A 56,079-nucleotide genomic window follows, 5' to 3' on the forward strand; every position below is an offset into this window, starting at 1 on the left:
AGCCTTCACAGGCAATGAGATCGAATGGCTTAAAAACGCATTTAGCTAATAGCAACATCAAGAATTTAAAGGGAAATCGTGCTCGAAAGAATTAAAGTTTGCTTCACTGAAAGCATTCAAACGCAAATTGCAGCGGCAGAAGCCCTCCCGGATGCTATCTCCCGAGCCGCTATGACCCTTGTGCAGTCACTGCTCAATGGCAACAAAATTCTCTGTTGTGGTAACGGATCATCCGCCGCCAACGCACAGCATTTTGCTGCCTGTATGATCAATCGTTTCGAAACCGAGCGCCCTGGTTTACCCGCGATTGCACTTAATGCAGATAATGTGGTCTTAACGGCGATCGCAAACGATCGCTTACACGATGAGATTTACGCCAAGCAGGTGCGCGCGCTGGGTCATGCCGGAGATGTGTTACTGGCAATTTCAACGCGTGGCAACAGCCGCGACATCGTGAAAGCGGTAGAAGCTGCCGTGACGCGTGATATGACCATTGTGGCGTTAACCGGCTACGACGGTGGTGAACTGGCCGGTTTACTCGGTCAGCAGGATGTGGAAATTCGCATCCCTTCCCACCGCAGCGCGCGCATTCAGGAAATGCACATGCTGACGGTGAATTGCTTATGCGATCTGATTGATAACACGCTTTTCCCACACCAGGACGATTAAGGAGTACATATGAAGGCATTCTCGCCCGTCGCAGTCCTTATTTCCGCGCTGCTGCTTCAGGGATGCGTCGCCGCTGCCGTGGTTGGCGGCGCAGCGGTAGGCACGAAAGCGGCAACCGACCCGCGTACTGTGGGAACACAGGTTGACGATGGCACGCTGGAGCTACGCGTAAACACCGCGTTGTCGAAAGACGAACAAATTAAGAAAGAAGCGCGCATCAACGTGACGGCATACCAGGGCAAAGTGTTGCTGGTCGGTCAGGCGCCGAATACCGGGCTGGCGGCTCAGGCCAAGCAAATCGCTATGGGCGTAGAGGGCACCACCGAAGTCTTCAACGAAATTCGTCAGGGTGCGCCAATTAGCCTGGGCACTGCGTCAACGGATACCTGGATCACAACGAAAGTACGCTCCCAGTTGCTGACGACCGATCAGGTGAAATCATCAAACGTGAAGGTCACGACGGAAAACGGTGAAGTGTTCCTGATGGGCGTGGTGACAGACCGTGAAGGCAAAGCCGCCGCGGATATCGCCAGCCGCGTTAGCGGAGTGAAACGCGTCACAACGGCGTTTACCTATATTCAGTAACCGCTCAGGCCTGCGTCAACCGTAGGCCTGATAAGCGTAGCGCCATCAGGCACCGTGTAGCGTAATTGCCGGATAGCGGCGTAAACGCCTTATCCGGCCTACACTGCTCGCCGCGCGATGTCGCGCAACTCTCCTGACTTCAAAATGGTGACGGGTTCCCGCTCCGGTGATAACGCTTCCGTCAGCATTGCCTGCGCCACATCGCGCGCCTTGATCGACTTCCAGTTCCCAGGCAGGAAACCAAACAGCGGGGCCAGCAGCGACTCGTTGAGGCGTTTTTTATGGCGTTCCCCCACCAGCATGGATGGCCGGGCAATGGTCAGTCGTGGCCACTGCTGCGCAATCAGCGCATCTTCCATCTCACCTTTGACGCGGTTATAGAAAAAGGGTGAATGCGCATTGGCGCCCATCGCGCTCACCACCAGCATATGCTTCGCCCCCAGTCGCAAACCGGTAAGCGCCGTATCGACCACCAGCGTGTAATCCGACTGAATGAACGCCTCTTTTGAGCCCGCCTCACGCATCGTCGACCCCAGACAACAGAACACGATATCAATCGGCGTCGTGACCTGCGCAAGCGCGTCGCTCAGCTGCGGATCGTGCGGATTAAAGACTTCGGGAAATCCTTCAAGCGGGCGGCGCGTAGGGGCGGCAATCGAGTAGATATGCGGTTCCTGAAGCAGAAGATGCAGTAAGTGACCACCAACTAACCCGGTCGCGCCGGTTATCAATACCTGACTCATTCATATCCCCTTTACGGATTTTTCACCCTTGTAATCTCGTCGTCCTGCCCCAGACTGTATAGTTCGCAGGATTTTTTCTGAAGCCAAAACCATGGAGGAATCATGAGCAAGAGAATAGCCGTCTTGATCACCGACGAGTTTGAAGATTCAGAGTTTACCTCTCCCGCCGATGCGTTTCGCAAAGCGGGCCATCAGGTTATCACCATTGAGAAGCAGGCCGGTAACACCGTGACGGGTAAACGTGGCGAAGCGAAAGTGAAGATTGACGCCGCCATTGACCAGGTTAGCCCTGCGGAGTTTGATGCTCTGCTGCTGCCAGGCGGCCACTCGCCAGACTACCTGCGCGGCGACGATCGTTTTGTCACCTTCACCCGCGATTTTGTTAACGCCGGTAAACCGGTTTTCGCCATCTGCCACGGGCCGCAACTGTTGATCAGCGCTGATGTGGTGCGCGGGCGCAAACTCACCGCTGTGAAACCTATTGTAGTGGATGTGAAAAATGCCGGGGCGGATTTTTACGACCAGGAAGTGGTGGTCGATAATGACCAACTGGTAACCAGCCGGACGCCAGATGATTTACCGGCATTTAACCGGGAAGCGTTACGCCTGCTGGGCGCCTGATTCCCGTAGCCAATGCAGTTTTTTACCGAAGCCCAGCGTGTTGTCAGTAAACTTGAGTTCATCAAGGCGAATTTCCCACACGGGTGCTGACAACATTCTGGCGACCGGGAAGCGGCGGTTATACAACGCGCGCTTCTCGTCGCTCTCTTCACCTTCCAGCAGCCGAATCTCGCCCTTGAACTGCACGCCGCGAATCAGCGCCACCGTTTTCGGCTGGCCGTTAACCGTTCCGGCAACGGGCGCGCGCGTACCGGTCATCTGGCCGTGGCGGGTGGTGGTATCGCTGAGAAGATAAAACGCGACACGGTCGGCGTCATACACGAAGAATGCATTCGCACACCAGAGTTCGCCTTCACTCGCCACACACCAGCTTACAACGTGTTGTTTTGTCAGCCAGCGGCTAATGGCAGCAAGCGTTTCCATCTTTTCTCTCCGTTATGCTAAGGTGCGTTCACGTTACTATACAGGTTTCAACTCGTGCCCTGGTTTCTTTATCTGGTCCGCTCGGCGGATAACAAACTCTATACCGGGATCACCACCGACGTAGCGCGTCGCTTTCAGCAGCATCAAAGCGGAAAAGGCGCAAAAGCGCTACGCGGCAAGGGTGAACTGACGCTGGCATTTTCTGGCGAGGTTGGTGAGCACTCACTGGCTTTGCGGCTGGAATATCGCATTAAACAGCTAACGAAGCGCCAGAAAGAGCGCCTCGTTGCTGGAGAAGAGTCGTTTGAAGCCCTGCTAAGCGGCCTTAAAAACGATTAAAGTGATCGGAATACTCGACCAGGCCGTGCACGCCGTTCAGCGCATCATCCGCCAGACGATGAACCATAAACGCGTCTTCCGTGCCCGGCCAGCGGCAGCGTAAGTCGTACTGTGCGGCGCGTTCGAAGCCAAAACGGCTGTACAACGCGGGCTCGCCCAGCGTGACGACCGCGGCATAACCGAACTCGTTCAGAGAATCGAGGCCTTCATAGACCATCTGGCGCGCCAGCCCTTGCCCGCGATAGCTTTCATCTACCGCCAACGGCGCCAGCCCGACCCACTGCAGTTCTTCACCTTCGACGCTTACCGGGCTGAATGCCACGTAACCCACCACGTGACCTTCGTCATCCGTCGCCACAAGTCCGAGGGTAATCAAGCCGTCTTCGCGCAGCTCGCGCACAAGATCGGCTTCCCCGTCGCCGTTGAAGGTACGACGCAGCAGGGAGTCAATCCCCGGTGCATCAATCCCAATTTCCACTCGAATCAGCATGGCTCACCTACCGATGTGTGTTTAGAGTCTGATGGCGTTTTCAGCCCGGCTTCCACGAAGTCCGCCAGCTGCATCAGCATGACACGAAGCGCTTTTGGCATCTGTTCAAGCTCAATGGCATCCATCAGGTTTTTAACGTACAAACCCAGCTCCGTATCGCCTTCAATGACCAGTCGACGCTGGAAGAAGAGCGTGTCAGGATCTTGTTTACGCGCGGCGATCATCAGCAAATCGCTGGCGTCCGCGCTAAAGCTCACATCTGGCTGCGCCGACTCGCTCACAATCAGGCGATCGTTCTCGACGGAGGTAAACCATTGCAGGCCAATATCACGCACCTCAATGCTTAACCAGCGACCTTCGAGAAACTCAAGCTCACCATCGGCCAGCGCCTGGCGGAATTGCCAACTGAGCATCTGCTGCAACACCTGACGTTTAAGGGCGAACGGCGTGAATTTCACCGGCACGCTCATCAGCGTTGGGGCAACATGAACCAGACGTGAACGCAGTTTATCCAACACAAGCTTTACTCCCTGAATGCAATAATCCTGTTATTTTGCCATATCAGATAAACGACATAGCGGCGTAAATCAACAATTATGTGGTAAAGACTAACCATTATTGGTGCCATCAATACGCTTTTGTCTGCCTCAAATCAAAAATAATCGCCGCCAGGTTAACTAAAATCCCACCTCGTTAACATTATCGCTATCTGCAGGAAGAATTATGGAGCTGCTCTGCCCTGCCGGAAATCTCCCGGCGCTTAAGGCGGCCATCGAGAACGGTGCCGATGCTGTCTATATCGGGCTGAAAGATGACACCAACGCCCGCCATTTTGCCGGTCTGAATTTTACCGAGAAAAAACTGCAGGAAGCCGTCAGCTTTGTGCACCAGCATAAGCGTAAGCTGCATATCGCCATCAATACCTTCGCGCACCCGGACGGTTACGTTCGCTGGCAACGCGCGGTAGACATGGCCGCACAGCTTGGCGCAGATGCGCTGATCCTCGCGGACATCGCTATGCTGGAGTACGCGGCAGAACGTTACCCGCATATTGAGCGCCACGTCTCCGTTCAGGCTTCCGCCACTAATGAAGAAGCAATTCGCTTCTATCACCGCAATTTCGATGTCGCTCGCGTGGTGCTGCCGCGCGTGCTTTCCATCCACCAGGTGAAACAGTTGGCGCGCGTCACCCCCGTTCCGCTGGAAGTGTTCGCGTTCGGTAGCCTGTGCATTATGGCGGAAGGCCGTTGCTATCTGTCGTCCTACCTGACCGGTGAATCACCGAATACCGTCGGCGCGTGTTCTCCGGCGCGCTATGTACGCTGGCAGCAAACGCCACAGGGGCTGGAATCGCGCCTCAATGAAGTATTGATTGACCGCTACCAGGACGGCGAGAACGCCGGGTATCCGACGCTGTGTAAAGGGCGTTATCTGGTAGACGGCGAGCGCTATCACGCGCTGGAAGAACCGACCAGTCTGAATACGCTGGAACTGCTGCCGGAACTGCTGGCCGCCAATATTGCCTCGGTGAAAATCGAAGGTCGCCAGCGTAGCCCGGCCTATGTCAGCCAGGTAGCAAAAGTATGGCGTCAGGCCATCGATCGCTGCATCGCGGACCCGCAAAACTTTGTGCCACAGGCGGCATGGATGGACACCCTCGGCTCAATGTCCGAAGGCACACAAACCACGCTTGGCGCGTACCACCGCAAATGGCAGTAGGAAAGACCATGAAATATTCATTAGGGCCGGTGCTGTACTACTGGCCAAAAGAGACGCTGGAAGATTTCTACCAGCAGGCGGCCACCAGCAGCGCTGATATTATTTATCTGGGCGAAGCGGTATGCAGCAAGCGCCGCGCCACCAAAGTGGGCGACTGGCTGGATATGGCGAAATCGCTGGCGGGCAGCGGCAAGCAAATTGTGCTGTCAACGCTGGCGCTGGTGCAGGCATCTTCTGAACTGGGCGAGCTGAAGCGCTACGTTGAGAACGGCGACTTCCTGCTGGAAGCGAGCGACCTCGGCGTGGTGAATATGTGCGCCGACCGCAAATTGCCGTTTGTCGCCGGACATGCGCTGAACTGCTATAACGCGGTAACGCTTCGTCTGCTGGCGAAACAGGGCATGATGCGCTGGTGTATGCCGGTCGAGTTGTCTCGCGACTGGCTGGCGAATCTGCTGACGCAGTGTGAAGAGCTGGGCATCCGCAATCAGTTTGAAGTGGAAGTTCTGAGCTACGGTCATCTGCCGCTGGCCTACTCCGCCCGCTGCTTTACCGCGCGTTCAGAAGATAAGCCGAAAGATGAGTGCGAAACCTGCTGCATCAAATACCCGAACGGGCGCAGCGTGCTGTCGCAGGAAAACCAGCAGGTCTTCGTGCTGAACGGTATTCAGACCATGAGCGGCTATGTCTATAACCTCGGCAATGAGCTGGCGTCAATGCAGGGTCTGGTGGATATCGTGCGTCTGTCGCCGCTGGGCACCGAGACGTTCGACATGCTGGATGCCTTCCGCGCCAACGAAAATGGCCAGGCGCCGCTGAACCTTACCGCCAACAGCGACTGTAACGGTTACTGGAAACGTCTGGCGGGTCTGGAACTACAGGCCTGATAAAAAAGCTCACTTTGTTAACAACAGTCATCACTTTTTAATGCAGTATTAAAGATGCAGCTTTTCTGGCCGACAGCGCGCTGTGCTGCCAGGCTGGAACAAGACCTTCAATCTGATGATGACGCTGTAACAAAGTGAGCCTTTATGACTGACAAACCTGTTTCTTTCTCGGTGCTCGATCTGGCCCCGATCCCGCAAGGGTTGCAGGCCAAAGATGCCTTCGCCCGTTCTCTCGATCTCGCAAAGCTTGCCGAAAAGCGTGGCTATCATCGCTACTGGTTAGCGGAGCACCACAACATGACCGGCATCGCCAGCGCGGCAACGTCAGTGCTGATTGGCTATCTGGCAGCGAATACCACCACCCTGCATCTCGGTTCCGGCGGCGTGATGCTGCCGAACCACTCCCCGCTGGTCATTGCCGAGCAGTTCGGCACGCTCAATACGTTGTACCCCGGTCGTATTGATTTAGGGCTGGGCCGCGCACCTGGCAGCGACCAGCGCACCATGATGGCGCTACGTCGTCACATGAGCGGCGATGTGGATAATTTCCCACGCGATGTAGCGGAGCTGGTTGACTGGTTTGACGCCCGCGATCCCAATCCGCACGTGCGCCCGGTTCCCGGCTACGGCGAGAAAATCCCGGTTTGGCTGCTGGGGTCGAGCCTCTACAGCGCGCAGCTTGCCGCACAGCTTGGCCTGCCGTTTGCGTTTGCCTCGCACTTCGCGCCGGATATGCTGTTCCAGGCGCTGCACCTTTACCGCACCAACTTCACACCTTCCGCGCGGCTGGAAAAACCTTACGCGATGGTGTGCATCAATATCATCGCCGCCGACAGCAATCGCGATGCGGAATTCCTGTTCACCTCCATGCAGCAGGCGTTTGTGAAACTGCGCCGTGGCGAAACCGGGCAGCTACCGCAGCCGATTCAAAACATGGATCAGTTCTGGTCGCCGTCCGAGCAGTATGGCGTACAACAAGCGCTGAGTATGTCGCTGGTGGGTGATAAGGCGAAAGTGCGTCACGGGCTGGCGTCGATTCTGCGTGAAACCGACGCGGATGAGATTATGGTTAACGGGCAGATTTTTGATAGCGAAGCGCGTCTGCATTCGTTCGGGCTGGCGATGGATGTGAAGGAAGAGTTGTTGGGGTAAGTATGGTTCGTGTGCCCGGTGGCGCTGCGCTTACCGGGCACACATGATCCAGCTCGCGAGCGCAACGCCATCAGGTATTGTTCAGCTGATTTTATAGCGCTGGTTTTCAACAACAACGGTGGGAAGTCGACGGTTTTTTTCAAAGTAATCATAGCCGGGCTTCAACATACGCCAGAAATTATAGTCCGGCCATGCTCTTGCCCTTCGCATGTTTTCATCGCTCATTGCGAACGGGAAGATATGCACCGACACGCGCTTTTGCCCGCTATTCAATGCCTGTGCAACCAGTTGATAAATCTCTTCAATGCCGTCGTCGGTCATAGCATAACAGCCTGCTGAGACGCAGTTCCCGTGAACCATAATAAAATCACCGGTATAGCCATTAGCCCGATCGTATGCATTCGGGTAACCAATATTAAACGCAAGATGGTAGCGGCTGTTTGGGTTAAGTAAGCCTTTATTGGTGGCATAAAAACCTTCCGGGCTTTTACCATCTCCCTGCTTGTGTTTTGGCCCCAGCCCCCCCGACCAGGCACATATAGTCCAGGTTTTGTAGAGTTCGTAAGGCTTATTGTTGGTACTCGACCACAGTTCCAGCTTATCTTCCGCTTTCAGAATGCGAATAAAGAGCTGGTCGCCGGGGTGAATCACTTTTGGCGGGGGCAAGACAGGGCGTTCGACCGGTATGAAAACATGTTCATCACGCGGAGTGGGCCAGAAAAAGTGGACACCCAGCGCGATGACCGCTGCGAATAAAAATAGAGAGAACAATCCATTACGAGACATTTTCACGCGTCCTGCGTTGGGTGACGGCGGCCATTATAAAATGGCTCCCGCCGTCTGTCGCGTTGGCTTGGTGATTACTGATAAACCGGCAACAACTTAAAGCTCGACAGAATATGCACCAGCGCGTTGCCGATACCGAAGACCAGAATCAGCGCAATCATCGGCTTGCCGCCCCAGACGCGGAATTTCGGGCTGCCGAAGCGTTTGCGCGATGCGCGGGCCAACAGTGCGGGTACAATCGCGGCCCAGATGGTTGCCGCCAGCCCGGCATAGCCAATAGCATGCAGGAAGCCGTTCGGCCACAGTACGCCGCCAACAATCGGCGGTGCGAAGGTCAGCAGTGCCGTTTTAAAACGACCCATCGCGCTATCGTCAAAGCCAAACAAATCGGCCAGGTAATCGAACAGGCCCAGCGTCACGCCCAGGAATGAACTCGCTACCGCGAAGTTAGAAAACACCACCAGCAGCAGGTCCAGGCTACGGCTGTTCAGCACGCCGCTCAGCGCCTGTACCAGCACATCAATGTTCCCGCCTTTCTCGGCGATGCCGATAAATTCCGGACGCGGAATGTTGCCCATCGTTCCCAGCAACCAGATAGCATACAGACCCAGCGCCAGTAGCGTGCCGTAAACCAGGCATTTCACAATGGTCTGCGGATCTTTGCCGTAATACTTCATCAGGCTCGGCACGTTACCGTGATAGCCAAACGAGGCCAGGCAGAACGGCAGCGTCATCAGCAGATACGGGGTGTAAGACGCATTACTTTCTGCGACGTTAAACAGCGTCGCAGGTTCAACATGCCCCAGCAGACTGCCGAACGTCAGGAAGAAAGTGATCACTTTCGCGCCCAGTACGATAGCCGTCATGCGGCTAACCGCTTTGGTACTCATCCAGACGATAAAGGCCACCAGCAGAGCGAAGGTAAAACCGCCCACGCGTGCCGGCACGTTCAGCGACATCTCTGCAAACGTGTGATGCAGAATCGACCCGCTCGCGGAGATATACGCGTAGGTCAGAATATAGAGTACAAAGGCAATCGAGATGCCGTTGACGATATTCCAGCCTTTGCCAAGGAGATCTTTGGTCAGCGTGTCGAAGCTCGCGCCGATGCGGTAGTTGAGGTTCGCTTCGAGGATCATCAGCCCGGAATGCAGCATGCAGAACCAGGTGAAAAGCAGCGCCGCCAGCGACCAGAAGAACCAGCTACCGGCCATCACCACCGGCAGCGAGAACATGCCCGCGCCAATAATGGTCCCGCCGATGATCACCACGCCGCCAAAGAGTGACGGTCGTGAAGCTGTAGTGGTAAGTGTCGCCATTTGCCGATATCTCCAGTGAATCGTTCTTTGCTATACGTTAGCATGGCGCTAATGTACCAGTACACGAGTACAAAAGGAATAAAAAAAGCCCCGATTTCGCAACCGGGGCTGTATATTTTACTTTACGCTAACAAGCGGTGATTTCTTACGCATCGCCACCGAAACGGCGACGGCTGGAAGAGTCATCACGACGCGGAGCGGCAGCATCATCACGACGCGGCGCACGGCCACCGTCACGACGTTCGCCGCTGAAACGACGACCATCACCACGGCCACCTTCACGACGCTCACCACCGAAACCACGGCCTTCACGACGTTCGCCGCCAAAGCCACGACCTTCACCACGACCGCCTTCACGACGCTCGCCGCCGAAACCACGACCACCGCTACGCTCAGGACGCGGTTGCGCGTCGCCCAGCAGCTGCATGTTCATCGGTTTGTTCAGGATGCGGGTGCGAGTAAAGTGCTGCAGTACTTCGCCCGGCATACCTTTCGGCAGTTCGATAGTGGAGTGCGTACCGAACAGTTTGATGTTACCGATGTAACGGCTGCTGATATCGCCTTCGTTGGCAATCGCGCCAACGATGTGACGAACTTCAACGCCATCATCACGGCCCACTTCAATGCGATACAGTTCCATATCACCGGCTTCACGACGTTCGCGACGCGGACGATCTTCACGGTCGCCACGCGGAGCACGATCGTTACGATCGTTGCGATCGCGCGGACCACGGTCATCACGGTCACGGAATTCGCGTTTCGGACGCATCGGCGCATCTGGCGGAACGATCAGAGTACGTTCGCCCTGTGCCATTTTCAGCAGTGCTGCGGCCAGCGTTTCGATATCCAGCTCTTCGCCTTCTGCAGTCGGCTGGATTTTCGCCAGCAGGCCACGGTAGAGATCCAGATCGCTGCTTTCCAGCTGCTGCTGTACTTTCGCGGCGAATTTTTCCAGACGACGTTTGCCCAGCAGTTCTGCGTTCGGCAGTTCGACTTCCGGAATAGTCAGCTTCATGGTGCGTTCGATGTTGCGCAGCAGACGACGCTCACGGTTCTCAACGAACAGCAGCGCACGGCCAGCACGACCCGCACGACCGGTACGACCGATACGGTGAACGTAAGACTCGGAGTCCATCGGGATATCGTAGTTTACGACCAGGCTGATACGCTCAACGTCCAGGCCACGGGCCGCAACGTCGGTCGCAATCAGGATGTCCAGACGACCATCTTTCAGGCGTTCCAGCGTCTGCTCACGCAGCGCCTGGTTCATGTCACCGTTCAGCGCAGCGCTGTTATAGCCGCTACGTTCCAGCGCTTCAGCCACTTCCAGTGTCGCGTTTTTGGTACGAACGAAGATAATCGCCGCATCAAAGTCTTCCGCTTCCAGGAAACGTACCAGCGCTTCATTTTTACGCATGCCCCACACAGTCCAGTAGCTCTGGCTGATGTCAGGACGGGTAGTCACGCTGGACTGAATGCGCACTTCCTGCGGCTCTTTCATAAAGCGGCGGGTAATGCGACGAATCGCTTCCGGCATGGTTGCAGAGAACAGAGCGGTCTGATGACCTTCCGGGATCTGCGCCATAATGGTTTCAACGTCTTCGATGAAGCCCATGCGCAGCATTTCGTCAGCTTCATCCAGAACCAGACCGCTCAGTTTAGAGAGGTCCAGGGTGCCGCGTTTCAGGTGATCCAGCAGACGACCCGGCGTACCGACGACGATCTGCGGCCCCTGACGCAGGGCGCGTAACTGCACGTCATAACGCTGGCCGCCGTACAGGGCAACCACGTTTACGCCGCGCATATGTTTAGAGAAATCCGTCATGGCTTCAGCAACCTGAACCGCCAGTTCGCGGGTCGGTGCCAGCACCAGGATTTGAGGTGCTTTCAGCTCAGGATCAAGATTGTTTAGCAGTGGCAGGGAAAACGCTGCGGTTTTACCACTACCTGTCTGGGCCATGCCCAGCACGTCACGACCGCCCAGCAGGTGCGGGATGCACTCAGCCTGGATCGGAGATGGTTTTTCGTAACCCAGATCGTTAAGGGCTTCAAGGATAGGAGCCTTCAGGCCCAGATCTGCAAAAGTGGTTTCGAATTCAGCCATGTAGTACAAGTGCCTCGATATTAATGGCGGCCAGTCTACATAACTCATCATGAAATTGATCTGCAATTTTCATTGAAAAGTGTGAACCGGCTCAAAGTAGGTGTATTAACGAACAACAACGCCCTCACCCGCGAAGGTGATGGCAATCAAAAAGATTACGGGCTGATGTAGTCGTCAGCTATTGCTGGTCCGATTCTGCCAGGTCATCTTGGTCCTGGCCCAGGAGCGATAATTCCAACAATGCGTATCGGTGCTCAACATAGTTATGAACGTTGTTAGCAACCGCCAGTTTGAACAGTGCCGTAGCGCTGTCCTTGTCCCCAAGACTTAGGTAATACTTACCTAAATAGAAGTTGGTTTCACTGAGATGCTCAGCGAGCGAGGTGTTATCCGTTGCGTCCGCCTTCAGGCGCTCCATTAACGTTTTTTCGTCAATGTTGCCTAAGTAGAACTCGACAATGTTCCATCCCCATTGTTCTTTATCCGATTTATCGAAGCGTTGTTTCAACGCGTCTTTTGCCTGCTTCTCATCGAGCTTCTGCTCAGCGAGGAATAACCACAGACTACGGAAGGGATCATTGGGATCGTCTTGATAAAACGCCAGCAGATCATCTTGCGCTAATTTTGCACGGCCACCGTAATAAAGCGCGATGCCGCGGTTCAAGTGCGCATAATTGTAAGTTGGATCAAGCTCAAGTACAGAATCAAACGCTTCATAGGCAGCATCAAAATTGCCTGCCTGCGTTAAGTAAATGCCTAAGTAATTGAATACTTCAGGCATATCTGGTCGGATTGCCAGCGCTTGCGAAAAATCGTTACGCGCTAGTGCCCTCAGACCGAGACTATCATACAACACTCCGCGCTCATATAAAAGCTGTGCGCGTTCGTCATCGGTTAAAGCCCGACTGGCAAGAATTTGTTCCATGCGTGCCAGAATCACTTCCTGCTGTAAAGTCGGTTGCAATGGTACCGCGAGGACCTCACTCTTTCGCCAGGCAGAATTACTGCATCCTGCCAGCGTGAGTGCTGTCGCTACGAAACACCAGCGCAAAAAAGGCTTCATTTCCCACTCCCGAAGACAACAATTGGATGAACGTCCTGTCCCCCGGCTGCAAACAGGCATCCCGCCAGGTAAAATTGCCCCCTGCTTGCGCAGAGGGCAAAACGGCAAACCTTACTCGCCTTGTTCCGCGGCCGGAGCTTCCGGTGCGGCAGCAGGCTGAGACTGCTCGGTTGCTTCTTTGATGCTCAGACGGATACGGCCCTGACGGTCAACTTCCAGAACCTTAACCGGTACTTCCTGATTCATCTGCAGGTAATCAGTGACTTTCTCAACACGCTTGTCAGCGATCTGAGAGATGTGCACCAGACCTTCTTTACCGCCGCCGATGGCAACGAATGCGCCAAAGTCTACGATACGGGTCACTTTACCGTTATAGATACGACCCACTTCGATCTCTGCAGTGATCTCTTCGATACGACGGATAGCGTATTTCGCTTTCTCACCGTCGGTCGCAGCGATCTTCACAGTACCGTCATCTTCGATTTCGATGGTGGTGCCGGTTTCTTCGGTCAGGGCACGGATAACAGAACCGCCTTTACCGATAACGTCTTTGATTTTGTCCGGGCTGATCTTGATGGTGTGGATACGCGGTGCGAACTGAGAGATGTCGCCGCGCGGCGCGTTGATCGCCTGTTCCATCACGCCCAGGATGTGCAGACGCGCACCTTTAGCCTGGTTCAGAGCAACCTGCATGATTTCTTTGGTGATACCTTCAATTTTGATATCCATCTGCAGCGCAGAGATACCGTCGCGGGAACCCGCTACTTTGAAGTCCATATCGCCCAGGTGGTCTTCGTCGCCCAGGATGTCAGACAGAACAACAAAGTTGTCGCCTTCTTTCACCAGACCCATCGCGATACCCGCAACGGCGGCTTTGATCGGCACACCTGCGTCCATCAGTGCCAGAGACGCGCCACACACGGAAGCCATGGAAGAAGAACCGTTAGATTCGGTGATTTCAGAAACCACACGAACGGTGTACGGGAATTTGTCCAGTTCCGGCATCACTGCCAGTACGCCGCGTTTCGCCAGACGGCCGTGACCAATTTCACGACGCTTCGGAGAACCGACCATACCGGTTTCACCTACGCAGTACGGAGGGAAGTTGTAGTGGAACAGGAAGTTGTCAGTACGCTCGCCCATCAGCTCGTCGAGGTTCTGCGCATCGCGGGTGGTACCCAGAGTAGCAGTAACCAGCGCCTGAGTTTCACCACGGGTGAACAGCGCGGAGCCGTGAGTACGCGGCAGAACGCCAGTGCGCACGTCCAGACCACGGATCATGTCTTTTTCACGGCCATCGATACGCGGTTCGCCTGCCAGTACGCGGCTACGAACAACGTTTTTCTCGATAGCGTGCAGGATTTCGCCCAGCTCGTTAGCGTCCAGAGTTTCGTCTTCAGCTACCAGCGTTGCGATGGTTTCAGATTTGATCACGTCAACCTGAGCATAACGCTCTTGTTTGTCGGTGATGCGGTAAGCGTCGCTCAGACGAGCTTCTGCCAGCGCAGCAACGCGTGCGTTCAGCGCGTCGTTCACTGCTTCTGGCTGCCAGTCCCAACGTGGTTTACCGGCTTCTTTAACCAGTTCGTTGATTTCACGAATAACAGTCTGCTGCTGTTCGTGACCAAAGACGACCGCGCCCAGCATGACGTCTTCGCTCAGCAGTTCTGCTTCGGATTCAACCATCAGTACAGCGGCTTCGGTACCGGCAACAACCAGGTCCAGCTTGCTTTCTTTCAGCTCGTCCTGAGTCGGGTTCAGTACGTACTGGTCATTGATATAACCTACACGTGCAGAGCCGATTGGGCCGTTGAACGGGATACCGGACAGAGACAGCGCAGCGGATGCACCAATCATTGCCACGATGTCTGGGTTAACCTGCGGGTTTACGGACACAACGGTCGCGATAACCTGAACTTCATTGACGAAGCCTTCCGGGAACAGCGGGCGAACCGGGCGGTCAATCAGACGCGCGATCAGGGTTTCGCCTTCACTTGGACGGCCTTCACGACGGAAGAAGCTACCCGGGATACGACCAGCAGCGTAGGTACGCTCCTGATAGTTAACGGTCAGCGGGAAGAAATCCTGGCCTGGTTTCGCTTTTTTCTGGCCGACAACGGTAACGAATACCGCGGTGTCATCCATGCTAACCATAACAGCGGCAGTTGCCTGACGCGCCATCATGCCGGTTTCCAGGGTTACGGTGTGTTGGCCGTACTGGAATTTACGAACGATCGGATTAAGCAAAATTCTATCCTTTCTTATTAAGTGGCAGCACACCTTCGGGCGTGCCGACATTGGAACCCGATCTTCTTTGCATCCTCGCGACTAATGACAACCCTAACCCTTCATGGGTGAAGCCTCTCATTAGCCGCGCGAACCTCTGCAATGAAGAACATGTACAACAACAATACATTATACCCGTTATCTTTCAAAATACCGCTGCGTTAGCAAAGTGCGTTGTAAATTCATTTACGTGGCACACAGGCTTTCGCTTAAGCGCTACTTTTTTCGGGTACATTTTCTCTTAAATAGCTGACATCTGGTGGAAAAAAGGGGCCATAAAGGCCCCTCTTTCTGAAACTCGCCAGAATTAGCGACGCAGACCCAGACGCTCGATCAGCGCGGTGTAGCGTGCAACATCTTTACGTTTCAGGTAGTCCAGCAGTTTACGACGCTGAGAAACCATGCGCAGCAGACCACGACGGCTGTGGTGATCTTTTTTGTGCTCTGCAAAGTGACCCTGCAGGTGGTTGATCTGTGCAGTCAGCAGAGCAACCTGAACTTCGGTAGAACCGCTGTCGTTCGCATCGCGACCGAACTCAGAAACGATTTGTGCTTTAGCTTCAACGCTTAGAGACATTTTGAACTCCAAATTTAAAAGAATGAAAGGGTGCCGATCTCTAATTCAGCAGCCCTGAGATAACGCTTGCCAATTGTTAAACAATTACGCAGGCGTTAAGCCGCAACATTCTACTCGTAGCGGCCTGTTATCGCAAGAGAGGCAATTACCTCACTCGGGGTATTCCACCACCAGGCGACGCGGTGCGACGCGGCCTTCATCATCGATTTCAGCCATGCCGATAAATTTCGCGTCGTCGCCTTCGGTGACGCGGACTAATCCGCTGGCTGGCGCCTGAGAGGCGCGCACCGGCTGACCGTTCTTAAAGTAAGCCGCCACGACGGATGGAATATTGACGACGGGGAAGTCCGAAGCTGGACTATCCATCGGCATCAGCAGCGGGTCCAGCAGTTGGGCGGCAGGAATACCCTGCTGTTCAGCCTGCTCGACATACTCACGCAACTGTTCCAGGGTCACCATCCGTTCAACCGGATATTTACTCACCGCCAGACGACGCAGGAAAATGACGTGCGCGCCGCAGCCAAGCTTTTCACCCAGGTCATCAATGATGGTACGAATGTAGGTGCCTTTCGAACAGTGTATTTCCAGCTCCAGTTCATCGCCTTCGTGGCGAATAAACAGCAGTTCATACACGGTAATCGGGCGCGCTTCACGCGGTACTTCAATGCCCTGGCGGGCGTATTCGTAGAGCTTTTTGCCCTGATACTTCAGCGCCGAATACATTGACGGCACCTGCTGGGTATCGCCACGAAAACTCTCCAGCGCCTCAGCCAGCTGCGCATCGGTGAAGGTCACCGGGCGCTCTTCGACAATCTGACCGTCGGCATCGGACGTATCGGTACGCTGGCCCAATCGTGCGATGACGCGATAACGCTTATCGGAATCCAGCAGATATTGGGAAAACTTAGTCGCTTCCCCAAGGCAAATCGGCAGCATGCCGGTCGCCAGCGGATCCAGCGCCCCGGTATGCCCAGCGCGGTTCGCGTTATAGAGACGTTTTACTTTTTGCAGCACATCATTGCTGGATGCACCTTGCGGTTTGTCCAGCAACAATACGCCGTGGATATCACGACCGCGACGACGAGGACGACTCATCAGTCCTCCTTGCTGTCGTCCGGGTTCACACGACGTTCTTCGTCATGCTTAACCACGTTAGTCACCAGGTTGGACATGCGCATCCCTTCAACTAACGAGTTGTCGTAGAAGAAGGTCAGTTCCGGCACGATACGCAGACGCATGGCTTTGCCCAGCAGCGAGCGGATGAAACCGGATGCTTCCTGCAGCGCTTTGATGCCTGCTTTTACGGCAGCTTCATCTTTGTCGTTCAGGAAGGTAACAAACACTTTGGCATAGGCCAGATCACGAGACATTTCCACGCCGGAAACGGTCGTCATCATGCCCAGACGCGGGTCTTTAATTTCGCGCTGCAGGATGAGTGCGATCTCTTTTTGCATCTCCTGGCCCACGCGCTGCGGGCGACCAAATTCTTTCGCCATAATAAATTCTCCAGACAAAAAAGGGGCCAAAAGCCCCTTTTAAAATTAATCTCAGGTGGAAAGGGCTGTTCACGTAGGCCTGATAAGACGCGCGAGCGTCGCATCAGGCAACGGCTGCCGGATGCGGCGTGACGCCTTATCCGGCCTACACCCAACCAACCTTAGGCAATCGTACGCTGAATTTCGATGATCTCGAACACTTCGATCATATCGCCAACGCGAACGTCGTTGTAGTTCTTCACGCCGATACCACATTCCATGCCGTTACGGACTTCGTTAACGTCATCTTTGAAGCGGCGCAGGGATTCCAGCTCGCCTTCATAGATAACCACGTTGTCGCGCAGAACGCGGATTGGGTTGTGACGCTTGATGAGACCTTCGGTAACCATACAGCCCGCGATCGCACCGAATTTCGGTGATTTGAACACGTCACGCACTTCAGCCAGACCGATGATCTGCTGTTTCAGTTCCGGAGACAGCATGCCGCTCATCGCTGCTTTCACTTCGTCGATCAGGTTATAGATGACGGAGTAGTAACGCAGATCCAGGCTTTCTGCTTCGATCACGCGGCGCGCAGAGGCATCAGCACGGACGTTGAAGCCAACCAGGATGGCGTTGGAAGCCGCAGCAAGCGTGGCGTCGGTTTCGGTGATACCACCTACGCCAGAACCGATAATCTTCACTTTCACTTCGTCGGTAGACAGTTTCAGCAAGGAATCGGAAATCGCTTCTACTGAACCCTGTACGTCTGCCTTCAGCACGATGTTTACTTCGTGAACTTCGCCTTCGGTCATGTTGGCGAACATGTTCTCGAGTTTAGATTTCTGCTGACGAGCCAGTTTAACTTCACGGAATTTGCCCTGACGATACAGTGCAACTTCACGCGCTTTCTTCTCGTCACGCACAACGGTCACTTCATCACCGGCAGCCGGAACACCGGACAGACCGAGGATTTCCACCGGAATGGACGGACCTGCTTCCAGTACTTCCTGACCCAGTTCGTTACGCATCGCACGAACACGGCCATATTCGAAGCCACACAGAACGATGTCGCCCTTGTGCAGAGTACCTTCGCGTACCAGAACGGTAGCAACCGGACCACGACCTTTATCCAGGAAGGATTCGATAACCGCGCCGCTCGCCATACCTTTACGAACCGCTTTCAGCTCCAGAACTTCAGCCTGCAGCAGGATGGCGTTCAGCAGGTCATCAATACCGGTACCCGCTTTCGCAGAAACTGGGATGAACTGTGCTTCACCGCCCCACTCTTCCGGCATAACGCCGTACTGGGAGAGTTCGTTCTTAACGCGATCGAGGTCAGCTTCTGGCTTATCGATTTTGTTCACAGCAACAACCAGCGGAACCTGCGCCGCTTTCGCGTGTTGGATAGCTTCGATGGTCTGCGGCATCACGCCGTCGTCTGCTGCAACAACCAGAACAACGATATCCGTTGCCTGCGCACCACGAGCACGCATAGAGGTAAACGCGGCGTGGCCTGGGGTATCCAGGAAGGTGATCATACCGTTGTCAGTTTCAACGTGGTATGCACCGATGTGCTGAGTAATGCCGCCCGCTTCGCCAGAGGCCACTTTCGTTGAGCGAATGTAGTCCAGCAGAGAGGTTTTACCGTGGTCAACGTGACCCATGATGGTCACGACCGGCGCGCGCGGTTCAGCCGCAGCACCCGTGTCACGGTCGCTCATTACCGCTTCTTCCAGCTCGTTTTCACGACGCAGGATAACTTTGTGGCCCATCTCTTCGGCAACCAGCTGTGCGGTTTCCTGATCGATGACCTGGTTGATGGTCGCCATTGCGCCCAGTTTCATCATCGCTTTGATGACCTGAGAACCTTTAACGGCCATTTTGTTAGCCAGATCGCCAACGGTGATGGTTTCGCCGATGATAACGTCACGGTTGACCGCCTGCGCTGGCTTCTGGAAGCCCTGCTGCAGAGAAGAACCTTTACGTTTTCCACCTTTACCACCGCGAACAGCGGCACGCGCTTCTTCACGATCGGCTTTAGATTCAGCGTGTTTGTTGCCTTTTTTCGCCGGACGCGCCGCTTTCGCGTTGCGACCACGGCCACGACCACCTTCAACTTCACGGTCGTTTTCATCTTCAGCCTGGCGAGCATGCTGAGAAGTGGTTACGTGATAGTCGCTGGTGTCTTCAGTCGGCTCAGCGTTATTCACGCCATTTTTCTCGTTTTCTTCTGCCATGCGGCGGGCTTCTTCCGCTACGCGGCGCGCTTCTTCTTCAAGCTTGCGGCGTGCTTCTTCTTCCGCTTTACGCTTCAGCTCAGCAGCTTCACTTTCACGGCGGGCTTTCTCAGCCTGGGCAGTTTTAGTCATATCGTCTTGTTGATTGCTCACTTTGTCTTTTTCCGCAGCTTCACGTTTCGCTTTATCAGCGGCTTCACGCTTAGCTTGTTCTGCGGCCTCACGTTCGGCTTTTTGTTGCGCCTCGCGCTTCGCTGCTTCTTCAGCTTCACGACGGGCTTGCTCTTCCGCTTCACGCTGCGCCTGCTCTTCCGCGGCCAGGCGTTCAGCCTCTTGCGGATCGCGTTTCACAAAGGTGCGTGTCTTGCGGACTTCGATTTGTACCGACTTACTTTTACCGCCGGTACCTGGGATATTGAGCGTGCTGCGCGTTTTGCGCTGCAGGGTCAATTTGTCCGGCGCAGAACCGTTTTCACGGTTCAGGTGCGCCAGTAAAGTTTGTTTCTCTTGTGCGGACACAGAGTCATCAGCAGACTTCGGGATACCAGCGTCAGCAAATTGCTGTACCAGGCGATCCACCGAGGTCTGTATCTCTGCGGCCAGCGTTTTTACGGTTACATCTGTCATGCTGTTCCTTCCTGCTACAGTTTATTACGCTTCGTCGCCGAACCAGCAAATATTACGGGCGGCCATGATGAGCTCGCCGGCTTTCTCGTCAGTTAAACCTTCGATATCAGCCAGGTCATCAACGCCTTGTTCAGCGAGATCTTCCAGCGTACAAACACCACGAGCTGCCAGTTTGAATGCCATTGTACGATCCAGCCCTTCAAGGTTGAGCAGATCGTCAGCCGGTTTGTTATCACCGAGGCTTTCTTCCTGGGCCAGTGCCAGAGTGGTCAGTGCGTTTTTAGCACGTTCGCGCAGTGCCTCAACGGTGTCTTCATCAAGACCGTCGATTTCCAGCAGTTCTTTCATTGGCACGTAGGCCAGTTCTTCCAGCGTGGAGAAGCCTTCTTCAACCAGCACTGTCGCGAAATCTTCATCAATATCGAGATATTTGGTGAAGGTATCGATCGCTGCGTGCGCTTCAGCCTGATGCTTCGCCTGCAGGTCATCAACGGTCATCACGTTGAGTTCCCAGCCGCTCAGCTGCGAGGCAAGACGTACGTTCTGACCGTTACGGCCAATCGCCTGCGCCAGGTTGCCCGCTTCAACAGCGATATCCATAGTGTGTTTATCTTCGTCGACCACGATAGACGCGACATCCGCCGGCGCCATTGCGTTGATCACGAACTGCGCCGGGTTATCGTCCCAAAGAACGATGTCGATACGCTCGCCGCCCAGTTCCGTCGAAACGGCCTGAACACGCGCACCGCGCATACCCACGCAAGCACCCACCGGATCGATACGCTTATCGTTGGTTTTCACGGCGATTTTCGCACGAGAACCTGGATCGCGAGCGGCTGCTTTGATTTCAATAACTTCTTCGCCAATTTCTGGCACTTCAATGCGGAACAGTTCGATCAGCATTTCCGGCTTGGAACGCGTGACGAACAGCTGCGCGCCACGCGCTTCCGGACGTACGGAATAAAGTACACCACGGATACGGTCGCCTGGACGGAAGTTCTCACGCGGCAGCATATCTTCACGCAGGATAACGGCTTCAGCATTGTTGCCGAGATCCAGAGAGATGTTGTCACGGTTCACTTTCTTCACCACGCCGGTGATGATTTCACCTTCGTGCTCGCGGAACTGATCAACGACCATTGCGCGCTCAGCTTCACGAACTTTCTGGACGATAACCTGTTTCGCCGTTTGGGTGGTGATACGGTCGAAGGTCACAGATTCGATCTGGTCTTCAACGTACTCACCCACGTTCAGGCTTTCGTCTTCGTAGCGTGCTGCTTCCAGGGTAATTTCTTTAGTCGGCTGCGTGACCTCTTCAACGATCACCCAACGACGGAATGTGTCGAAATCGCCGCTCTTACGATCAATTTCTACGCGAACGTCAATTTCTTGCTCGTATTTTTTCTTAGTAGCCGTTGCCAGCGCGCTTTCCAGCGCTTCGAAAATCTTCTCACGCGGCAGCGCTTTCTCATTGGAGACGGCTTCAACAACAGCCAAAATTTCTTTGTTCATCGGGGCCTTTCACCTCAATCCAGACTGTTAAAAGTGGGGAACCAGGTTCGCCTTCTGGATGTTACTCAGCGCGAACACTTCATCTTTGCCTTCGACTGTCACAGTGATCATTTCACCGTCTACCGCTTTGATAATGCCCTGCCATTTACGACGGTTCTGAACCGCCATGCGCAGGACCAGCGTCACCTCTTCACCCAGGAAACGCGTGTAGTGTTCCGCGGTGAACATAGGACGATCGAGGCCCGGAGAGGAAACTTCCAGGTTGTAAGCCACAGTAATCGGATCTTCTACATCCATTACCGCGCTTACCTGGTGGCTCACATCAGCACAATCATCAACATTGATGCCATCTTCACTATCAATATAGATGCGCAGTGTGGATGTGCGACCGCGAATAAATTCGATGCCGACCAGTTCGTAGCCCAGGGCTTCAACTGGTGCCGTAATCATCTCTGTTAATTTTTGCTCTAATGTGGACAAACCCACCCCCAAGACATAAAAAAAGGGCGTAAAGCCCAGTTATTCTGTAGTCAGATAACAAAAAACCCCGATAAATCGGGGCTTTAGATAACTGAACCCTATAGCCGCAACTGCGGCCTGGAGAACCTTCCGAAAGAATTTTTTTCAAATCCAGCTACGAAGGCCTAAGTCTTCACAGTATATTTGAAAAAGAACTCTAAGGGAAAGTGGTTGCGGGGGCCGGATTTGAACCGACGACCTTCGGGTTATGAGCCCGACGAGCTACCAGGCTGCTCCACCCCGCGCCTGAAACGTGGCAAATTTTACGCGTTTTGAGTAAAAAATGCAAATAATGCTGGGATTTGGTACCGAGGACGGGACGTAAAATCGGCCTGTAGTATAAGGAAGAAAGTAACATCCTGTCAACCTCACATTCTATGCAGCGGACAAGCAGTATCACTGGCGGTAATGTGTCATGAGTGATACGCCGAAGCGATAAGGATTTTTCACTGAAAATCGCACGAAGCACTTCCGGTATTGCGCAAAAGATGATTAAATGAAAACTCATTTATTTTGCATAAAAATTCACTGAGAGCGAAAAAGCGTTTTCTCCATCAGTCTATCAAAGCAGGGTTTTACTTTATGACGACGATTCTCAAGCATCTTCCGGTAGGTCAACGTATTGGTATCGCCTTCTCCGGCGGTCTGGACACCAGCGCGGCGCTGCTGTGGATGCGACAAAAAGGAGCAGTGCCTTATGCCTATACTGCAAACCTGGGCCAGCCTGATGAAGAAGACTACGACGCTATCCCACGCCGTGCCATGGAATACGGCGCAGAGAACGCTCGTCTGATCGACTGCCGTAAGCAGCTGGTTGCAGAAGGTATTGCCGCTATTCAATGTGGCGCCTTCCACAATACCACTGGCGGCCTGACCTACTTCAACACAACCCCACTCGGCCGTGCCGTTACAGGCACCATGCTGGTTGCCGCCATGAAAGAAGATGGCGTGAACATTTGGGGCGACGGCAGTACCTATAAAGGCAACGATATTGAACGTTTCTATCGTTATGGCCTGCTGACCAACGCCGAACTACAGATTTACAAACCGTGGCTCGATAGCGACTTTATCGATGAACTTGGCGGTCGCCATGAGATGTCTGAGTTCATGATTTCCTGCGGCTTCGACTACAAGATGTCTGTTGAGAAAGCCTACTCCACCGACTCCAACATGCTCGGCGCGACGCACGAAGCGAAAGATCTGGAATTCCTGAACTCCAGCGTCAAAATCGTTAACCCGATTATGGGCGTGAAGTTCTGGGATGAGAACGTGAAGATCCCGGCAGAAGAAGTGACCGTACGTTTTGAACAGGGTCATCCGGTCGCGCTGAACGGTAAAACCTTCAGTGACGACGTGGAGATGATGCTGGAAGCGAATCGTATCGGTGGCCGTCACGGTCTGGGCATGAGCGATCAGATTGAAAACCGTATCATTGAAGCAAAAAGCCGTGGCATCTACGAAGCTCCGGGGATGGCGCTGCTGCATATCGCTTACGAGCGTCTGCTGACCGGTATTCACAACGAAGACACCATCGAGCAGTATCATGCGCATGGCCGTCAGTTGGGTCGTCTGCTGTACCAGGGCCGTTGGTTCGATTCTCAGGCGCTGATGCTGCGTGATTCACTGCAACGCTGGGTCGCAAGCCAGATTACCGGCGAAGTAACGCTGGAACTGCGTCGCGGGAACGACTACTCCATTCTGAATACCGTGTCTGACAACCTGACCTATAAAGCAGAGCGTCTGACTATGGAGAAAGGCGACTCCATGTTCTCTGCCGAAGATCGTATCGGCCAGCTGACTATGCGTAATCTGGATATCACCGACACGCGCGATAAGTTGTTTGGTTATGCGAAAACCGGTCTGCTCTCTTCCTCAGCCGCCAGCGGTGTTCCGCAGGTTGAGAATCTGGAGAAGAAAGGGAAGTAATTGCGTCTCTGTCGATGCATCTAAAAAGCCGCGTAAGCGGCTTTTTTTGTGGGTAGGTTGTACCGCCGTCTGGCGGTTCTGCTGCTTGCACGATGCCTGATGGCGCTTCGCTTATCAGGCCTACGAAGCGTGCGGTGTTTGGTGTTTGGTGTTTGGTGTTTGGCACATTTGTAGGCCGGATAAGGCGAAGCCGCCATCCGGCGGTTGTGCCGCGTGCACAATGCCTGATGCGCTGCGCTTATCAGGACGGGTTACAGACGAAAAAAAAGACGCTTTTCAGCGTCTTTTTTTCGGAATATTGGTACTGAGGATGGGACTCGAACCCACAAGCCCGTTAGGGCACTACCACCTCAAGGTAGCGTGTCTACCAATTCCACCACCTCAGCACAGATACAACTCTTAGTGTGGGATATCGCTGGTCGGCTGAGCCGGTGCAGCTGGCTGAGTTTGCTCGGTTTTCGGCGCACTCAGATTTTCCCACTCACTTCCTTTACTGGTCTTGTTGCTGTTGATGTTACCCAGCGCCAGACTGATAATGAAGAACAACGTCGCCAGTACTGCGGTCATGCGGGTCATGAAGTTACCAGAACCACTTGAGCCAAACAGCGTGCCGGAAGCGCCTGCTCCGAAGGAGGCTCCCATATCAGCGCCTTTACCTTGCTGCAGCATGATCAGACCTACGAGGCCAATCGCTACAATAAGGAAAACTACTAAAAGAGCTTCGTACATAATCAACCTGTTCCTTGCGGAGTTGCCGCATACCAATTGCTTCGACCAATTAAAGTGGGCGTTTTTAATGTTTCCCACTGAAGCGGGTGTGAATACTAACCAAAGCGAATCACCTTCGCAAGGGCAATTTTATCGCATTGTATCAACTGCGGAAAAAAACAGCAAAAAAGCCTATTTTCCCTAAAAGAAAGGCGGCAACCGCCGCCTTATTAATCACTTATCGCCAGTATCAGACCGCTTTCACCGCATCCGCAATACGATTAGCGAAAGCAGTAACCTGTGCTTCATCCTCGCCCTCTACCATCACGCGAATCAGCGGCTCAGTGCCAGATTTACGCAGCAGTACGCGGCCACGGTTGCCCAGTGCGGATTCCACTTCCGCCGTCACCGCTTTTACGGTCTCATTTTCCAGCGGGTCGCCGCTACCCGCAGTGAAGCGGACGTTGACCAGCACCTGCGGGAACATTTTCATCCCGCTGCACAGGTCATGCAGAGACATATGGTTGCGTACCATCGCTGCAACGACCTGCAATGCCGCCACAATACCGTCGCCCGTCGTGGTTTGGTCCAGCAGGATGACGTGGCCGGAGTTTTCCGCGCCAATGCGCCAGTCTTTCTCCTGCAGTTTTTCCAGCACGTAACGGTCGCCTACTTTGGCGCGTACAAACGGAATACCTAACTGCTTCAGCGCGACTTCCAGACCCATGTTGCTCATCAGGGTGCCGACCGCGCCACCGCGCAGTTTGCCCTGACGCAACCCTTCACGGGCGATGATGTAGAGGATCTGGTCACCGTCAACTTTGTTACCTTCATGGTCAACCATGATGACGCGGTCGCCGTCGCCATCAAAGGCGATGCCAAGATGCGCTTTCTCGGCCAGTACACGCGCCTGTAAGGCACGAACGTCGGTTGCTCCGACTTCCTGGTTGATGTTGACACCGTCCGGCTCACAGCCGATGGCAACAACCTGCGCGCCTAATTCGCGGAATACGTTCGGCGCGATGTGATAAGTGGCACCGTTAGCACAGTCAACCACGATTTTCAGGTCGTTCAGACTCAGTTCGTTCGGGAAGGTCGCTTTACAGAATTCGATATAGCGGCCCGCGGCATCCACGATACGGCTGGCTTTACCCAGTTCGGCGGAATCCACGCAGCTGATCTCTTTTTCCAGCTCAGCTTCGATGGCTTCTTCAACTTCATCCGGCAGTTTGGTGCCGTCGATGGAGAAGAATTTGATGCCGTTGTCGTAGTATGGGTTGTGCGATGCGGAGATAACAATGCCTGCCTCGGCACGGAAGGTACGCGTCAGGTAAGCCACCGCAGGGGTCGGCATTGGGCCAGTAAAGGACGCAGAGAGCCCCGCAGCGGCCAGGCCGGCTTCCAGCGCAGACTCCAGCATATAGCCTGAGATGCGGGTATCTTTACCGATGATGATCTTACGTGAACCATGGCTTGCCAGCACTTTCCCGGCCGCCCAGCCTAGTTTCAATACGAAATCAGGGGTGATTGGCGCATCGCCTACGCGGCCACGAATACCATCGGTACCAAAATATTTACGTTTACTCATAGCGTTTGTTTTCCTTCGCTGACAACGTAGCTTCCACCACGCGCATCGCTTCTACAGTTTCTTTGACATCATGGACACGAATAATATGCGCCCCCTGCATTGCGGCAATCACCGCACACGCCAGGCTGCCACTGAGACGTTCGGTGGGCCCAACGTTCAGCAACTGACCAATCATCGACTTACGCGACATTCCAACGAACAGCGGAAGACCAAAATGATGGAATTCGGACAGGCGTGCCAGTAATGCATAATTATGGGAGAGATTCTTACCGAAACCGAACCCCGGGTCGAGGATCAATTTCTCTTTTCCGATACCTGCCGCTTTGCAGCGTGCAATTTGCTCAATAAAGAAGCGATTCACATCCGCAAAAACGTCATCATACTTCGGCGCTTCCTGCATCGTTTTTGGGTTGCCCTGCATATGCATCAGGGATACGGGCAGGCCGGTTTCAGCTGCCGCTTCCAGCGCGCCGGGTTCGCTGAGCGAGCGGATATCATTAATTATGTGTGCGCCTACGCGCGCAGATTCGCGGATGACTTCCGGTTTTGATGTATCGACGGAGATCCACACCTCAAATCGCTGAGCAATCGCCTCTACGACGGGGATCACGCGCTCCAGCTCTTCTTCGACGCTGACGTCAGACGCTCCAGGGCGCGTAGACTCACCGCCCACATCCACAATCGTCGCCCCGGCGTTAATCATCAGGTTAGCGTGCTTCACCGCCTCCACTAACGTATTGTGCGTTCCGCCATCGGAAAATGAATCCGGCGTGACGTTCAGAATGCCCATAACGTGAGGGTGAGAGAGATCCAGCGTGGAGCCCTGGGCGAAGAGTTTCATGGCTAATCCTTCCGATTGATTCTTGTCTTGAATGTAAAAAAACCCTGAGGCAAGCCTCAGGGTTTCAGGTGATGCTACGTTATCACGTGCGGATAACTTATTTGTCGCCTAACTGTTCTGACATGGTGTTGCCCGGGTTCGGCGTACGCGGTTCATCGACCGGACGCGGCGCACGCGGGGTGCCATTGTTGTCAGAATTGTTGGATGAACCCGGTTCTTCCCAGCCAGCTGGCGGGCGAACATCACGGCGGGCCATCAGGTCATCAATCTGCGGCGCATCGATGGTCTCATATTTCATGAGCGCATCTTTCATTGAATGCAGGATGTCCAGATTATCGTTTAGCAACTGACGCGCACGGTCGTAGTTACGTTCGATCAGCAATTTTACTTCCTGGTCGATGATACGCGCAGTTTCATCAGACATATGTTTCGCTTTCGCGACTGAACGGCCCAGGAACACTTCGCCTTCTTCTTCCGCGTACAGCAGCGGACCGAGTTTGTCGGAGAAGCCCCACTGGGTGACCATGTTACGCGCCAGGTTCGTCGCGACTTTAATGTCGTTCGACGCACCGGTAGAAACATGCTCTGCACCGTAGATGATCTCTTCTGCCAGACGACCGCCATACAGCGTAGAAATCTGACTTTCCAGTTTCTGACGGCTGGCGCTGATCGCGTCGCCTTCAGGCAGGAAGAAGGTCACACCCAACGCACGTCCGCGCGGGATAATCGTCACTTTGTGCACCGGATCGTGTTCCGGTACCAGGCGACCAATAATCGCGTGGCCTGCTTCGTGGTACGCGGTGGATTCTTTCTGCGCTTCCGTCATCACCATGGAGCGACGTTCCGCACCCATCATGATTTTGTCTTTCGCTTTTTCGAATTCAACCATCGATACAACGCGTTTGTTGCCACGAGCCGCAAACAGTGCCGCTTCGTTCACAAGGTTCGCCAGGTCTGCACCGGAGAAGCCAGGGGTACCACGGGCAATAATTGCCGCGTCGATATCCGGCGACAGCGGTACGCGACGCATGTGAACTTTCAGGATCTGCTCACGACCGCGAACATCTGGCAGGCCAACCACAACCTGACGGTCGAAACGGCCAGGACGCAGCAGCGCCGGGTCAAGAACGTCCGGACGGTTAGTTGCCGCGATAACGATAATACCTTCGTTACCTTCGAAGCCGTCCATCTCAACCAGCATCTGGTTCAGAGTCTGTTCACGTTCATCGTGACCACCGCCCAGGCCTGCGCCACGCTGGCGGCCTACGGCGTCGATTTCATCGATAAAGATGATGCACGGTGCCGCTTTCTTCGCCTGTTCGAACATGTCACGCACACGAGATGCACCCACACCGACGAACATTTCTACGAAGTCAGAACCGGAAATCGTAAAGAACGGAACCTTCGCTTCGCCAGCGATCGCTTTCGCCAGCAGCGTTTTACCGGTACCCGGAGGGCCGACCATCAGGACGCCTTTCGGAATTTTACCGCCCAGTTTCTGGAAACGGCTCGGCTCACGCAGGTATTCAACCAGCTCAGCCACCTCTTCTTTCGCTTCGTCACAGCCTGCGACGTCAGCAAAGGTGGTTTTGATCTGATCTTCCGTCAGCATGCGCGCTTTGCTCTTACCGAACGACATGGCACCTTTGCCACCGCCGCCCTGCATCTGGCGCATGAAGAAGATCCAGACACCGATCAGTAACAACATCGGGAACCAGGAGATGAAGATAGAAGCCAGCAGGCTCGGTTCTTCAGGCGGTTCGCCAACCACTTTGACATTTTTAGTCAGCAGGTTGTCGAGAAGCTTCGGATCGTTAACCGGAATGTAAGTCGTGTAACGGTTACTATCTTTCTTGGTAACGTTGATCTCACGTCCGTTGATACGCGCTTCGCGAACCTGGTCCTGATTGACCTCTTGCAGGAAGGTAGAGTAGTCCACCTTGCGGCTATTCGACTCGCTGGGCCCAAAGCTCTGGAATACTGACATCAGCACAACGGCAATGACCAGCCAGAGTATTAGGTTTTTCGCCATGTCACTCAAGGGATTAACCTCTTATTACAACTGTGTTAAAAACAGCGTCAGGATACTCTATATCCAGTGTCTTTCAAACTTTCGTTTGAAAATCCACCGTCTATGGTTTTCGCCCGGTCGCTACAATGTACACTTCTCGCGAACGTGCGCGGGAAGAGTCCGGCTTACGAACTTTCACCTTCGTAAACAGGGAGCGAATTTCCCTTAGATACTCATCGAAGCCTTCGCCCTGGAACACCTTCACTACAAAATTACCGCCTGGCGCTAATACATCACGAGCCATTTCAAGCGCCAGCTCCACCAGATACATGGCGCGGGGGATATCCACCGCGGGTGTTCCACTCATGTTTGGTGCCATATCTGACATGACAACTTGTACTTTACTGTCACCCACGCGTTCCAGTAACGCTTTCATAACGAGTTCATCACGAAAGTCGCCCTGAAGGAAGTCCACACCAACGATTGGATCCATAGGTAAAAGATCGCAAGCAATGATGCGGCCTTTGCCACCAATCTGCGTGACCACGTACTGTGACCAGCCTCCTGGGGCAGCACCGAGGTCGACAACCGTCATCCCCGGCTTAAAAAGTTTGTCACTTTGCTGTATTTCATCAAGTTTAAACCAGGCACGGGAACGTAACCCCTTTTTCTGTGCCGCTTGAACATATTTATCGCTAAAGTGTTCCTGAAGCCAGCGACTTGAGCTGGCAGAACGCTTCTTACCTGTCATTTAACTTTCCCATCGGGGCAGAACATCGTTGCCATGCGGCGTAAATTTCAACGCACTATTTGGCGATATATGGGAGATGGCGGTAGAATGACCCGTTTTCAATCCCAACGTAAGCAAAAATATACGATGAATCTGAGTACTAAACAAAAACAGCACCTGAAAGGTCTGGCACATCCGCTCAAGCCGGTAGTCATGCTTGGCAATAATGGTTTGACCGAAGGGGTACTGGCCGAGATTGAACAAGCGTTAGAGCACCATGAACTTATCAAGGTGAAAGTCGCGTCTGAAGATCGCGAGACCAAAACCTTGATCGTGGACGCTATCGTGCGCGAAACCGGCGCCTGTAACGTACAGGTCATCGGTAAAATGCTGGTGCTTTATCGCCCGAGTAAAGAGCGTAAAATCTCGCTGCCACGTTAAGAATATCCTAAAATTGCACACAACAGTGTGTAAAACGAGGGTTTTCCTTCGCGAAGGCTAGCAACATGCCACGCTCTTCAGCTTGATAAAAGGCCGCTATGCGGCCTTTTTCTTATCTTTACAATGCATCAACAACTCTGTGTTGGGCAACCGTTAAAGATACTCTACCTTAATGATTTCGTACTCGACTTCGCCGCCTGGCGTGCGAATGGTTACGACATCATCCTGTTCTTTGCCGACCAGGCCACGCGCGATCGGTGAGTTCACAGAAATCAGATTCTGCTTAAAGTCCGCCTCATCATCACCCACGATACGGTAGGTTTGTTCTTCATCAGTATCGAGGTTCAGTACAGTGACGGTGGAGCCAAAAATCACGCGGCCATTGTTAGGCATTTTGGTGATGTCGATCACCTGCGCGTTAGACAACTTGGCTTCGATATCTTTAATACGGCCTTCGCAGAAGCCCTGCTGCTCACGGGCGGCATGGTATTCAGCGTTCTCTTTCAGGTCGCCGTGTTCACGCGCGTCCGCAATAGCCGCAATGATTTCTGGGCGGCGAACAGATTTCAGAAAATCGAGTTCTTCACGCAGTTTTTCTGCGCCACGAAGGGTCATCGGAATAGCTTGCATTTGTTATACCTCTTGAACATTCCTGTTGGGAGCAGTTCACCCCACTCCGGCTCTCAGCCCGCCTGACAACGCCACGCGGCCAGGCCAGAAGCAAAAGAAAACCGACCCGGGTACAAAGTCCCAGGTCAGCAGCAATTTCTCATTTGATAAGCATTTTACCCTGAAGTTCACTATGGGTCATCGTTTACTTTACAGGGCGTTGCGCCGTAGTATGTCGGCTTGTTTCCAGGTTGTTAGCGCGGGATTATGCGATTTTCCAGATTTATCATTGGATTGACCACCACGATAGCGTTTAGCGTCCAGGCCGCGAATGTTGAAGAGTACACCAGTCAACTTCCTGCAGGGGCCAATCTTGCTTTTATGGTGCAAAAAGTGGGCGCAGCAGCGCCAGAGATTGACTACCACAGTCAGCAGATGGCGCTGCCTGCCAGTACGCAGAAAGTGATCACTGCGCTTGCGGCGTTGCTACAGCTTGGCCCTGACTTCCGTTTTACCACCACCCTTGAGAGTAAAGGCAGCATTGATGATGGCACGCTGAAAGGCGACCTGGTGGCACGATTTGGCGGCGATCCGACGCTAAAACGCCAGGATATTCGCAATATGGTGGCAAACCTGAAAAAAGCAGGCGTACAGAAAATTGAAGGTAATGTGCTGATTGATACCTCGATTTTCGCCAGTCACGATAAAGCCCCTGGCTGGCCGTGGAACGACATGACCCAGTGCTTCAGCGCCCCGCCCGCTGCCGCGATTGTCGATCGCAACTGCTTCTCGATTTCTCTCTACAGTGCGCAAAAAGCGGATGATTTAGCGTTTATTCGCGTCGCTTCCTACTACCCGGTGACCATGTTCAGCCAGGTACGTACGCTGGCGAAAGGCTCCCCGGACGCGCAATACTGTGAGCTGGACGTGGTGCCAGGCGATCTTAACCGCTACACCCTGACCGGCTGTCTGCCACAGCGTTCCGAGCCGCTTCCACTGGCTTTCGCGATACAGGACGGCGCCAGCTACGCCGGCGCGATCATTAAAGATGAACTGAAGCAGGCTGGCATCACCTACAGCGGCACGCTGCTGCGCCAGACGCTCGTCAACGAGCCGGGAACGGTTATCGCCAGTAAGCAATCCGCGCCGCTGCACGATCTGCTGCGGATCATGCTGAAAAAATCGGACAACATGATCGCCGATACCGTTTTCCGGATGATTGGCCACGCGCGTTTCAACGTGCCGGGTACCTGGCGCGCGGGTTCGGATGCGGTACGTCAGATCCTGCGTCAGCAGGCGGGCGTTGATTTAGGCAACACGATTATCGCCGATGGCTCCGGCCTTTCACGGCATAACCTGATCGCCCCTGCAACGATGATGCAAGTGCTGCAATATATTGCTCAGCATGATAACGAGCTGAACTACATCTCCATGCTGCCGCTCGCCGGGCACGACGGTTCTCTGCAATACCGCGCAGGTCTGCATCAGGCGGGCGTGGATGGCAAAGTTTCCGCGAAAACGGGTTCACTGCAGGGTGTGTATAACCTGGCCGGATTTATCACCACCGCCAGCGGTCAGCGCATGGCGTTTGTGCAGTATCTTTCGGGCTATGCGGTTTCACCGGCGGATCAACGTAACAGGCGTATTCCGTTGGTGCGGTTTGAGAGTCGGTTGTATAAGGATATTTATCAGAATAACTGAGCATAAAAAAAACCGGCCATCAGGCCGGGTTTTTTAGGTTAACGCTTGTAAATGAACTCAACGCCTTCTTCGTCGTCTTCGTCCCAATCGTCATCCCAGTCTTCATCATCATCTTCTTCGACAGCCGCTTCTTCAAGCTGCTGACGGTGGTAGTCATCCCACATGAATTCGACTTTTTCCGGCTGCGCCGCTTCTTCAGCAGAGACAATCGGGTTCTCGATGATAAAGGTCATGACATCCCAGCACAGGTCTTTTACGCCCTGCTGACTGGCGGCGGAGATCAGGTAGTGTTTACCTTCCCAACCCAGCGCGTCTGCAATCTCCTGAGCCTTCGCTTCAGCTTCCGCTTTATCCATCAGGTCGATCTTGTTGAAGACCAGCCAGCGTGGCTTACCGGCCAGTTTTTCGCTGTACTTCTCCAGTTCGCCAATAATAATGCGGGCGTTCTCAACCGGATCGGAACCGTCGATTGGCGCAATGTCGATGAGGTGCAGCAGAACACGGCAGCGCTCAAGGTGTTTCAGGAAGCGGATACCCAGACCAGCACCTTCCGCTGCGCCTTCGATCAGCCCCGGAATATCGGCAACCACGAAGCTCTTCTCGTTATCCATACGCACCACACCAAGGCTTGGCACCAGGGTGGTAAACGGATAATCCGCCACTTTCGGCTTCGCCGCAGACACGGCGCGGATGAAGGTGGATTTACCGGCGTTCGGCATACCCAGCATCCCAACGTCGGCCAGCAGCATCAGTTCCAGTTGCAGGTCACGTTTATCACCCGGCGTACCCATCGTTTTCTGGCGCGGAGTACGGTTAACAGACGATTTAAAACGGGTGTTCCCCAAACCGTGCCAGCCACCTTTTGCCACCATCAGACGCTGACCATGTTTGGTCATATCGCCCATGGTTTCGCCAGTACCCTGATCGATAACACGCGTACCAACCGGCACTTTAACGGTGACGTCTTTCCCGCGCTTACCGGTACAGTCACGGCTCTGGCCGTTCTGGCCACGTTCAGCACGGAAAGATTTTTCGAAACGGTAGTCAATCAGGGTGTTCAGGTTCTCGTCCGCTTCCAGCCAGACATCACCGCCATCACCGCCGTCGCCGCCATCAGGGCCACCGCGTGGAATATATTTTTCACGGCGGAAGCTTACGCAACCATTACCGCCATCACCTGCTACAACCAGGATCGTTGCTTCATCAACAAACTTCATTTTACTCTCCGTAAATCATTCGCCTGAGCGGGGGACAACTACAACCGCCTCACGCTTACGCCACCGTCCCCAAAGACGGTGACCAATGGCGGAATACATTGCGCCCGCAACCACGACAAACGCACCGAGATAACCGATAAGGTTTAACATCGGTCTGGCGAAGAAATCGGGCCAGGCCATTGATAATAAATCTGAAAACAACAGTGTAAACAGTGGGGTGAGCGTCACAATCGCGCTCACCTGCGCCGCCTGCCAGCGAGCCATGGCTTCCGCCAGTGCGCCATAGCCAACCAGCGTGTTCAGCCCACAGAAAATCAGGCAGGCCAGCTGCCAGTCACTGAGCTGATGGATAACCGCCGGCTTTGCCAATGGCAGCAGCGCAATAGTACATAAAGTGTACAGTAAAAACAGGATCTGTTGTGACGCCAGCCGCCGCAATAACACCTTTTGCGCGACGCCATAGCTCACCCAGACCATCGCCGCCCCGACACCGAAGATAACGCCCCAGGTGTAGTCGGTCAGGCGCGTGAAAATCTCAATCAAACTGGTGTTGAAGAACATCACCAGCCCACAGACCAGCATGATAGCGCCAACAATCTGCGTACCGCGCATTTTCTCTTTGAGGATAAATACGCTGGCAACCATCATCCCAACGGGAGAAAGCTGCCCAATGACCTGCGAGGCAGTCGGGCTGACATATTGCAGCGAGGAGCTGAAGAGAACAAAGTTCCCAAACAGACCGCCTGTGGCAATCGCCAGCAGCACCAGCCAACGCGGGTTACGGAAAATTCGCAGTGGCGGCAGCTTACGCTTTACCGTCAGAATGAGGCCGAGGCCGACAGTGGCCATTAAAAAGCGATAGAAGACAACGGTAGGCGGTTCCATGACCTCCAGTACCTGCTTCATTGCAATCGGCAAAGCACCCCAACATATCGCCGTGGTGAGTGCCAAAAGAATACCAATACCTGCCTGCTGCTTCATACCGGATTCCCTGCCTGAGACCACTGTGATTTTCCGGGCGTCGAATGTAAAAAGCCCCGCAACGAGTTGCGGGGCTTTAATCCGTTACCGGACCACGAAAACCTTACTCAGCAACGATGCTGATGTATTTACGGTTGTTCGGGCCTTTAACTTCGAATTTCACTTTACCGTCTGCTTTAGCAAACAGAGTGTGGTCACGACCGCAACCTACGTTGTTACCAGCGTGGAATTTGGTACCACGCTGACGAACGATGATGCTACCCGCCAGAACGGTTTCGCCACCGAAACGCTTAACGCCAAGACGTTTAGCTTCTGAATCGCGACCGTTACGAGTTGAGCCGCCAGCCTTTTTATGTGCCATTTAAATCTCTCCTCAGGTCTTAGGCGCTGATGCCAGTAATTTTCACATCAGTGAACCACTGACGGTGGCCCTGCTGCTTACGGTAGTGTTTACGACGACGAAACTTAACGATTTTAACTTTCTCGCCACGACCGTGAGCAACAACTTCAGCTTTGATTACGCCGCCATCAACGAAAGGAACGCCGATTTTGACTTCTTCACCGTTTGCGATCATCAGAACTTCAGCGAATTCAACAGATTCGCCAGTTGCGATGTCCAGCTTTTCCAGGCGAACGGTCTGACCTTCGCTTACTCGGTGTTGTTTACCACCACTTTGGAAAACCGCGTACATATAGAACTCCGCTTCCGCGCACATTAATCGTGTGATTCAGAGTGCGCTATAAATATTCACAATAGGGCGCGAATATTACGCAAAACGCGAGCCTTTGACAAGTGCTACCATCAATACATGCAGAAAAAAAACACAACTTTCACGGTAACGTTTATCTGAGCCGTTTTTTCAGTACAATCAGTACTACAACTCTAACGTAAAACCTTCGTTATCCTGTATGGATAAGTGGTAAACAGGACATTAAGCCCGGCTTTTGCGATGAATCTACAACAAATCAATGAGTTAACCGCGCAGGATATGGCGGGTGTCAATGCAACGATTCTTGAACAGCTCAACTCAGATGTTCAGCTCATCAATCAGTTGGGTTATTACATCGTCAGTGGAGGTGGAAAACGCATTCGCCCTATGATCGCCGTACTGGCAGCACGCGCTGTCGGCTACGAGGGAAATGCCCATGTAACCATCGCCGCGCTGATTGAGTTTATCCACACAGCCACGCTGCTGCACGACGATGTGGTGGATGAATCCGACATGCGTCGCGGGAAAGCGACCGCGAATGCCGCGTTCGGTAATGCGGCAAGCGTCCTGGTCGGCGATTTCATCTACACCCGTGCGTTCCAGATGATGACCAGCCTCGGCTCGCTGAAGGTGCTGGAAGTGATGTCGGAAGCGGTGAACGTGATTGCAGAAGGTGAAGTTCTGCAGTTGATGAACGTCAACGACCCGGATATCACCGAAGAAAACTACATGCGCGTGATTTACAGTAAAACCGCGCGCCTGTTTGAAGCGGCATCCCAGTGTTCCGGCCTGCTTGCGGGCTGTACGCCAGAGCAGGAAAAAGGCTTGCAGGATTATGGACGTTATCTCGGTACTGCTTTCCAGTTGATTGATGATTTACTGGATTACAGCGCCGATGGCGAGACGCTCGGCAAAAACGTGGGTGATGACCTCAACGAGGGCAAACCGACGTTGCCGCTGCTGCATGCCATGCGTAACGGTTCCCCGGAACAAGCGCTACTGATTCGCGGCGCGATTGAACAGGGTAACGGGCGTCATCTGCTGGAGCCGGTTCTGGAAGCAATGGCGGCCTGTGGCTCGCTGGAGTGGACGCGTCAGCGCGCCGAAGAAGAAGCAGATAAAGCCATTGCCGCCCTCTCACCGCTGCCGGATTCCCAATGGCGCGATGCGCTTATCGCCCTCGCCCACATCGCCGTTCAGCGCGACCATTAATCCTGCCTTTCTCTCCCGCGCACCTTGCGGGAGAGTTCCAGTAAAATCCAAAAAAATGATAGTTCACGCCTGATAACGTCAATAATTTGATGTTTTCTGAATTTTAAGTCGTGTTACATGAACTTTTTAGAGCTTATCTACAGAAAGCGTTATAGTACTCCCGTGTTGTTTTCACGAGCAATTTAGCTTCTGAACAGGGAGGTAACATGGATAAGTTTATTGACTGGCACCCTGCGGATATCATCGCGGGTCTGCGCAAAAAAGGCACAACAATGGCGGCGGAATCCCGCAAAAATGGCCTGAGTTCCTCTACGCTTGCCAACGTTCTGTCGCGCCCGTGGCCGAAAGGTGAGCTGATTATCGCCAAAGCGCTGGGTACGGAACCGTGGGTTATCTGGCCGTCACGCTATCACGACCCTATTACGCATCAGTTCATTGATAAGACGCAGTTGATGCGTCAGTCGAAAAAGAAATAAATCTCAGAAAGCACAACGCCTCTCACGCTGCGCGTAAGAGGCGTTGTCAGCAGAACGATTACTCGCCCTTCACACGTTCGATATTCGCACCCAGCGCGCGCAGTTTGTCTTCAATGCGCTCGTAGCCACGGTCGATGTGATAGATACGGTCAACAATGGTGGTACCTTCCGCGATGCAACCTGCCAGCACCAGGCTTGCAGATGCGCGCAGATCGGTCGCCATCACCTGAGCGCCGGAAAGTTTCTCAACGCCGTGACAGATAGCCGTATTGCTTTCGATTTCCGCACGAGCGCCCATACGGATCAGTTCAGGAATGTGCATGAAACGGTTTTCGAAGATGGTCTCGGTGATCACACCCGTACCTTCCGCCAGCATATTCAGCAGGGTGAACTGCGCCTGCATGTCGGTCGGGAAGCCAGGGTGCGGCGCAGTACGCACGTTCACCGCTTTCGGACGCTGACCGTGCATATCCAGGCTGATCCAGTCGCTGCCGACTTCAATTTCAGCACCGGCTTCGCGCAGTTTCGCCAGCACGGCGTCCAGCGTTTCCGGGCAGGCGTTACGGCAGATGATTTTGCCGCGAGAGATTGCCGCCGCCACCAGGAAAGTACCGGTTTCGATACGGTCTGGCAGTACGCGATAAACACCGCCACCCAGGCGTTTTACGCCTTCGATGGTAATGCGATCGGTGCCCTGGCCGCTGATTTTCGCGCCCAGCGCAACGAGGAAGTTTGCCGTATCGACAATTTCCGGCTCACGCGCGGCGTTTTCAATGATGGTGGTGCCTTCAGCAAGCGTAGCAGCCGACATGATGGTCACGGTGGCGCCAACGCTCACTTTGTCCATCACGATGTGCGCGCCTTTCAGGCGGCCATCGACGGAGGCTTTTACATAGCCTTCTTCCAGCTTGATGGTCGCACCGAGCTGTTCCAGACCAGTGATGTGCAGGTCAACCGGACGTGCACCGATGGTGCAACCGCCAGGCAGTGAAACCTGACCCTGGCCAAAACGCGCTACCAGCGGCCCAAGGGCCCAGATGGAAGCACGCATGGTTTTCACCAGTTCATACGGCGCGCAGAAGATGTTCACACCGCTGGCATCGATGTGTACCGAACCATTGCGCTCAACTTTCGCGCCTAACTGGCTCAGCAGCTTCATCGACGTATCAACGTCTTTCAGTTTCGGGACGTTTTGAATCTCTACCGGCTCTTCCGCCAGCAGTGCGGCGAAGAGGATTGGCAGTGCGGCATTTTTAGCGCCGGAAATAGACACTTCGCCCTGGAGCTTAGTCGGCCCCTGAACACGGAATTTATCCATTATTCTGTTCTCTGTTAAAAGTCATACTCGCCATCGATTCACGCCTTTACAGGCGAATCCATGGCTCAAAATCCGTTAAGTTTACGGTCGCGCGCCCACTCTTGCGGGGTATACGCTTTGATTGACAGGGCATGGATGCGGTTGTCCGCAATATACTCCATCAGCGGGGCATAGATAGTCTGCTGCTTCTTGACCCGGCTCATGCCGTCAAACATCTCACCCACCGCGATAACCTGAAAGTGGCTGCCATCGCCCGAGACGATCGCTTCCTGAAGGGAGAGTGCATTCATCAGCACGGTCTGAATTTCATGATTTTCCATGGGTTCACATTTTTATCTGATAGAGAAAACAGCCCAACATCTTAGAGGAAAGTGACGCAGGCTTAAACAATCAAAAAGCCCCATCGTGCAGATTGATGGGGCTTTGGGAGTAATCAACAGCAATAACGCACTGAAAGTATTATGGGATCATATCTGCTGGCAGATTATACAACCCGGCGAGCGTGGCGACGTTTTCGCTCACACCTTTAACGCTGGCTGTATTTCCCTGACGGCGGATCAGCTCGATAAAGTGGATTAATAACGCCAGGCCGGCGGTATCAACGCGGCTTAAACCACTTAAATCAATTACCTGCGCGCCGCTCGTGGCCTCGGCTCTGGCGTCCCACAGGGGAACCAGCAGATCTTGATCCAGTTCACCGTGTAGCGACAGGATTTCCCCATCGCGCGTCCAGCTTAACTGTTCTGTCATTATTTTTTCTGTTCCAGCGTGATCGGCTGGCTGGAGATGGATTTCAGCTGTGCGGTCAGGCCATCAATACCTTTAGTGCGCAGCAGATCGCTCCACTCGTTTTGCTTGGTGGTGATCATGCTCACCCCTTCCGCAATCATGTCGTAAGCCTGCCAGTTACCCGTCTGGGTATTTTTACGCCACTGGAAGTCCAGGCGCACTGGCGGGCGGCCGTTCTGGTCGATGATGGTCACACGGATTGGCACGATAGACGCGTCGTTCAGCGGCTGTTCCGGCGCAATCTGATAGGTCTGACCGTGGTACATCGCCAGCGCCTGGCCGTATGCCTGTTTCAGGTATTCACGGAACGCCACGAAGTAAGCGTCACGCTGTGCAGGCGTCGCGTCTTTGTAGTAACGGCCCAGCACCAGCGCACCGGCGTATTTTACCTGCACGTACGGCAGCAGTTCCTGATCGACCACGTCGCGCAGGTAGTTCGGATTCGCGCGAATTTTCGGTTGTTCATTTTTCAGGCGATCAAAAGTTTTCTGCGCCGCTTCATTCATCAGCTTGTACGGATTGGACTGGTCAGCCGCCGTTGCCGCGGTTAACGGGGCAATCACCAGCATAGCGACCATCAATAAGCGTTTAAACATGAGTTAAGTCTCCTGAAATTAATTCGTCGAGCCAGCAGCAGGCGTCGCAGCATCAGTATGTCCTTCGCCGGAGCTCTGCGCACCGCCTGAATTCTTATTGTCACCGCCTTTACTGTTGCTGCTGTAAAGGAACTGACCGATTAAATCTTCCAGCACCATCGCGGATTTAGTGTCCTGAATGGTCCCGCCATCTTTAAGGATAGCCGTTCCCAGCTCAGGGTCTTCAAATCCGACGTTCAGCGCCAGATACTGTTCCCCCAGCAGGCCGGAGGTGCGGATTGCCAGCGAGCTGGTATCCGGAATATGGTTGTAACGCTCTTCGATATCCAGCGCCACGCGCGGCAGATAGGTTTTCGGGTCGAGGGTGATGTCCGCGACGCGACCAATCACTACCCCGCCGATACGTACCGGCGAACGCGCTTTCAGGCCGCCGATGTTATCGAAGGTAGCGTAAATGCGGTATGTCGGCTCCACACGCAGTGAGGTAACATCCGCCGCTTTCAGGCAGATAAACAGCGCCGCCAGCATGGCAACCAGCAAAAAGATACCGACCCAGATTTCACTCTTTTTCGTTTGCATTCACTCAATTCCCAAACATCAGTGCCGTCAGCACAAAGTCCAACCCAAGTACCGCCAGCGACGAATGCACCACGGTGCGCGTTGTCGCCCGGCTGATCCCGGCAGAAGTGGGGATCGCATCGTAACCGTTGAATAACGCAATCCATGTAACCGTAATGGCGAAGACCACGCTCTTAATCAGGCAGTTCACCAGATCAAGACGTAAATCCACCGCGTTTTGCATTGCCGACCAGAAGAAGCCCGCATCAATACCTTTCCAGCTCACACCAACCAGCGAGCCGCCCCACACCCCCACCGCGACGAACATAATCGTCAGCAGCGGTAGCGAGATGACGCCCGCCCAGAAACGTGGAGCAATGACGCGACGCAGCGGATCGACCGCCATCATCTCCATACTGGAGAGCTGTTCCGTCGCGCGCATCAGGCCGATTTCCGCCGTCAGTGCGGAACCTGCGCGGCCCGCAAACAGCAGCGCGGCAACTACCGGCCCCAGTTCACGCAGCAGCGACAGCGCCACCAGCATGCCTAAACTGGTTTCCGCGCTGTAGGTGGTCAGCACCAGATATCCCTGAAGCCCCAGCACCATGCCGATAAACACCCCGGACACGATGATGATCAGCATCGACAGCACGCCAACATTATAAAGCTGACGCACCAGCAACGGCGCATGCTTACGAAACTCCGGCTTGCCGACGATGGCATTGAATAACATTAACCCGGCGCGCCCGAACGTCGCGAGGGTCTTAATCCCGCGATGGCCCAGCGCGGCCAGTGCATTTAACAGCATGAGTAAGTTAGCTCCCTGTTCCTAAGAGATCGCGGCGATAGTCGCCCGCAGGATAGCGGAACGGCACAGGCCCGTCGGCAATGCCGTCGAGGAACTGGCGTACCCGAGGATCGTCGTTTTCCTGCAATGCCGACGCGCTCCCGTGCGCGACAATTTTTTTATCCGCCACGATGTAGGCGTAATCCGCGATACTCAGCACTTCAGGCACATCGTGCGAAACCACGACACAAGTGACACCCAGCGCGCTATTGAGTTCCGAAATCAGTTTGACCAGCACGCCCATGGTGATGGGGTCCTGGCCGACAAAAGGTTCATCAAACATGATGAGGTCGGGCTCAAGCGCGATAGCACGCGCCAGCGCCGCACGTCGGGCCATGCCGCCGGAGAGTTCTGACGGCATCAGTTTTGCCGCCCCACGCAGGCCAACCGCTTCCAGTTTCATCATCACCGTGCTTTTCAGCAGGGCGGGAGGAAGATGCGTGTGCTCACGAATAGGATAGGCGACATTGTCAAAAACGTTCATGTCGGTGAATAGCGCGCCGGACTGAAACAGCATGCTCATGCGCTTACGCACGGTATACAGGCGCGAGCGGGACATCTCCGGCACATTCTCGCCGTCAAACAGGATCTCGCCGCTGTCCGGTGGGATCTGCCCGCCAATCAGGCGCAGCAGCGTGGTTTTGCCGATGCCCGACGGCCCCATGATGGCAGTAATTTTTCCGCGCGGCACCGAAAGCGAGATATTGTCAAAGATGACACGGTTCCCGCGCGTAAAGCTCATTCCCCGGACATCAACAAGATTCGCTAAACTCTGGCTCATACGTTTACCTTTACCAGGACCTTAACAGGGTGAGCATGGAATGATTCCCTGCCCTAAACCCGACATTCTTACAGAATCTGCTCTGCTTTGGTTAACGAAATCTGGCATTTGTTTTACTTTTACAGCGCATAAAGTCAAAATTAAGAATTCGTTACGACCAGGCGTTACGGACTAGCGATTATACCTTAAGAAAGGACTTTGAATGCTTTTAGCGACGGCTCTGTTCATAATTGGTTTACTTCTGGTGGTTTACAGCGCCGACCGTCTGGTTTACTCCGCATCAATACTGTGTCGCGCGGTAGGTATTCCGCCGTTGATTATTGGTCTGACGGTGGTCAGCGTCGGCACATCACTACCGGAAATTATTGTTTCTTCCGCCGCCGCGCTGCACGGGCAGGTCGATTTAGCCATTGGCACCGCCATTGGCTCGAATATCATCAATATTTTATTGATCCTTGGGCTTGCCGCCTTGCTGCACCCTTTTACCGTGCATTCTGATATCCTGCGCCGCGAAGTTCCCTTAATGTTAATCGTCAGCCTGCTGGCGGGCTATGTGTTGTATGATGGTGAATTATCACTGTTTGATGGCGTTTTTTTGCTCGCGCTGGCGGTGCTTTGGTTGCTGTTTACCGTTAAAATCGCCCGGCTGGCGGAACGTCAGGGAAACGATAGCCTGACCCGCGAACAGGTCGCGGAACTCCCTCGCGAAGGTTCGCTGCCGGTTGCGTTCCTGTGGCTCGGTATCGCATTGATTATTATGCCCATGGCGACGCGTATGGTTGTGGATAACGCTACCGTACTGGCCAATTTCTTTGCCATGAGCGAGCTAACAATAGGCCTGACCGCCATTGCGCTGGGTACCAGTCTCCCAGAACTGGCAACGGCAATCGCGGGCGTGCGCAAAGGCGAAAATGACATTGCCATTGGTAATATCATCGGCTCCAACTTTTTTAATATCGCCATTGTTCTTGGAATACCGGCGCTGCTTGCGCCTGGCGCGTTTAACCCACTGGCCTTCACCCGCGATTACGGGGTGATGGTTATCGTGAGCGTGATTTTTGCGTTGCTGTGCTGGCGACGTCAACAAATTGGCCGCGTGGCGGGCGCGCTCTTAACCGGCGGGTTTATCGCATGGCTGGCGATGCTCTGGTGGGCGACGCCGCTCTTTGTAGAATGAATCGGGATAACATTATGTCGCAAATCGATTTGCAACCGGGTTTTGACTTCCAGAAAGCCGGGAAAGAGGTGCTGGAGATTGAACGCGAGGGCCTGGCCCAGCTCGATCAATACATCAACGACGACTTCAGCCGCGCCTGTGAGAAAATCTTCTACTGCAGCGGTAAAGTCGTGGTGATGGGCATGGGGAAATCCGGGCATATTGGCCGCAAAATGGCTGCGACATTTGCCAGCACCGGCACCTCCGCGTTCTTCGTGCATCCGGGCGAAGCCGCACATGGCGATTTGGGCATGGTGACGCCGCACGATATCGTCATCGCCTTGTCTAACTCCGGTGAATCAAACGAAATTCTGGCATTGATCCCGGTTCTGAAACGTTTACAGGTGCCGCTGATTTGCATGACCAGCCGCCCGGAAAGCAGTATGGGCCGCGCGGCGGATATCCATCTGTGCGTGAAAGTGCCGAAAGAAGCCTGCCCGTTGGGCCTGGCGCCGACTTCCAGCACCACCGCGGCGCTGGTGATGGGTGATGCGCTGGCAGTTGCGTTGCTGAAAGCGCGCGGTTTCACTGCCGAAGATTTTGCGCTCTCCCACCCCGGCGGCGCACTGGGTCGCAAGCTGTTGCTGCGCGTAAACGATATTATGCACACCGGCGACGAAATTCCGCGCGTCAGCAAAGAAGCCTCTTTGCGTGATGCGCTGCTGGAAATTACCCGCAAAAACCTCGGCATGACGGTAATTTGCGATGCCAACATGAAGATCGACGGTATCTTCACCGATGGTGACCTGCGCCGCATCTTTGATAATGGCGCCGATTTACGTAGCCTGAGCATCGCCGATGTGATGACCCCAGGCGGCATTCGTATCCGTCCAGGTACGCTGGCCGTTGACGCGCTAAACCTGATGCAATCACGCCACGTCACCTGCGTGCTGGTTGCCGATGGCGATCACCTGCTGGGCGTCATCCATATGCATGATTTACTGCGCGCAGGCGTAGTGTAAAAGGATTAAAAACAATGAGTAATGCTGTCACTTCCGTGGCAACCTGTTACGGCCCGGTGAGCACCGAATTTATTGAGAAAGCGGCGAAAATTCGCCTGCTGATCCTCGACGTCGACGGCGTGTTGTCCGATGGCCTGATTTACATGGGGAATAACGGCGAAGAGCTGAAAGCGTTTAACGTGCGTGATGGCTACGGTATTCGCTGCGCCCTGACGTCCGGAATCGAAGTTGCCATTATTACCGGGCGAAAAGCTAAACTGTTAGAAGACCGCTGTGATACGTTAGGAATTACCCATCTTTATCAAGGGCAATCCGATAAACTTATCGCCTATCGCGAGCTGCTCGGCAAGCTCGGTTTGCAGGCCGATGAAGTCGCTTATGTGGGCGACGATCTCATCGACTGGCCGGTCATGGCGGAAGTAGGTTTAAGCGTTGCGGTCAATGACGCGCATCCGCTGTTGCTGCCGCGTGCAAATTACGTCACCCGTATTGCCGGTGGGCGCGGCGCGGTCCGTGAAGTGTGCGATCTCCTGTTGCTGGCGCAAGGGAAGTTAGAGGAAGCCAAAGGGCAATCGATATGAGTAAAACCAGACGTTGGGTTATTATCCTGCTTTCGCTTGCGGCGCTCGTCCTCATTGGCGTGAATCTGGCCAGCAATGATGATGACGGTCAGGCGGTGGTTAACACCAACGACCCAACTTATAAAAGCGAACATACCGATACGGTGGTCTACAGCCCTGAAGGCGCGTTGAATTATCGGTTAATCGCAGAACACGTCGAGTATTTTTCTGACGAAGCTGTCTCGTGGTTTACCCAGCCGCGACTGACCACGTTTGACACCGATAAAGTGCCAACCTGGTCAATCAAAGCCGATAAAGCGAAGCTGACAAACGATCGCATGCTGTACCTTTACGGTCACGTTGAAGTTAACGCACTGACCCCTGACGCGCAATTGCGCAAAATTACGACGGATAACGCCCAGATCAACCTGGTCACCCAGGATGTTACCTCTGATGATTTGGTGACGTTATACGGAACGACATTTAATTCCAGCGGCCTGAAAATGCGCGGCAATTTACGCAGCAAGAACGCCGAGCTGATTGAAAAGGTTAGAACCTCCTATGAAATTCAGAACAAACAAACTCAGCCTTAAGCTGGCGCTCGCCGGTTCTCTGCTCGCAGCCAGCCTGCCGGCACTGGCACTGACTGGTGATACTGACCAGCCGATTCATATTGAATCCGATCAGCAGTCGCTGGATATGCAGGGCAATATCGTGACCTTTACCGGCAACGTTATTGTGACCCAGGGCAGTATCAAAATTAACGCCGACAAGGTGGTGGTGACCCGTCCTGGCGGCGAAAAAGGCAAAGAAGTGATCGACGGCTACGGTAACCCGGCGACCTTCTACCAGATGCAGGACAACGGCAAGCCGGTGAAAGGCCACGCCGCCAAAATGCACTATGAACTGCAAAGTGATTTCGTGGTGCTGACCGGTAACGCGTATCTGGAACAGGTCGACAGCAACATCAAGGGCGACAAAATTACTTACCTGGTTAAAGAACAGAAAATGCAGGCGTTTAGCGAAAAAGGTAAACGCGTAACGACCGTTCTGGTTCCGTCCCAGTTGCAGGACAAAAACAAAGACCAGGCTCCGGCACAGAAGAAGAGTAACTAATTCGTTATGGCGACATTAACTGCAAAGAACCTGGCTAAAGCCTACAAAGGCCGCCGCGTGGTAGAGGATGTCAGTCTGACCGTCAACTCCGGTGAGATTGTGGGTCTGCTTGGGCCGAACGGCGCGGGTAAAACCACCACCTTCTACATGGTGGTCGGTATCGTGCCGCGCGATGCGGGCAATATCATTATTGATGACGAAGATATCAGCCTGCTGCCGCTGCACGCCCGTGCGCGTCGTGGGATTGGCTATCTGCCGCAGGAAGCGTCCATTTTCCGTCGTCTGAGCGTGTATGACAACCTGATGGCGGTGCTGCAAATTCGCGACGATCTCACCAGCGAACAGCGCGAAGACCGCTGTAATGAGCTGATGGAAGAGTTCCACATCGAACACCTGCGCGACAACATGGGTCAATCGCTCTCCGGGGGCGAACGCCGCCGCGTAGAGATCGCCCGCGCGCTGGCCGCAAATCCGAAATTTATCCTGCTGGATGAACCGTTTGCGGGCGTTGACCCGATCTCCGTTATCGATATCAAACACATCATTGAGCACCTGCGCGACAGCGGTCTCGGCGTGTTAATCACTGACCACAACGTCCGCGAAACGCTGGCGGTGTGTGAGCGTGCGTATATCGTCAGCCAGGGGCAGCTTATCGCCCACGGCACCCCGACAGAGATCTTACAAGACGAACATGTTAAACGTGTGTATCTTGGGGAAGACTTCAGACTCTGATAGGGTAGAAGCATGAGAGAGGTTAGCCGGAGATTATCGCACTGAACATGAAGCAAGGTTTGCAATTAAGGCTCAGCCAACAGCTCGCCATGACGCCACAGCTGCAACAGGCTATTCGCTTGTTACAGCTGTCGACGCTGGAACTGCAGCAGGAACTTCAGCAAGCGCTGGAGAGTAATCCCCTGCTTGAGCAAACCGATATTCATGAAGAAATCGATGCCAAAGAGACGCCGGATAACGAAACGTTAGACAGCGCCGACGCGCTCGAACAGAAAGATATGCCGGAAGAGCTGCCGCTCGATGCCAGCTGGGATGAAATCTACACCGCCGGAACGCCCTCAGGCACTGGCGCAGATTACCAGGACGACGAACTGCCGGTCTATCAGGGCGAAACCACCCAGTCCCTCCAGGATTACCTGATGTGGCAGGTGGAACTCACGCCGTTTACCGATACAGACCGGGCGATAGCCACCTCCATCGTCGACGCCGTTGACGATACCGGTTATCTGACCGTCCCGCTGGAAGATATCCGCGAGAGCATGGGCGATGACGAAATCGGTCTGGATGAAGTCGAAGCGGTGCTTAAGCGGATCCAGCGATTTGACCCGGTGGGCGTCGCCGCCCGCGATCTCCGCGATTGCCTGCTTATTCAGCTCTCTCAGTTTGCCAAAGAAACCCCCCGCCTCGCCGAAGCCCGTCTGATCATCAGCGACCATCTCGATCTGCTTGCCAACCACGATTTCCGATCGTTAATGCGCGTCACGCGTCTGAAAGAAGACGTGTTGAAAGAAGCGGTGGATCTGATTCAGTCACTGGATCCGCGTCCGGGTCAGTCGATCCAGACCGGCGAGCCGGAGTACGTTATCCCTGATGTGCTGGTACGCAAAGTCAGTGGCCGCTGGGTGGTGGAACTCAACGCCGACAGCATTCCACGTTTGCAAATTAATCAGCACTACGCGGGCATGTGTAACAACGTCCGTAACGACGCCGACAGCCAGTTTATTCGCAGTAATCTGCAGGATGCGAAGTGGCTGATTAAAAGCCTTGAGAGCCGCAACGACACGTTGCTGCGCGTCAGCCGCTGCATCGTTGAGCAGCAGCAGGCGTTTTTTGAGTCCGGCGAAGAGTATATGAAACCGATGGTGCTGGCGGATATCGCCCAGACCGTCGAGATGCACGAGTCCACGATTTCACGCGTGACTACGCAGAAGTATTTGCATAGCCCGCGCGGTATTTTTGAGCTTAAGTATTTCTTCTCAAGCCATGTGAATACTGAGGGTGGCGGTGAAGCCTCATCCACGGCGATTCGCGCGCTGGTGAAGAAATTGATTGCCGCGGAAAATCCCGCGAAACCACTGAGCGACAGTAAGCTGACCTCCATGCTCTCCGATCAGGGTATCATGGTGGCCCGTCGAACCGTTGCGAAGTACCGAGAGTCTTTATCCATTCCGCCGTCTAACCAGCGTAAACAACTGGTGTGACTCAACTGATAAGGAAGACACTATGCAGCTCAACATCACTGGACACAACGTCGAAATCACTGAAGCCCTGCGCGATTTCATCAACACGAAATTCGTGAAGCTGGAACAGTATTTTGAGAGGATCAATCAGGTCTATATTGTGTTAAAAGTGGAGAAATTGACGCACATCTCGGATGCGACCCTGCATGTTAACGGGGGCGAACTTCATGCCAGCGCGGAAGGGCAGGACATGTATGCTGCTATTGATCTGTTGATCGACAAACTGGCGCGGCAGCTTAATAAACATAAAGATAAACTGAAACAACACTAATTGTCCGGGCGGTCGCCCGATGCCGGTAAAGTGTCGGGCGATGCTTAGGTGAAATTATGATAAATAACGATTCGGCTCTACAACTGAGCAATGTGCTTAACCAGGAATGTACCCGCAGTGCTGTTCACTGCCAGAGTAAAAAACGTGCGCTGGAAATCATCAGTGAACTGGCGGCAAAGCAGTTAGGTCTGCCTCCTCAGGTGGTGTTTGAAGCGATTCTCACCCGCGAGAAAATGGGCAGTACCGGCATTGGCAATGGCATCGCCATTCCACACGGTAAGCTGGAAGAAGATACGCTGCGCGCCGTGGGCGTTTTTGTGCAGCTTGAAACGCCGATCGCGTTCGACGCCATCGACAATCAGCCTGTCGACCTGCTGTTTGCTCTGCTGGTGCCTGCGGACCAAACCAAAACGCACTTACATACGCTTTCACTGGTGGCGAAACGTCTGGCGGATAAAACTATCTGCCGCCGCCTGCGCTCAGCGCAGAGTGACGAAGAGCTTTATCAAATCATCACCGAAACGGAAAACAGTGATGAAGCGTAAGGGAAATGAGTTCGTACTGAGGAGAAACGGTACATGGTACTGATGATCGTCAGCGGCCGCTCAGGCTCGGGTAAATCCGTGGCCTTACGGGCGCTGGAAGATATGGGTTTCTACTGTGTGGACAACCTGCCGGTAGTCCTGCTGCCAGAGCTGGCGAAAACGCTGGCCGACCGGGAGATCTCCGCCGCCGTCAGTATCGACGTGCGTAATATGCCGGAGTCGCCGGAAATCTTCGAAAAAGCGATGGAAAATCTGCCGGACGCATTTTCTCCACAACTGCTGTTCCTTGATGCCGATCGCAATACGCTGATCCGTCGTTACAGCGACACGCGCCGTCTGCACCCGCTTTCCAGCAAAAACCTGTCACTGGAGAGCGCCATCGACAAAGAGAGCGACCTGCTGGAGCCGCTGCGCTCACGCGCGGACCTTATCGTCGATACCTCCGAGATGTCGGTACACGAGCTGGCAGAAATGCTGCGTACCCGCCTGCTGGGCAAACGCGAGCGCGAACTGACGATGGTGTTTGAATCCTTCGGCTTCAAGCACGGTATTCCTATCGATGCGGATTACGTCTTCGACGTACGCTTCCTGCCAAACCCGCACTGGGATCCAAAACTGCGCCCAATGACCGGCCTCGATAAACCGGTTGCCGCATTCCTCGACAGGCATACGGAAGTCCATAACTTTATCTACCAGACCCGCAGCTATCTTGAGCTATGGTTACCTATGCTGGAAACCAATAACCGTAGCTATCTGACCGTGGCGATTGGCTGTACCGGCGGTAAGCACCGTTCGGTGTATGTCGCCGAACAACTGGCTGACTACTTCCGCTCTCGCGGTAAGAACGTGCAGTCTCGTCACCGGACGCTGGAAAAACGTAAATCATGACCGTAAAGCAAACCGTTGAAATCACCAACCGGCTGGGCATGCACGCCCGGCCAGCGATGAAGCTGTTTGAACTGATGCAAGGTTTTGATGCGGAAGTACTGCTGCGCAACGACGAAGGCACAGAGGCGGAAGCCAATAGTGTGATTGCGCTGTTGATGCTGGACTCCGCCAAAGGACGCCAGATTGAAGTGGAAGCCTCCGGCCCGCAGGAAGTCGAAGCGCTGGCCGCGGTTATTGCGCTGTTTGAATCTGGGTTTGATGAAGATTAAGTAGTCTCCCTTCCCCATGCCGGATGGCGGCTTCGCCTTATCTGGCCTACGAAAAGCTCCTCTACCGTAAAAACGCCATTTGGCGTTTTTTTTTATTATCCCTGTACAATTTGTGCGCTTTTTAGTCCAGGATTAACCTTAAGAAAACCTTAACAAGGTTCGTTTATGTTTCATTTAAGTTTGGTGTCGATACTGGTCAATTGTCAGCAAATAATTCCAGGAGCGCGTCATGTTACATTTATCGGATCACACCCCCCTGGGCACCGGAAGACATCGTAAATGTTATGCGCATCCGGATGATGCCCAACGCTGCATCAAAATCGTCTACAACAACGACGATGGCGGCGATAAAGAGACTAAGCGAGAGTTGGGCTACTACGCGCATCTCAATCGCTATCTGAAGGACTGGAGCGGTATTCCTCGCTATTACGGCACCGTTGAGACCGACTGCGGAACAGGTTACGTGTATGACGTGATCAGCGACTTTGACGGTAAACCGTCTATCACCTTAAAACAGTTCGCTGCGGAGTGTCGCTACGAAGAAGATCTGGTTGTGCTGCGTCAGATCCTGCGCTCGTTGAAGAAGTACATCACCGAAAACCACATTGTGACCATGACGCTGAAACCAGCCAATATTCTGTGCCATCGCATCAGCGAATCGGAAGTGGTGCCGGTTATCTGCGACAACATCGGCGAATCAACCTTTATTCCACTGGCCACCTGGTCAAAATGGTTCTGTCGTCGTAAGCAGGAGCGTCTGTGGGAACGTTTTATTGCCCAGCCGGTACTGGCAGCTGCACTGAATAACAGCAAGCCGCGCGAAGAGCGCAGCACGCTGGAGCTCTCTTCTCGTAAAGCTTAATGCAGTTGGTGGCGGGTCATGAAGGATTCGCCGCCGAGCTGACGCATCTGGCGCATTATCCACGCCTGGCGGCTACGCACGTAGCCTGAAGGGGCATCCGCTTTAAAGCGAATCGGGTTCGGTAGTACAGCGGCTAACAGCGCCGCTTCCGACATGGTCAGCCTGCTGGCGGATTTATGGAAATAGCGTTGAGCAGCGGCTTCTACGCCAAAGGTGCCCTCGCCAAACTCAGCGATATTCAGGTAAACGGTCAGAATACGTTTCTTACTCCAGACGGTTTCAACGCCTACCGTCAACCCCGCTTCCAGCCCTTTACGCAACCAGCTACGGCCATCCCACAGCAGCAGGTTTTTCGCTGTCTGCTGCGACAACGTCGACGCGCCGCGAATGCGGTTTTCGTTGCGTTCGTTATGCGAAAGTGCCTTTTCGATCGCCTGAACATCGAACCCCCAGTGCTCCGGGAATTTCTGATCTTCGGCAGCGATCACCGCCAGCCCCATCCACGGCGAGATTTCATCCATGCTGACCCAGTCGGAATGCGCCACATAATGGAAATCGCCGCTCAGCCAGGCGCTTAGCTGGCGCTCGACCATCACCGCAGAAAAGGGCACTGGCACAAAGCTGAATAGCGCGATGCCACCGCCCCAGAACAGCACAAGCAGCAACGCGACGCGCCAGGCGATACGTTTTATCCACGCCAGCGGTGAGACGCGCTTGCTCATTCAGCCAGAACCAGCACGCGCGCCACCAGCTTCTCAATGCCCTCGGCAGCTTCAGCAATGTTCTGCGCCAGCATATAAGCCGGTGTAGTCACCACTTTGTTGTCTTCATCAACAACGATGTCATCCACCGGGCACGGCACATGCTCCGCGCCCATCTCTTCCAGCACTTCTGCTGTGTCGATATCCGTGCCGATGGTAATGCGCAGCGGGAAATCAAAAATCTTCGGTAACATCGCCGGGGCGATACACATAAAGCCGAGCGGTTTTCCCGCCTGATGCATTGCCTGCGCCAGCGCTTTCAGATGCGCATCAACCTCGCACGCCGCGCCCTGCGTGGCAAAGTTAGAGAGGTTTTTCGCCGCGCCAAAACCGCCGGGCACAATCAGCGCATCCAGCTCTTCCGCCTGTGCGCTGGCGAGCGGGCGCACGTCGCCGCGCGCAATGCGCGCAGACTCGATCAGCACATTGCGGCTTTCGCCCATCGCTTCTCCCGAGAGATGGTCGATAACATCGAACTGGCGCTTATCCGGCGCAAAGCACACGGCCTGCGCGCCGCTACGGGCAATGGCCAGCAGCGTTATGGTAGCTTCGTGAATTTCAGACCCGTCATAGACACCGCAGCCGCTTAAAATAACGCCAACTTTTTTCATGATGCTTATCCCTCGCTGTAACTGACTGAAGATTATTACTATTTCTGATTAACTCGCTATGCTTCACATATTTTGCTGATTCATGTAACAAATGTTTCAAGTTTTGCTATCTTAATCTGCGTGCAATCGTATTCATCAGGTTGTGTCTTACTAAAATCCTATTACATCTTATGGCGCAGCCACGATTTCCCTGGTGTTGGCGCAGTGTTCGCGCACCCCGGTTTAGCCGGGGTCATTTTTTTTCAGCGTTCGCCACCCAGGATTTAAGCACCGCGACATCGTGCTGCCACTCGGTTTTCATCTCTTCAACCCATTCACCGACGTTATCCCACCAGGCCGGTAAATCAGGTGACTGGATCTGCTGCCCCAGCTGTTGCAGATGACGCAGGCCCACGGAACCCGCCGCGCCCTTAATTTTGTGCCCTTCCTCGACAATGCCTTTCTGATCGCGTGCAGTCAGATTCGATTCCAGCACCGCCAGATATCCCGGCATCATCTTCTCAAAGACGGCCAGACCGTCGGTAATTAGCTTCGGTCCTACCAGTTCGATGTACTGCTCCAGCATCGGAATATCCAGTAACTGCTGTGATTTACCCTGTTCAGTTGGCATTGCGGTACTCTCCTCGTCGTCGGCGGTGTCCCAGAATTTTTTGATCATCGCGGTGAGGGCCGGTACTGATAACGGCTTGCTCAGCACATCATCCATCCCCGCTTCCAGATACTCTTTTTTATCTTTCAGCACGTTAGCCGTCAATGCCACCAGCGGCGGCAGATCATCAGCGGCAAATTTCTGTTTTAACTCGCGAGAAATATCCAGCCCGGTCATATCCGGCAGTTGAATATCCAGCAGTACCAGGTCGTATTCACCTGGCGTAAACATCTCCAGCGCAGCCTTCCCGGTCATCGCCACGTCAACGCTGTTGCCGAGTTTTTCCAGTACCGAGCGGGCGACAATGACGTTCAGTTCGATATCTTCCACCAGCAGCACGTTGAGCGCCGGCAACGGCATATCGTCGTCGTCCAGCGTATCTTCAACTTCGTCGGCAACGGCAGGCGCGTGGACGGTCAGAATAAAGGTTGAGCCCTGGCCTGGGTTACTGGTGACTTCAATATCGCCGCCCATGTCGCGCGCCAGACGGCGCGAAACGGCCAGTCCAATCCCGGTGCCAGTTGCCGGTTTACCGCCCTGGCTGTCTTTCACCTGGTAGTACATGGCGAAGATTTTATCCTGCTCTTCCTGCGGAATACCGATACCGGAGTCGGCCACTTCAAAGTGCAGCATATCGCCTTCGTCGTAACGGATACGCACTTCAACCTTGCCCTGCTGGGTAAATTTCACCGCATTGCTGATGAGATTCCACAGAATCTGTCGCAGGCGCGTACCGTCGGTAATCACTTTATGCGGCAGCGGCAAGCTCGGTTCCATGACGAAGCGCAGCCCTTTCTGTTGCGCCTGCAAGCCGGAGAGGTTTTCTAAATCGGAGAGGAAGCCGGTAAAGTCGATAGTCTGGTTATCCAGCTGAACTTTACGGCGCTCCATTTTATCCATATCGATGATATCGTTGAAGATATTTCCCAACGTCACCGCAGAAACATGGATAGTTTTCAGGTATTTTTCCTGTTCGGCGGTCAGGTCGGTATCAAGCAGAATACGGCTGAGGCCAACGATGCCGTTAAGCGGCGTACGCAGTTCGTGGCTGATGGTGGAGATAAAGGTGGTCTTATCGCGGCTGGCGCGCTCCAGAGCGTCCTGATAACGCTTACGCTCGGTAATGTCGCGGCCAAAGCCCATCAGGCCGTGGCGCTTACCGACACGATCGTAATAAGGCACTTTACGGATTTCAAAGCAGGCTTTGCGGCCGTCCGGGTAATCCAGCCACTGTTCATAGGTGAGCGAGACGTTATGACGGAACACTTTCTCATCGGTTTCCAGCACTTTCGCCGCGGCTTCCGGCGAGTAAACGTCCTCCGGGTGCAGGTTTACAAGCTGCTTTTCACTCTTACCGGTTAACAACTCCATCGCCCGGTTACAGCCAGAAAACTCTTTATCTTCATTGCGATAGAAGACCAGGTCTGGTGAGGCATCGAGGAACGAGCGCAGGAAGGAGGATTGCTGCTCGAGGCGGATTTGCGTCTCTTCACGCTCTTTCATCTCGACCTTCAGCTGCTCAAGCGTAGTTTCACGCTCGGCTTCCGCCTTTTCACGATCGCTGATTTCCTGGTTGAGCTGCGAGATGTTGTCTTTGAGTTGAACGTTAAGTTTGAGATCGCGCTCGCGCATCTCTTCGAGCTTCTCCACCAGCTTCGATAAGCGCTGGCGAGATTCTTCCAGTTGCTCGACCACCACCGATAAAAAGTAGACCGCCCACGGCGTAATCAACAGACCAAAGAAGATAGAGCGGATCACATCAATGCTTTCAACCTGGCCGTGCAGCACCATGGTTACGGCCATCTGCACCACAATGGCCAGCACCACCAGCGCAAGGGCCAATAGCATTGAAAAGCGCACCAGACCCAGCTTCATCATCAGGTCGACGTAATACTGCGCCAGTAAACGGATTTGCTTCATAGGGGGTTCCTTCACGTCATCGTCGCTCAATAATACCCAATTCTGAGCAATGCGTTGAAGGTTGTGTGAAAAATGGTGAGTTGTGCGGTCTTTGTGCCGGATGGCGCCATCCGGCATTTAGCACCCGTAGGTCGGATAAGGCGCTAACCGCCATCCGACATTTAGCCGCACATTAGCTTAACGCTTTCCACGGAGTCCCCAGCGCCGATCCCTGCACCCCATGTTCATTCAAATACTTATCCAGCTCCACCATCCCGGTCCAGCGGTTTTCACACCACAGTGGCGCGAGCAGCGTCGGGCGACGCGCGCTGGCGGAAATGCGGTGATAAATCACCTCGGGTGGCGTATGGCGAATCATCTTGCCTGCCGTCACGGTGTAATCATCCAGCTCAATACCGCTTAAGCGCCCCGCTTCCCATGCCTTCGCCATAATGCTGCCCTTCACGATATGCAGCGGATGCAGTTTAATGCCGTCCACGCCGGTCTCCACCACACGTTCCAGAGTTTGCAGACATTCACTCGCCCCTTCGCCCGGCAGGCCGACAATCAGGTGCGAACAGACCTTCAGCCCGCGTTCGCGTGCCAGCCGCGTCGTGTTCTGGTAGCAGGCGAAATCATGCCCCCGGTTGATGCGATGCAGCGTTTTATCGTGCGCGGTTTGTAGCCCCAGCTCCAGCCACACCTCATAACCCTGGTCTTTATATTCGCTGAGCAAGTCGAGCACCGCTTCCGGTACACAGTCCGGGCGCGTACCCACGCACAGACCCACGATATTGGCCTGACTGACTGCCTGCTGATACATAGACCGCAGCACCTGCACTTCCGCAAAGGTACTGGTATAAGCCTGGAAATAGGCAAGATAGCGTTTGGCGCGATTCACCAGGCTGGCCTGATGTTCAAGCTGCTCGGCAATCGAGCGGTACTGCTGCGCTTCGTCGGCAAAAGAGGCGACATTGCAAAATGTGCAGCCGCCCCGGCCAATAGTGCCATCACGATTCGGGCAGCTAAACCCGCCATGCAG

62 protein-coding genes and 2 tRNA genes (2 of these 64 only partly in view) are annotated in these 56,079 nt (G+C 54.1%); 25 read left to right on the plus strand and 39 right to left on the minus strand.

The window, feature by feature from the left end; translation table 11 throughout:
- The 3 genes in view from AC1MKH_RS21500 to dolP are tightly spaced (at most 29 nt apart) and all read left to right on the plus strand, a layout consistent with a single transcriptional unit that may run on beyond the window.
- Positions 1-49: the end of a YraN family protein gene (locus AC1MKH_RS21500; RefSeq protein WP_276220900.1), read on the plus strand. Its footprint begins 338 nt before the window's first position; only the last 49 of its 387 coding nucleotides appear in the window; the start codon falls outside the window, past its left edge; its stop codon occupies positions 47-49.
- 29 nt (positions 50-78) lie between these two features.
- Positions 79-669 carry a DnaA initiator-associating protein DiaA gene (diaA, locus tag AC1MKH_RS21505; protein WP_015962885.1) on the plus strand — a complete coding sequence of 197 codons (591 nt, stop codon included), beginning with the start codon at positions 79-81 and terminating at the stop codon, positions 667-669.
- Between the two features lie 9 nt (positions 670-678).
- Positions 679-1,254, plus strand: a complete 576-nt coding sequence (gene dolP / locus AC1MKH_RS21510; RefSeq protein WP_276220903.1) for a division/outer membrane stress-associated lipid-binding lipoprotein — start codon at positions 679-681, stop codon at positions 1,252-1,254.
- Positions 1,255-1,352: 98 nt separating this feature from the next.
- On the opposite strand, the gene AC1MKH_RS21515 is transcribed toward dolP, so the two are convergent.
- Positions 1,353-1,997 (minus strand): NAD(P)H-binding protein, encoded by a 645-nt coding sequence (locus AC1MKH_RS21515; RefSeq protein WP_276220906.1) that lies wholly within the window; start codon positions 1,995-1,997, stop codon positions 1,353-1,355.
- Between the two features lie 102 nt (positions 1,998-2,099).
- Here AC1MKH_RS21515 and AC1MKH_RS21520 point away from each other — a divergent pair, with 102 nt between their 5' ends.
- Positions 2,100-2,618, plus strand: coding sequence for a type 1 glutamine amidotransferase domain-containing protein (locus tag AC1MKH_RS21520; RefSeq protein WP_276220908.1), 519 nt, complete (start codon positions 2,100-2,102; stop codon positions 2,616-2,618).
- Here AC1MKH_RS21520 and AC1MKH_RS21525 read toward each other — a convergent pair.
- On the minus strand, positions 2,598-3,041 hold the full coding sequence (locus AC1MKH_RS21525) for a YhbP family protein (protein ID WP_276220910.1): 444 nt from the start codon (positions 3,039-3,041) through the stop codon (positions 2,598-2,600). The genes AC1MKH_RS21520 and AC1MKH_RS21525 overlap by 21 nt on opposite strands.
- 54 nt (positions 3,042-3,095) lie before the next feature.
- Between AC1MKH_RS21525 and AC1MKH_RS21530 the strand changes: the two genes are divergently transcribed.
- Entirely contained in the window at positions 3,096-3,380 is a 285-nt protein-coding gene (locus AC1MKH_RS21530) for a GIY-YIG nuclease family protein (RefSeq protein ID WP_108474997.1), read from the plus strand.
- Here the strand turns inward: AC1MKH_RS21530 and AC1MKH_RS21535 are convergent.
- Positions 3,367-3,870: a GNAT family N-acetyltransferase gene (locus AC1MKH_RS21535; RefSeq protein ID WP_276220913.1), complete on the minus strand. Its 504-nt coding sequence runs from the start codon at positions 3,868-3,870 to the stop codon at positions 3,367-3,369. The genes AC1MKH_RS21530 and AC1MKH_RS21535 overlap by 14 nt on opposite strands.
- Positions 3,864-4,388, minus strand: coding sequence for a ubiquinone anaerobic biosynthesis accessory factor UbiT (gene ubiT / locus AC1MKH_RS21540; RefSeq protein ID WP_015962878.1), 525 nt, complete (start codon positions 4,386-4,388; stop codon positions 3,864-3,866). Before ubiT ends, AC1MKH_RS21535 begins: the two co-directional genes overlap by 7 nt.
- 205 nt (positions 4,389-4,593) lie before the next feature.
- Here ubiT and ubiU point away from each other — a divergent pair, with 205 nt between their 5' ends.
- The 3 genes from ubiU (at position 4,594) to AC1MKH_RS21555 (ending at position 7,628) form a co-directional block, all read left to right on the plus strand.
- Complete coding sequence (gene ubiU, locus AC1MKH_RS21545; protein WP_015962877.1) at positions 4,594-5,589, plus strand: ubiquinone anaerobic biosynthesis protein UbiU; 996 nt, start codon at positions 4,594-4,596, stop codon at positions 5,587-5,589.
- An 8-nt stretch (positions 5,590-5,597) separates the two neighbouring features.
- Complete coding sequence (locus AC1MKH_RS21550; RefSeq protein WP_276220916.1) at positions 5,598-6,476, plus strand: U32 family peptidase; 879 nt, start codon at positions 5,598-5,600, stop codon at positions 6,474-6,476.
- 144 nt (positions 6,477-6,620) lie between these two features.
- Entirely contained in the window at positions 6,621-7,628 is a 1,008-nt protein-coding gene (locus AC1MKH_RS21555) for a luciferase-like monooxygenase (RefSeq protein ID WP_276220918.1), read from the plus strand.
- Between the two features lie 81 nt (positions 7,629-7,709).
- On the opposite strand, the gene AC1MKH_RS21560 is transcribed toward AC1MKH_RS21555, so the two are convergent.
- From AC1MKH_RS21560 to AC1MKH_RS21620, 13 genes are all read right to left on the minus strand, one after another.
- Entirely contained in the window at positions 7,710-8,414 is a 705-nt protein-coding gene (locus AC1MKH_RS21560; RefSeq protein ID WP_276220920.1) for a L,D-transpeptidase family protein, read from the minus strand.
- Positions 8,415-8,488: 74 nt separating this feature from the next.
- Positions 8,489-9,733, minus strand: coding sequence for a tryptophan permease (gene mtr / locus AC1MKH_RS21565; RefSeq protein ID WP_276220922.1), 1,245 nt, complete (start codon positions 9,731-9,733; stop codon positions 8,489-8,491).
- Between the two features lie 145 nt (positions 9,734-9,878).
- Entirely contained in the window at positions 9,879-11,837 is a 1,959-nt protein-coding gene (locus AC1MKH_RS21570) for a DEAD/DEAH family ATP-dependent RNA helicase (protein ID WP_276220925.1), read from the minus strand.
- Positions 11,830-11,910 carry a protein YrbN gene (gene yrbN, locus AC1MKH_RS21575; RefSeq protein ID WP_100249910.1) on the minus strand — a complete coding sequence of 27 codons (81 nt, stop codon included), beginning with the start codon at positions 11,908-11,910 and terminating at the stop codon, positions 11,830-11,832. Before yrbN ends, AC1MKH_RS21570 begins: the two co-directional genes overlap by 8 nt.
- Before the next feature lie 105 nt (positions 11,911-12,015).
- On the minus strand, positions 12,016-12,900 hold the full coding sequence (nlpI, locus tag AC1MKH_RS21580; RefSeq protein WP_149463982.1) for a lipoprotein NlpI: 885 nt from the start codon (positions 12,898-12,900) through the stop codon (positions 12,016-12,018).
- A gap of 111 nt (positions 12,901-13,011) precedes the next feature.
- The gene (gene pnp, locus AC1MKH_RS21585) at positions 13,012-15,147 is read right to left on the minus strand and encodes a polyribonucleotide nucleotidyltransferase (RefSeq protein WP_276220927.1); all 2,136 of its coding nucleotides are present in this window, start codon (positions 15,145-15,147) and stop codon (positions 13,012-13,014) included.
- Positions 15,148-15,493: 346 nt separating this feature from the next.
- Complete coding sequence (gene rpsO / locus AC1MKH_RS21590; protein WP_015962870.1) at positions 15,494-15,763, minus strand: 30S ribosomal protein S15; 270 nt, start codon at positions 15,761-15,763, stop codon at positions 15,494-15,496.
- A gap of 150 nt (positions 15,764-15,913) precedes the next feature.
- Positions 15,914-16,858, minus strand: a complete 945-nt coding sequence (gene truB, locus AC1MKH_RS21595; RefSeq protein ID WP_276220930.1) for a tRNA pseudouridine(55) synthase TruB — start codon at positions 16,856-16,858, stop codon at positions 15,914-15,916.
- Positions 16,858-17,259 (minus strand): 30S ribosome-binding factor RbfA, encoded by a 402-nt coding sequence (rbfA, locus tag AC1MKH_RS21600; protein WP_015962868.1) that lies wholly within the window; start codon positions 17,257-17,259, stop codon positions 16,858-16,860. Before rbfA ends, truB begins: the two co-directional genes overlap by 1 nt.
- A gap of 161 nt (positions 17,260-17,420) precedes the next feature.
- Complete coding sequence (gene infB / locus AC1MKH_RS21605) at positions 17,421-20,105, minus strand: translation initiation factor IF-2 (RefSeq protein WP_276220933.1); 2,685 nt, start codon at positions 20,103-20,105, stop codon at positions 17,421-17,423.
- Between the two features lie 24 nt (positions 20,106-20,129).
- Positions 20,130-21,617 (minus strand): transcription termination factor NusA, encoded by a 1,488-nt coding sequence (nusA, locus tag AC1MKH_RS21610; protein WP_276220935.1) that lies wholly within the window; start codon positions 21,615-21,617, stop codon positions 20,130-20,132.
- 27 nt (positions 21,618-21,644) lie between these two features.
- A complete protein-coding gene (gene rimP, locus AC1MKH_RS21615) occupies positions 21,645-22,097 on the minus strand; it encodes a ribosome maturation factor RimP (RefSeq protein ID WP_015962865.1) in 453 nt (150 codons plus the stop codon).
- A gap of 207 nt (positions 22,098-22,304) precedes the next feature.
- A tRNA-Met gene (locus AC1MKH_RS21620) sits at positions 22,305-22,381 on the minus strand.
- 337 nt (positions 22,382-22,718) lie between these two features.
- On the opposite strand from AC1MKH_RS21620, the gene argG reads away from it, so the two are divergent.
- Positions 22,719-24,062 carry an argininosuccinate synthase gene (argG, locus tag AC1MKH_RS21625; protein ID WP_149463986.1) on the plus strand — a complete coding sequence of 448 codons (1,344 nt, stop codon included), beginning with the start codon at positions 22,719-22,721 and terminating at the stop codon, positions 24,060-24,062.
- Between the two features lie 299 nt (positions 24,063-24,361).
- On the opposite strand, the gene AC1MKH_RS21630 is transcribed toward argG, so the two are convergent.
- The 6 genes from AC1MKH_RS21630 to rlmE form a co-directional block, all read right to left on the minus strand.
- A tRNA-Leu gene (locus AC1MKH_RS21630) sits at positions 24,362-24,448 on the minus strand.
- Between the two features lie 13 nt (positions 24,449-24,461).
- The gene (gene secG, locus AC1MKH_RS21635; protein WP_276220940.1) at positions 24,462-24,791 is read right to left on the minus strand and encodes a preprotein translocase subunit SecG; all 330 of its coding nucleotides are present in this window, start codon (positions 24,789-24,791) and stop codon (positions 24,462-24,464) included.
- 229 nt (positions 24,792-25,020) lie between these two features.
- A complete protein-coding gene (gene glmM / locus AC1MKH_RS21640; protein ID WP_276220943.1) occupies positions 25,021-26,358 on the minus strand; it encodes a phosphoglucosamine mutase in 1,338 nt (445 codons plus the stop codon).
- Positions 26,351-27,199 (minus strand): dihydropteroate synthase, encoded by an 849-nt coding sequence (gene folP, locus AC1MKH_RS21645; protein ID WP_276220945.1) that lies wholly within the window; start codon positions 27,197-27,199, stop codon positions 26,351-26,353. The genes glmM and folP overlap by 8 nt, the downstream gene beginning before the upstream one ends.
- A gap of 97 nt (positions 27,200-27,296) precedes the next feature.
- The gene (gene ftsH, locus AC1MKH_RS21650; RefSeq protein ID WP_276220948.1) at positions 27,297-29,231 is read right to left on the minus strand and encodes an ATP-dependent zinc metalloprotease FtsH; all 1,935 of its coding nucleotides are present in this window, start codon (positions 29,229-29,231) and stop codon (positions 27,297-27,299) included.
- 100 nt (positions 29,232-29,331) lie between these two features.
- Positions 29,332-29,961 (minus strand): 23S rRNA (uridine(2552)-2'-O)-methyltransferase RlmE, encoded by a 630-nt coding sequence (gene rlmE / locus AC1MKH_RS21655; RefSeq protein ID WP_015962846.1) that lies wholly within the window; start codon positions 29,959-29,961, stop codon positions 29,332-29,334.
- Between the two features lie 126 nt (positions 29,962-30,087).
- Between rlmE and yhbY the strand changes: the two genes are divergently transcribed.
- Entirely contained in the window at positions 30,088-30,381 is a 294-nt protein-coding gene (yhbY, locus tag AC1MKH_RS21660) for a ribosome assembly RNA-binding protein YhbY (RefSeq protein ID WP_041686369.1), read from the plus strand.
- A gap of 153 nt (positions 30,382-30,534) precedes the next feature.
- Here yhbY and greA read toward each other — a convergent pair whose 3' ends face one another.
- Entirely contained in the window at positions 30,535-31,011 is a 477-nt protein-coding gene (gene greA, locus AC1MKH_RS21665) for a transcription elongation factor GreA (RefSeq protein ID WP_276220953.1), read from the minus strand.
- Positions 31,012-31,257: 246 nt separating this feature from the next.
- Between greA and dacB the strand changes: the two genes are divergently transcribed.
- Positions 31,258-32,691 (plus strand): serine-type D-Ala-D-Ala carboxypeptidase, encoded by a 1,434-nt coding sequence (gene dacB, locus AC1MKH_RS21670; protein ID WP_276220955.1) that lies wholly within the window; start codon positions 31,258-31,260, stop codon positions 32,689-32,691.
- A gap of 38 nt (positions 32,692-32,729) precedes the next feature.
- On the opposite strand, the gene cgtA is transcribed toward dacB, so the two are convergent.
- The 4 genes from cgtA to rplU all read right to left on the minus strand — a co-directional run bounded on the left by cgtA (position 32,730) and on the right by rplU (position 35,581).
- Positions 32,730-33,908, minus strand: coding sequence for an Obg family GTPase CgtA (cgtA, locus tag AC1MKH_RS21675; protein WP_276220957.1), 1,179 nt, complete (start codon positions 33,906-33,908; stop codon positions 32,730-32,732).
- A gap of 15 nt (positions 33,909-33,923) precedes the next feature.
- Positions 33,924-34,889 carry a DMT family transporter gene (locus tag AC1MKH_RS21680; RefSeq protein WP_276220958.1) on the minus strand — a complete coding sequence of 322 codons (966 nt, stop codon included), beginning with the start codon at positions 34,887-34,889 and terminating at the stop codon, positions 33,924-33,926.
- 103 nt (positions 34,890-34,992) lie between these two features.
- Positions 34,993-35,250 carry a 50S ribosomal protein L27 gene (rpmA, locus tag AC1MKH_RS21685; protein ID WP_007673187.1) on the minus strand — a complete coding sequence of 86 codons (258 nt, stop codon included), beginning with the start codon at positions 35,248-35,250 and terminating at the stop codon, positions 34,993-34,995.
- Between the two features lie 19 nt (positions 35,251-35,269).
- Positions 35,270-35,581, minus strand: a complete 312-nt coding sequence (rplU, locus tag AC1MKH_RS21690) for a 50S ribosomal protein L21 (protein WP_003025032.1) — start codon at positions 35,579-35,581, stop codon at positions 35,270-35,272.
- A 258-nt stretch (positions 35,582-35,839) separates the two neighbouring features.
- On the opposite strand from rplU, the gene ispB reads away from it, so the two are divergent.
- Positions 35,840-36,811 (plus strand): octaprenyl diphosphate synthase, encoded by a 972-nt coding sequence (ispB, locus tag AC1MKH_RS21695; protein WP_276220963.1) that lies wholly within the window; start codon positions 35,840-35,842, stop codon positions 36,809-36,811.
- Between the two features lie 206 nt (positions 36,812-37,017).
- Complete coding sequence (gene sfsB, locus AC1MKH_RS21700) at positions 37,018-37,287, plus strand: DNA-binding transcriptional regulator SfsB (protein WP_231826119.1); 270 nt, start codon at positions 37,018-37,020, stop codon at positions 37,285-37,287.
- A 58-nt stretch (positions 37,288-37,345) separates the two neighbouring features.
- Here the strand turns inward: sfsB and murA are convergent, their stop codons facing one another.
- From murA to mlaF, 7 genes are all read right to left on the minus strand, one after another.
- A complete protein-coding gene (murA, locus tag AC1MKH_RS21705; RefSeq protein WP_015962837.1) occupies positions 37,346-38,605 on the minus strand; it encodes a UDP-N-acetylglucosamine 1-carboxyvinyltransferase in 1,260 nt (419 codons plus the stop codon).
- 65 nt (positions 38,606-38,670) lie between these two features.
- Complete coding sequence (gene ibaG / locus AC1MKH_RS21710) at positions 38,671-38,925, minus strand: BolA family iron metabolism protein IbaG (protein WP_015962836.1); 255 nt, start codon at positions 38,923-38,925, stop codon at positions 38,671-38,673.
- Positions 38,926-39,064: 139 nt separating this feature from the next.
- Entirely contained in the window at positions 39,065-39,355 is a 291-nt protein-coding gene (gene mlaB, locus AC1MKH_RS21715) for a lipid asymmetry maintenance protein MlaB (RefSeq protein ID WP_276220970.1), read from the minus strand.
- Complete coding sequence (gene mlaC / locus AC1MKH_RS21720) at positions 39,355-39,990, minus strand: phospholipid-binding protein MlaC (protein WP_276220972.1); 636 nt, start codon at positions 39,988-39,990, stop codon at positions 39,355-39,357. Before mlaC ends, mlaB begins: the two co-directional genes overlap by 1 nt.
- An 18-nt stretch (positions 39,991-40,008) precedes the next feature.
- Positions 40,009-40,569 (minus strand): outer membrane lipid asymmetry maintenance protein MlaD, encoded by a 561-nt coding sequence (mlaD, locus tag AC1MKH_RS21725; protein ID WP_327621859.1) that lies wholly within the window; start codon positions 40,567-40,569, stop codon positions 40,009-40,011.
- A 4-nt stretch (positions 40,570-40,573) separates the two neighbouring features.
- Positions 40,574-41,356 carry a lipid asymmetry maintenance ABC transporter permease subunit MlaE gene (mlaE, locus tag AC1MKH_RS21730; protein ID WP_276220976.1) on the minus strand — a complete coding sequence of 261 codons (783 nt, stop codon included), beginning with the start codon at positions 41,354-41,356 and terminating at the stop codon, positions 40,574-40,576.
- Positions 41,357-41,363: 7 nt separating this feature from the next.
- Positions 41,364-42,176, minus strand: coding sequence for a phospholipid ABC transporter ATP-binding protein MlaF (gene mlaF, locus AC1MKH_RS21735; protein WP_015962831.1), 813 nt, complete (start codon positions 42,174-42,176; stop codon positions 41,364-41,366).
- A gap of 202 nt (positions 42,177-42,378) precedes the next feature.
- Between mlaF and AC1MKH_RS21740 the strand changes: the two genes are divergently transcribed.
- The 12 genes from AC1MKH_RS21740 (at position 42,379) to yrbL (ending at position 51,117) form a co-directional block, all read left to right on the plus strand.
- On the plus strand, positions 42,379-43,353 hold the full coding sequence (locus tag AC1MKH_RS21740; RefSeq protein WP_015962830.1) for a calcium/sodium antiporter: 975 nt from the start codon (positions 42,379-42,381) through the stop codon (positions 43,351-43,353).
- Between the two features lie 14 nt (positions 43,354-43,367).
- Positions 43,368-44,354 (plus strand): arabinose-5-phosphate isomerase KdsD, encoded by a 987-nt coding sequence (kdsD, locus tag AC1MKH_RS21745; RefSeq protein WP_041686367.1) that lies wholly within the window; start codon positions 43,368-43,370, stop codon positions 44,352-44,354.
- A gap of 14 nt (positions 44,355-44,368) precedes the next feature.
- Positions 44,369-44,935 carry a 3-deoxy-manno-octulosonate-8-phosphatase KdsC gene (kdsC, locus tag AC1MKH_RS21750; protein WP_276220980.1) on the plus strand — a complete coding sequence of 189 codons (567 nt, stop codon included), beginning with the start codon at positions 44,369-44,371 and terminating at the stop codon, positions 44,933-44,935.
- The gene (lptC, locus tag AC1MKH_RS21755) at positions 44,932-45,507 is read left to right on the plus strand and encodes an LPS export ABC transporter periplasmic protein LptC (RefSeq protein ID WP_276220982.1); all 576 of its coding nucleotides are present in this window, start codon (positions 44,932-44,934) and stop codon (positions 45,505-45,507) included. The genes kdsC and lptC overlap by 4 nt, the downstream gene beginning before the upstream one ends.
- Positions 45,476-46,030: a lipopolysaccharide ABC transporter substrate-binding protein LptA gene (gene lptA, locus AC1MKH_RS21760; protein ID WP_015962826.1), complete on the plus strand. Its 555-nt coding sequence runs from the start codon at positions 45,476-45,478 to the stop codon at positions 46,028-46,030. The genes lptC and lptA overlap by 32 nt, the downstream gene beginning before the upstream one ends.
- A gap of 6 nt (positions 46,031-46,036) precedes the next feature.
- Positions 46,037-46,762: an LPS export ABC transporter ATP-binding protein gene (gene lptB / locus AC1MKH_RS21765; RefSeq protein ID WP_015962825.1), complete on the plus strand. Its 726-nt coding sequence runs from the start codon at positions 46,037-46,039 to the stop codon at positions 46,760-46,762.
- 47 nt (positions 46,763-46,809) lie between these two features.
- Positions 46,810-48,243 (plus strand): RNA polymerase factor sigma-54, encoded by a 1,434-nt coding sequence (gene rpoN / locus AC1MKH_RS21770; protein ID WP_149463999.1) that lies wholly within the window; start codon positions 46,810-46,812, stop codon positions 48,241-48,243.
- A gap of 22 nt (positions 48,244-48,265) precedes the next feature.
- Complete coding sequence (gene hpf / locus AC1MKH_RS21775; RefSeq protein ID WP_149464000.1) at positions 48,266-48,553, plus strand: ribosome hibernation promoting factor; 288 nt, start codon at positions 48,266-48,268, stop codon at positions 48,551-48,553.
- A 56-nt stretch (positions 48,554-48,609) separates the two neighbouring features.
- On the plus strand, positions 48,610-49,098 hold the full coding sequence (gene ptsN / locus AC1MKH_RS21780; RefSeq protein WP_015962822.1) for a PTS IIA-like nitrogen regulatory protein PtsN: 489 nt from the start codon (positions 48,610-48,612) through the stop codon (positions 49,096-49,098).
- A 33-nt stretch (positions 49,099-49,131) separates the two neighbouring features.
- A complete protein-coding gene (rapZ, locus tag AC1MKH_RS21785) occupies positions 49,132-49,986 on the plus strand; it encodes an RNase adapter RapZ (RefSeq protein ID WP_015962821.1) in 855 nt (284 codons plus the stop codon).
- Positions 49,983-50,255, plus strand: a complete 273-nt coding sequence (gene npr, locus AC1MKH_RS21790) for a PTS phosphocarrier protein NPr (protein ID WP_015962820.1) — start codon at positions 49,983-49,985, stop codon at positions 50,253-50,255. The genes rapZ and npr overlap by 4 nt, the downstream gene beginning before the upstream one ends.
- Before the next feature lie 229 nt (positions 50,256-50,484).
- Positions 50,485-51,117, plus strand: a complete 633-nt coding sequence (yrbL, locus tag AC1MKH_RS21795; protein ID WP_276220990.1) for a PhoP regulatory network protein YrbL — start codon at positions 50,485-50,487, stop codon at positions 51,115-51,117.
- Here yrbL and mtgA read toward each other — a convergent pair.
- The 4 genes from mtgA to mnmL form a co-directional block, all read right to left on the minus strand.
- Positions 51,114-51,839, minus strand: a complete 726-nt coding sequence (gene mtgA / locus AC1MKH_RS21800) for a monofunctional biosynthetic peptidoglycan transglycosylase (RefSeq protein ID WP_276220991.1) — start codon at positions 51,837-51,839, stop codon at positions 51,114-51,116. The genes yrbL and mtgA overlap by 4 nt on opposite strands.
- Positions 51,836-52,489, minus strand: a complete 654-nt coding sequence (gene elbB, locus AC1MKH_RS21805; RefSeq protein WP_253898397.1) for an isoprenoid biosynthesis glyoxalase ElbB — start codon at positions 52,487-52,489, stop codon at positions 51,836-51,838. Before elbB ends, mtgA begins: the two co-directional genes overlap by 4 nt.
- A gap of 232 nt (positions 52,490-52,721) precedes the next feature.
- Entirely contained in the window at positions 52,722-55,058 is a 2,337-nt protein-coding gene (gene arcB, locus AC1MKH_RS21810) for an aerobic respiration two-component sensor histidine kinase ArcB (RefSeq protein ID WP_015962816.1), read from the minus strand.
- Positions 55,059-55,230: 172 nt separating this feature from the next.
- Positions 55,231-56,079 carry the 3' portion of a tRNA modification radical SAM protein MnmL/YtqA gene (gene mnmL / locus AC1MKH_RS21815; RefSeq protein ID WP_276220996.1) on the minus strand. The gene runs 78 nt beyond the window's last position, so 849 of the gene's 927 nt are visible here — the last part of the coding sequence; the start codon falls outside the window, past its right edge — the gene reads right to left on this strand; the stop codon is at positions 55,231-55,233.

The sequence above is a fragment of the Pseudocitrobacter sp. CD920760 genome, from assembly GCF_057782505.1.

Coding starts and splice junctions, on each gene's coding strand:
- dolP (WP_276220903.1), top strand. CDS start 679: ATGAAGGCATTCTCGCCCGTCGCAGTCCTTATTTCCGCGCTGCTGCTT.
- AC1MKH_RS21515 (WP_276220906.1), bottom strand. CDS start 1,997: ATGAGTCAGGTATTGATAACCGGCGCGACCGGGTTAGTTGGTGGTCAC.
- AC1MKH_RS21520 (WP_276220908.1), top strand. CDS start 2,100: ATGAGCAAGAGAATAGCCGTCTTGATCACCGACGAGTTTGAAGATTCA.
- AC1MKH_RS21525 (WP_276220910.1), bottom strand. CDS start 3,041: ATGGAAACGCTTGCTGCCATTAGCCGCTGGCTGACAAAACAACACGTT.
- AC1MKH_RS21535 (WP_276220913.1), bottom strand. CDS start 3,870: ATGCTGATTCGAGTGGAAATTGGGATTGATGCACCGGGGATTGACTCC.
- ubiU (WP_015962877.1), top strand. CDS start 4,594: ATGGAGCTGCTCTGCCCTGCCGGAAATCTCCCGGCGCTTAAGGCGGCC.
- AC1MKH_RS21550 (WP_276220916.1), top strand. CDS start 5,598: ATGAAATATTCATTAGGGCCGGTGCTGTACTACTGGCCAAAAGAGACG.
- AC1MKH_RS21555 (WP_276220918.1), top strand. CDS start 6,621: ATGACTGACAAACCTGTTTCTTTCTCGGTGCTCGATCTGGCCCCGATC.
- AC1MKH_RS21560 (WP_276220920.1), bottom strand. CDS start 8,414: ATGTCTCGTAATGGATTGTTCTCTCTATTTTTATTCGCAGCGGTCATC.
- mtr (WP_276220922.1), bottom strand. CDS start 9,733: ATGGCGACACTTACCACTACAGCTTCACGACCGTCACTCTTTGGCGGC.
- AC1MKH_RS21570 (WP_276220925.1), bottom strand. CDS start 11,837: ATGGCTGAATTCGAAACCACTTTTGCAGATCTGGGCCTGAAGGCTCCT.
- yrbN (WP_100249910.1), bottom strand. CDS start 11,910: ATGAAAATTGCAGATCAATTTCATGATGAGTTATGTAGACTGGCCGCC.
- nlpI (WP_149463982.1), bottom strand. CDS start 12,900: ATGAAGCCTTTTTTGCGCTGGTGTTTCGTAGCGACAGCACTCACGCTG.
- rpsO (WP_015962870.1), bottom strand. CDS start 15,763: ATGTCTCTAAGCGTTGAAGCTAAAGCACAAATCGTTTCTGAGTTCGGT.
- truB (WP_276220930.1), bottom strand. CDS start 16,858: ATGAGTCGTCCTCGTCGTCGCGGTCGTGATATCCACGGCGTATTGTTG.
- rbfA (WP_015962868.1), bottom strand. CDS start 17,259: ATGGCGAAAGAATTTGGTCGCCCGCAGCGCGTGGGCCAGGAGATGCAA.
- infB (WP_276220933.1), bottom strand. CDS start 20,105: ATGACAGATGTAACCGTAAAAACGCTGGCCGCAGAGATACAGACCTCG.
- nusA (WP_276220935.1), bottom strand. CDS start 21,617: ATGAACAAAGAAATTTTGGCTGTTGTTGAAGCCGTCTCCAATGAGAAA.
- argG (WP_149463986.1), top strand. CDS start 22,719: ATGACGACGATTCTCAAGCATCTTCCGGTAGGTCAACGTATTGGTATC.
- secG (WP_276220940.1), bottom strand. CDS start 24,791: ATGTACGAAGCTCTTTTAGTAGTTTTCCTTATTGTAGCGATTGGCCTC.
- glmM (WP_276220943.1), bottom strand. CDS start 26,358: ATGAGTAAACGTAAATATTTTGGTACCGATGGTATTCGTGGCCGCGTA.
- folP (WP_276220945.1), bottom strand. CDS start 27,199: ATGAAACTCTTCGCCCAGGGCTCCACGCTGGATCTCTCTCACCCTCAC.
- ftsH (WP_276220948.1), bottom strand. CDS start 29,231: ATGGCGAAAAACCTAATACTCTGGCTGGTCATTGCCGTTGTGCTGATG.
- rlmE (WP_015962846.1), bottom strand. CDS start 29,961: ATGACAGGTAAGAAGCGTTCTGCCAGCTCAAGTCGCTGGCTTCAGGAA.
- yhbY (WP_041686369.1), top strand. CDS start 30,088: ATGAATCTGAGTACTAAACAAAAACAGCACCTGAAAGGTCTGGCACAT.
- greA (WP_276220953.1), bottom strand. CDS start 31,011: ATGCAAGCTATTCCGATGACCCTTCGTGGCGCAGAAAAACTGCGTGAA.
- dacB (WP_276220955.1), top strand. CDS start 31,258: ATGCGATTTTCCAGATTTATCATTGGATTGACCACCACGATAGCGTTT.
- cgtA (WP_276220957.1), bottom strand. CDS start 33,908: ATGAAGTTTGTTGATGAAGCAACGATCCTGGTTGTAGCAGGTGATGGC.
- AC1MKH_RS21680 (WP_276220958.1), bottom strand. CDS start 34,889: ATGAAGCAGCAGGCAGGTATTGGTATTCTTTTGGCACTCACCACGGCG.
- rpmA (WP_007673187.1), bottom strand. CDS start 35,250: ATGGCACATAAAAAGGCTGGCGGCTCAACTCGTAACGGTCGCGATTCA.
- rplU (WP_003025032.1), bottom strand. CDS start 35,581: ATGTACGCGGTTTTCCAAAGTGGTGGTAAACAACACCGAGTAAGCGAA.
- ispB (WP_276220963.1), top strand. CDS start 35,840: ATGAATCTACAACAAATCAATGAGTTAACCGCGCAGGATATGGCGGGT.
- sfsB (WP_231826119.1), top strand. CDS start 37,018: ATGGATAAGTTTATTGACTGGCACCCTGCGGATATCATCGCGGGTCTG.
- murA (WP_015962837.1), bottom strand. CDS start 38,605: ATGGATAAATTCCGTGTTCAGGGGCCGACTAAGCTCCAGGGCGAAGTG.
- ibaG (WP_015962836.1), bottom strand. CDS start 38,925: ATGGAAAATCATGAAATTCAGACCGTGCTGATGAATGCACTCTCCCTT.
- mlaB (WP_276220970.1), bottom strand. CDS start 39,355: ATGACAGAACAGTTAAGCTGGACGCGCGATGGGGAAATCCTGTCGCTA.
- mlaC (WP_276220972.1), bottom strand. CDS start 39,990: ATGTTTAAACGCTTATTGATGGTCGCTATGCTGGTGATTGCCCCGTTA.
- mlaD (WP_327621859.1), bottom strand. CDS start 40,569: ATGCAAACGAAAAAGAGTGAAATCTGGGTCGGTATCTTTTTGCTGGTT.
- mlaE (WP_276220976.1), bottom strand. CDS start 41,356: ATGCTGTTAAATGCACTGGCCGCGCTGGGCCATCGCGGGATTAAGACC.
- mlaF (WP_015962831.1), bottom strand. CDS start 42,176: ATGAGCCAGAGTTTAGCGAATCTTGTTGATGTCCGGGGAATGAGCTTT.
- AC1MKH_RS21740 (WP_015962830.1), top strand. CDS start 42,379: ATGCTTTTAGCGACGGCTCTGTTCATAATTGGTTTACTTCTGGTGGTT.
- kdsD (WP_041686367.1), top strand. CDS start 43,368: ATGTCGCAAATCGATTTGCAACCGGGTTTTGACTTCCAGAAAGCCGGG.
- kdsC (WP_276220980.1), top strand. CDS start 44,369: ATGAGTAATGCTGTCACTTCCGTGGCAACCTGTTACGGCCCGGTGAGC.
- lptC (WP_276220982.1), top strand. CDS start 44,932: ATGAGTAAAACCAGACGTTGGGTTATTATCCTGCTTTCGCTTGCGGCG.
- lptA (WP_015962826.1), top strand. CDS start 45,476: ATGAAATTCAGAACAAACAAACTCAGCCTTAAGCTGGCGCTCGCCGGT.
- lptB (WP_015962825.1), top strand. CDS start 46,037: ATGGCGACATTAACTGCAAAGAACCTGGCTAAAGCCTACAAAGGCCGC.
- rpoN (WP_149463999.1), top strand. CDS start 46,810: ATGAAGCAAGGTTTGCAATTAAGGCTCAGCCAACAGCTCGCCATGACG.
- hpf (WP_149464000.1), top strand. CDS start 48,266: ATGCAGCTCAACATCACTGGACACAACGTCGAAATCACTGAAGCCCTG.
- ptsN (WP_015962822.1), top strand. CDS start 48,610: ATGATAAATAACGATTCGGCTCTACAACTGAGCAATGTGCTTAACCAG.
- rapZ (WP_015962821.1), top strand. CDS start 49,132: ATGGTACTGATGATCGTCAGCGGCCGCTCAGGCTCGGGTAAATCCGTG.
- npr (WP_015962820.1), top strand. CDS start 49,983: ATGACCGTAAAGCAAACCGTTGAAATCACCAACCGGCTGGGCATGCAC.
- yrbL (WP_276220990.1), top strand. CDS start 50,485: ATGTTACATTTATCGGATCACACCCCCCTGGGCACCGGAAGACATCGT.
- mtgA (WP_276220991.1), bottom strand. CDS start 51,839: ATGAGCAAGCGCGTCTCACCGCTGGCGTGGATAAAACGTATCGCCTGG.
- elbB (WP_253898397.1), bottom strand. CDS start 52,489: ATGAAAAAAGTTGGCGTTATTTTAAGCGGCTGCGGTGTCTATGACGGG.
- arcB (WP_015962816.1), bottom strand. CDS start 55,058: ATGAAGCAAATCCGTTTACTGGCGCAGTATTACGTCGACCTGATGATG.